This window comes from Micromonospora humi, from assembly GCF_900090105.1.
GTDB lineage: Bacteria > Actinomycetota > Actinomycetes > Mycobacteriales > Micromonosporaceae > Micromonospora > Micromonospora humi.
This window is the reverse complement of the sequence record NZ_FMDM01000004.1, coordinates 228127-283987: the sequence shown is the minus strand read 5'-3', so window position 1 is coordinate 283987 and position 55861 is coordinate 228127. Positions and strand designations below refer to the sequence as shown.

Sequence of the window (55861 nt, the reverse complement as noted above, 5' to 3'; positions counted from 1 at the left end):
TGGGACACAACCCCTCTATCTTGCTGGTTCCGACGCCCGATGCGAAACCCGACGCGACGGGCGTTTACCTACTCGACGGTACGTGGGCAGCTACTCACCTCCGGTCGGTCGCCCGCTTCCCGGTGTGCGGTATCCCTCACCCGCCTGGTGGCGACCGCGTCCTACCATCCGGTAATGAGCGATGCGCGGTCAAGCGAGTCGGGTTTCCCGATCAAGGGCGTCTACACGGCGGCCGACCTTCCGGCGGACCTGGATTCCCGGTTGGGCGAGCCGGGCGACTATCCGTACACCCGTGGGGTCTACCCGACGATGTACACGTCCCGTCCGTGGACCATGCGGCAGTACGCCGGCTTCGGCACCGCGAGCGAGAGCAACGCCCGCTACCACCAGCTGCTGCGCGCGGGCACGATGGGCCTCTCCGTCGCGTTCGACCTGCCCACCCAGATGGGGTACGACTCGGACGACCCGATCGCGCACGGTGAGGTCGGCAAGGTCGGCGTCGCGATCGACTCCATCGAGGACATGCGCACGCTCTTCGCCGACATCCCGCTGGACAAGGTCTCCACCTCGATGACCATCAACGCGCCGGGCTCCGTGCTGCTGCTGCTCTACCAGCTGGTGGCGGAGGAGGCCGGGGTGCCCGGGCCGGCGCTCAACGGGACCATCCAGAACGACATCCTCAAGGAGTACATCGCCCGGGGGACGTACATCTTCCCGCCGAAGCCCTCGCTGCGGCTGGTCGCCGACACCTTCGCCTACTGCCGGGCCGAGGTGCCGAAGTGGAACACCATCTCGATCTCCGGCTACCACATGGCCGAGGCCGGCGCCTCGCCCGCGCAGGAGATCGCGTTCACGCTCGCCAACGGCGTCGAGTACGTCCGGGCGGCGCTCGCGGCCGGGCTGGCCGTGGACGACTTCGCGCCCCGGCTGTCGTTCTTCTTCGTGGCCCGCACCACGCTGCTGGAGGAGGTCGCCAAGTTCCGCGCCGCGCGCCGCATCTGGGCCCGGCTGATGCGCGACGAGTTCGGCGCGAAGAACCCGAAGTCGATGATGCTGCGGTTCCACACCCAGACCGCCGGCGTGCAGCTCACCGCGCAGCAGCCCGAGGTCAACCTGGTCCGGGTGGCGGTGCAGGGCCTGGGCGCGGTGCTCGGCGGCACCCAGTCGCTGCACACCAACAGCTTCGACGAGGCGATCGCGCTGCCCACCGAGAAGGCGGCCCGGCTGGCGCTGCGCACCCAGCAGGTGCTGGCGTACGAGACGGACCTCACCGCCACGGTCGACCCGTTCGCCGGGTCGTACGTGGTGGAGGCGATGACCGACGAGCTGGAGGCCGCGATCACCGCGCTGATGGAGCGGGTCGCCGACCACGGCTCGGCGGTGGACGCGATCGAGGCCGGCTTCCAGAAGCGGGAGATCGAGCAGTCGGCGTACCGGATCGCCCAGGAGATCGACGCGGGCGAGCGGGTGGTGGTCGGGCTCAACCGGTTCCGGATCGACGAGGAGGAGCCGTACGAGCCGCTGCGGGTGGACCCGACGATCGAGGCGGCCCAGGCGGAGCGGCTGGCCAAGCTGCGCGCCGATCGGGACGGGGGCGCGGTCGAGCGGGCCCTGGCCGAGCTGCGGGCGGCGGCCGAGGGAGACGCCAACGTGCTCCGTCCGATGAAGGAGGCGCTGCGGGCGCGCGCCACGGTCGGCGAGGTGTGCGGGACGCTGCGGGCGGTGTGGGGGATCTACCGGCCGAGCGACCGGTTCTGACGCGTACGTCGGCGGCCCACGCCGGCACACCCGCCGGGTGTGCCGGCGTGGGCCGCGTCGCGTCCGGGTGTGCGATTTCGGAATACGGGTAACCCGATCGGGTGAACGGGACGGACAGCCTGTGCGGGCGATCGCCGGGCGGTCATGTCACCGTCGGGAGTCGCCCGGCAGCCGAATGTTGTCGGGCAATTGTCGGAGCGGCAGTTAATTGCCGCGACTAATGCGACAATTCGGAACGACGACTCACTATTTGGTGACCGATGAATCGGTTACGCGTTGTAGGAGGTGGGGGGCAGATGACGGCGTCCGACCACGATCTACCTGCTGTCCCGCAGATATTCGAGCACTCCCACCAGGGCATTCGTGACGCTGCGCGGTCCGACCGCTACGGGAAAGATGTTGCGCAGCGTCACCGCCGGGGGTCTAGGCTGTCTGCTGTTCTACCCGATGATCCTTCCTTCTCTAGTGATCGAGAATTCGACGTGACGAGTGCGTTGACGCTGCCTTCGGGCGGCCCGCTGGCGTCGTCCCGGCCCGAGTCGCCGACCGGTTCCCAGCCCCTGCCCTTCGAGCTCGACCATCTGCTCGCGCTGCGGGTGCCCGGCCTCATCGCGACCCGCCGTCACATCCATTCCCACCCGGAACTGTCGGGCGAGGAGTTCGAGACGGCGGCCCTGGTGCACCGCGAGCTGTCGCTCGCCGGGCTGAAGCCGCGCCTGCTGCCGAAGGGCAACGGCGTCATCTGCGACATCGACGGCCGCCCCGACGGACCGGTGGTCGCGCTCCGCGCCGACATCGACGCGCTGCCGCTGAGCGACCCGAAGGACGTGCCCTACCGCTCGACGGTGGACGGCGTCTGCCACGCCTGCGGCCACGACGTGCACACCGCGGTGATGCTGGGCGTCGGCATGCTGCTCGCCCAGCTCGCCGACCTCGGGCAGTTGGACGGCCGGGTCCGGCTGATCTTCCAGCCGGCCGAGGAGATCCTGCCCTGCGGCTCACTCGAAGTGATCGAGGCCGGCGGCCTGGACGACGTGGTGCAGATCTTCGCGCTGCACTGCGACCCGAACCTGCCGGTGGGCAAGGTCGGCCTGCGGGTCGGCCCGATCACCGCCGCGGCGGACAACGTCACCGTCCGGCTCACCGGGCCGGGCGGGCACACCGCCCGCCCGCACCTGACCGTCGACCTGGTCGACGCGCTCGGCCGGCTGGTCACCGAGGTGCCCACGCTGATCAGTCGCCGGGTACCGGCCAACAGCGGACTGCTGCTGGTCTTCGGCCACGCGTCGGCCGGCACCCGCTACAACGTCATCCCCTCCGAGGCGTCCGCGGCCGGCACGCTCCGGGTGATGGACCGGGAGACGTGGGACCAGGCGCCCAAGATCGTGGCTCAGGTGGTACGGGACGTGCTCGCCCCCACCGGTGCCACGGTGGACCTGGAATACCTGCGTGGCCGCCCGCCGGTGACCAACGACGCCGGGGCGATCGGTGTGTTCACCGCGGCCACCGCGTCGGCACTCGGCCCGGAGGGCATCGCCGAGACGCCGCAGAGCATGGGCGGCGAGGACTTCTCCTGGTATCTGGAGCACGTGCCCGGCGCGCTCGCCCGCCTCGGCGTCGGCCGGAACGGTCCCAACGTGGACCTGCACCGGGCCTCCTTCGACGTGGACGAGCGCGCCATCGAGACGGGCGTACGCCTCATGGTCCAGACCGCGCTGCGGGCACTGGCGGCGGCGCGCTGACCGGACCGCCGGGCGGCCCGAACGGCGGCCCCGGCGGGTTCGGTCCGGCCGGCGGCGGGGTCCGCCGGGGCCGCCGGCGTCGCCACCGCAGCAGCAGCCACAGCGGTACGCCGATCACCACCGCGAACGGCAGCAGCGCGCCGAGCACGGTGAGCAGCACGCGCACCGAGGTGAGGAAGACGGCCCAGCCGCCACCGAGACCACTGAGGAAGCCGAGGTCGGCACCCTCCTCGGCGGTGCTGGCGTCCCGGCCCAGGAACGTCACGGTGATGGTGGAGAGCGCGGTCAGGTCGGCCAGCCGGCGCTTGCGCGCCTCCAGCGCGGCCAGGTCCGCCTGCCGGGTGCCCACCTCGTTCTCCAGCGTGACCAACTGGTCCACGGAGCTGGCCTGGGCGAGCAGCTTGCGGGCGCTCTCCACCCGGGCCCGCTGGGTGGCGATCCGGGCGTCCAGGTCGACCACCTGCTCGGTGACGTCCTCGGTGCGGATCTCCCGGCGCTCCTGCTTGCCGTAGCCCGCCAACTGGTCGATCACGCCCGCGAACTTCTCCGCCGGCACCCGCAGGGTCAGCACCGCCCGGGCGTCGGCCGACTGGCTCGACCGCCGATCCCCGCCGACGAAGCCGCCGGCCGCGGTGACCGCCGCGGTCGCCTCCCGCGCCGCGGTGTCCACGTCGTCCACCCGGACCTGCATCGTCCCGGTGTAGATGATGGACCGCTGGTCCACCCGCAGGTCGGCGCCACCGGTCCCGCCGGGCGCCGCCTGGTCCTGGTCCCGCGCCGCGCCGGCGTCCTTGCCGCCCTCGGCGGCCGGCGCCGCCGCGTCGTTTCCACCACTGTCCCCGCCCGCGCTACAGGCCCCCACGGCCAGCACCGCGGCGAGTCCCACCGCTGCCAGGGCCGTGCCCCGGAGTCGTCGTCCGCCCATCTCCCCGCTCCGATCGTCGACGGCCCCGCAAGCCGGGGCCGATACCTCGGACGCGACGCGTTGTCGCGCCGGTTCCGGCAGACTGCGCTGAGGACGTCACGATTCGATATTCGAGGAGTCACGATGCAGCTCACCAAGTACGCCCACTCCTGTCTCCGGGTGGAGCACGACGGGGGAGTGCTCGTCGTCGACCCGGGTGTCTTCAGCGCATCGGCCGAGGCGCTGGACGGGGCGGACGCGGTGCTGATCACCCACCAGCATCCGGACCACGTGGACGTCCCGGCGCTGACCGCCGCGCTGGAGCGGCGGCCGGTGCCGGTGCACGGGCCGGCCTCGCTCGCCGAGGTGCTCGGCGACGCCGCCGAGGCGCTCGTCGCGGTCGCGCCGGGGGAGTCGTTCACCGCCGCCGGGGTGCCGGTGCGGGCGTACGGGGGCCGGCACGCCGTGATCCACCCGGATCTCCCGGTGATCCCGAACCTGGGTTACCTCCTCGACGACACGGTCTACCACCCGGGCGACGCGCTGTTCGTCCCCGACGACGCCCCTGTCGACACGCTGTTCGCCCCGATCCACGCGCCCTGGTCGAAGTTCTCCGAGGTGCTCGACTTCATCCGGGCGGTCGCGCCGCGTCGGGCGTACGCGCTGCACGACGGGTTGCTCAACGCCAACGGCTTCGGGGTGCTGGACCGGCAGTACACCGCGATGTCCAACACCGACTACCGCCGTCTGGAGCCGGGCACCCGGATCGATGCCTGACGTTCCCGTCGAGGTGGTCCGGCGGCTCTACGCCACGCCGCCGGAGAGGTTCGTCGCGGCCCGGGACGCCGCCGTCGCGCAGGCACGCGAGGCCGGCGATCCGCGTACCGCCCGGGAGATCGGCCGGCTGCGGCGGCCCACCGTCGCGGCCTGGCTGGTCAACCTGCTCGCGATCCGGCGACCCGAACTGGTCGCCGACCTGACCCGGCTCGCCGAGTCGCTCCGCGCCGCGCAACGCGACCTGCGCGGCGGCGAACTCCGGGAACTCTCCGCCCAGCGCCGCGCCGTGGTGGGCGCACTGGTCGCCGAGGTACGCCGGCTGGCCGCCGCCGAGCCGGCCGCCCCGCCGGCCGGGAAGCTGCCGCTGGGCGAGGTGGAGGCGACGCTCAACGCCGCGCTCTCCGACACCGAGGTGGCCGAGCAGGTACGCACCGGGCGGCTGCTGCGGTCCAGCCACTACGCCGGGTTCGGCGAGGTGCCCCGCCCCCAGCTCCGCCTGGTCACCGGCGGCGAGGAGACGTACCGGGTCGGCAGGCCCGGCGCACCGGGCGGGGCGGGGAGGTCCGGCGGACCGACGGAGCCGGTCGGGTCCGGCGGACCGGACGGGGTGGCGGCCGAGCGGGCCGAGGCGCGCCGGGCCCGCGACGCGCGGGCGGCGCGGGCCGAACGGGCGAAGCGGCGGCGCGCGGCCACCCGCGAGATGGCGAGGGCGCGCGCGGACCTGGACCGGGCCGAGCGGGAACTGGCCGGGGCGGACACGGCCGAGCGGGACGGCGCCGCCACGCTGGACCGGATCGAGACCGAGCTGGCCGAGTTGGAGCGTCGCCGGGCCGTGGCCGAGCAGGAGCTGAGCCGGGCCCGGCTGGCCCGCCGGGGCGCGGAACGGGCGGTCACCGCCGCCCGGCGGCGGGCCGGCGAGGTGGAGGCCGTGTTGGAGGCGCTCGACGCCGAAGAGGGGGATGCCGAGATCGGTGACGAACGGGCAGACTGAGCGCGATGAACGGCCACGGTGGACGGACGACGGTGGGTCGTCGATGACTCCGGAGCAGGTCGCCGCCGCCTGCAAACCGCTGGTGCTGGAGCTCGGGGAGGCGTTCTCCCGCTGCCCGTCGACGCTGCGCCGGGCCCGGCTGCTCGGCATCTCCGGGTGGGCCTTCTACATCACCGGTCGGGCCGGCGCGCTCGGTGACGTCCGCGCCGAGACGGTGGCGTCGGCGCTCGGCTTCATCGCCCCGGAAGCGGTCGCCGACGGCTGGGACGCCGCGGCGCGCGCGGTGCCACCGCTGGAGGTGGCCGCCGCCAACCTGGCCGAGTGCTGCCGGTGGGGCACGTCGCGGCTGGGCGACGCGCCCGGCGTGTCCCGGCTGGCCGGGCTGCTCGGCCGGGCCGTCGACGCGGCGGACGGCAGCGCCATGCCGCTCTTCGCCGCCTGGCGGGCCATGCCGATGCCCGACCCGTCCGCCGCCGCCCGCGCCGCCGTCGGCCTGCTGCTGCTGCGCGAGCACTTCGCCGGGGCCTACCTGCTGGCCGTACGGGCCTCCGGGCTGACGCCGCTGGAGGCGGTGCTGGCCGGGCCGGAGGGGGAGGCGGGCGCCGCCGCCTGCGGGTGGGCGCCGCCCTACCCGCCGGTCGGTCCGCTCGTACGGCGCCGGATCTGGGCCGAGGCCGTGACCGACCGGCTGGTGTCCCCGGCGTTCCACGCGCTCGGCGCCGCCGGTGGCGCGGAACTGGTCGACCTGCTCACCGCCGCGCGGCTGCACGCCCGGCACGGATAAATGGGAGGCGCCGACGGTCCGGCTGCCAGGATCTGCCGCGTGACGCTCCCCGCCGGTTGGACGGCCCGCCGCCCCACCCTCGACGACGTCCCCGCGATCCTGGCGGTGGTGCACGCCGCCGACACGTTCGCGGTGGGTCACCCCGACTTCGACGCGGAGGACGTCCGGGATGCGCTCACCGCGCCCTTCGTCGACCCGTCCCAGGACTCCTGGCTGGTCACCGACCCGGACGGGTCGGCGGTGGCCTGGTCGATCCTGAACAACCCGACCGGGGTGGGCCGGGAGTGGGTGGACGTGCTCGTCGACCCCGACCGCGGCGCCGAGCTGCGCGCCCCGCTGCTGGCCCGGCTGCTCGACCGGGTCGCCGAACGCGCCGCCGAGCGGGGCGTGGCCGCGCTGACCGCCCGCGCCGGCGTGTACGCGCCGGAGACGCGCTGGGCGGGCGAGCTGGTGGCGGCCGGGTTCACCCGGATCAAGCGCTACATCCGGATGAGCCGTTCCCTGGCCGACCTGCCCGCCGAGCCGGCGCCGCCGGCCGGGGTGACGGTCCGGCCGCTGCGCCCCGACGACGAGGCCGACCTGCGGCTGTTCCACCGGATCTATGACACCGCGTTCCAGGACACGCTCGATCACGAGCCGCTCGACTTCGACCGCTGGCGGGAGCTGCTCCCGTCGTACGCCAAGGTCTGGGACGAGTGGTTCGTGGCCGAGGTCGACGGCGAGCCGGCCGGTGCCCTGCAGTCCTCCGACCAGGCGGTGGAGCACGGGGCGGGCTGGGTCCGGACGCTGTCCGTGCTGCCCGCCCACCGCCGGCGGGGGGTGGGCGCGGCGCTGCTGCGCCGGGCCTTCGCGGTCTACGCGGCGAAGGGCCGCGCCCGCGCCGGGCTGGGCGTGGACCTGGCCAACCCGACCGCGCCGGTCACCCTCTACCGCTCGGTCGGGCTGGTGGAGGAGCGCTGGGTCGACGTGTACGAGCGGAGCGTGCCCGCCCCGCAGGTGTGACCCGGGCCCCCCGGATCGGGGTCGCCGAGCGGGCGGACGACCGCCCGGCGCACACTGTCGGGGTGGGAGACGCGCTACGCGGACGCCGTGCCGGTGGGGCGGGACCGCAGCTCGGTGACGTAGTCGTCCGGCGCGCCCGCCTTCTCCGCCGCGTTCGCGATCTCCGACAGGTACCACGACGTCGGCAGGCCGCCCTCGTAGCCGTCGAAGACGTAGACCCACGCCGTCACGTCCCCGTCCAGCGTCGAGACGCGGACGGTCAGCCTGCGGTAGGTCCCGGCGGTCACGCCCTCGATCTCGTCGAGCTGGGCGGCGTCGTAGGGGTGGATGTCGTAGAGCGCCACGAAGACCCGGTCGCCCGGCTCCTCGACCACGGTGCTGACCGAGCCCTCCCAGCCGATGACGTCCTCGCCGGCGAAGGTGAGTCGCCACCCCTCCAGCCAGCCGGTGCCCACCATCGGCGAATGCGGGCAGTAGGCGCGCATGCGAGCGGGGTCCAGGTTTGAGCCGTAAGCGGCGTAGAGACGCACGGCGACGACGATAGCCCGGTCGGCGGGTGGGGGAGAATACGACAGTGCGTGTCGGACGCGACGGGGAGAAGAAAGTCACTGTGAGCACAGACGGAAGGATGGCTCCGTGAGCCAGATCGTGATCATCGGCGGCGGACCGGCCGGATACGAGGCGGCGCTGGTCGCCGCCCAACTGGACGCCGATGTCACAGTGGTCGAGGCGGACGGCGCCGGCGGCGCGTGCGTGCTCTCCGACTGCGTGCCGTCCAAGACCTTCATCGCCAGCTCGGAGGTGGTCACCGGCTACCGGGACACCGAGGAGTTCGGGATCCACTCGGACGGCCTGGAGGCGGTCACGGTCGACGCCCGGGCGGTGCACGAGCGGGTCAAGCGGCTCGCGCTGGCCCAGTCCGCCGACATCCACACCAAGCTGGTCAAGGCCGGGGTGGAGTTCGTCGCCGGCACCGCGCGGCTCGGCGAGGACACGCTCGGCCACACCCACCAGGTGATCGTCACCCCGGCGGACGGCTCGCCCGCGTACCCGGTCGGGGCCTCCACCGTGCTGGTCGCCACCGGCGCTACCCCGCGCCAGCTGCCCACCGCCGTGCCCGACGGCGAGCGGATCCTGACCTGGCGTCAGGTCTACGACCTGCCCGAGCTGCCCGAACACCTGATCGTGGTCGGCTCCGGCGTCACCGGCGCCGAGTTCGCCAGCGCCTACCTGGCCATGGGCGTACGGGTCACGCTGGTCTCCAGTCGCGACCGGGTGATGCCGCACGAGGACGCCGACGCCGCGATGGCGATCGAGCGGGTGTTCCGCAACCGGGGCATGAGCATCCTCAACAACTCCCGGGCCGAGGCGGTGCGCCGGGTCGGCGACGGCGTCGAGGTGGTGCTCTCCGACGGGCGGCAGGTCTCCGGCTCGCACGCGTTGATCGCGGTCGGCTCGATCCCGAACACCGCCGACCTGGGCCTGGCCGAATACGGCGTCGAGCTGGCCCGGGGCGGCTTCGTGACGGTCGACCGGGTGTCCCGGACCAACGTGCCGGGCGTCTACGCGGCCGGCGACTGCACGGGTGTGCTGCCGCTCGCCAGCGTCGCGGCCATGCAGGGCCGGATCGCCATGTGGCACGCGCTGGGCGAGGCGGTCCGGCCGCTGCGGCTGCGTACCGTCGCGGCGAACGTCTTCACCGACCCGGAGCTGGCCACGGTCGGCGTCTCGCAGGACGAGGTGGACGCCGGCAGGACCCCGGCCCGCCAGGTGATGCTGCCGCTGTCCGGCAACGCCCGGGCGAAGATGGACGACCTGGCCGACGGCTTCGTCAAGCTGTTCTGCCGGCCGGCCAGCGGCCAGGTGATCGGCGGTGTGGTGGTGGCGCCGAAGGCCAGCGAGCTGATCCTGCCGATCACCATGGCGGTGGAGAACAACCTCACCGTCAACGAGCTGGCCCACACCATCACGATCTATCCGAGCCTGTCCGGCTCGATCACCGAGGCCGCCCGCCAGCTCATGCTGCACGAGCTGGAGTAGGACGGCCCACGTCAGAGGTACAGCTCACCGGTCGCGGCCAGGGCGCAGCGACCGGTGAGTCGGGTCCCCGCGGGCGTGACGTCGATGGTCAGGACCGAGGGGCGGCCCATCGCGCGGCCCTGGAGGAACCGCGCCCGGTCGCCGGCGAGCCCGTGCCGGTGCAGGTGGGCGGCGAGCGGACCGGCCGCGGTGCCGGTGGCCGGGTCCTCGGCGATCCCCACCGTCGGGTTGAAGAACCGGCAGTACGCGTCGTGCCCGTCGTCGGCGCGGCTGTAGACGTAGCAGCCCTCGGCCCCGGCGGCGGCCAGGACCCGCGCCAGGGTCGGCCCGTAGGGATCGGCGGCGTCGACGTCCCGCGGGGACGCCAGGGCGACGAGCAGGTGGGTGCTGCCGACGGAGCCGGTGACCGGCGGGAGCGCCGGGTCCAGCCGCAGCGGGTCGCCGCCGGTGAGCGCCTCGGCCACCTCCTGCCCCGTCACCGGCGACTCGGCCAGCTCGGCCGGCCCCTGGTCGAGCCCGATGGTGATCACGTCGTCGGTGACGTCGACGTGCACCGGCAGGGTCTGCCCACCGAGTTCCTGAACGGCGCCCGGCGAGCGGGCGGCGCCGACGGTGACCAGCCACCACCAGGCGCCCAGCGCGTTGTGGCCGGCCCCGCCCACCTCCTCGCCGCCGGCGGTGAAGCAGCGCAGCGCGTGGTCGGCCCCGGGCCGGGTGGGCCGGCGGACGAACGTGGTCTCGGAGAGGTTGAACTCGACGGCGACGGCCGCCATCTGCTCGTCGGTGAGATCGTCGGCGTCGGTGACGACCGCGAGCGGGTTGCCGGTGAGCGGGCGGTCGGCGAAGACGTCGACCACGGCGTACCGATGGGTGGTCCGACTGCCCCGCTTGCCGTCGCCTGGTCGCACCGAGTCCATCGCTTCGATCCTCCTGTGTCGACGCTCAGCGCCGCGCGGCGCCCCCGACGTTACCCACGGCTCGGACGGGAATGTCAACACCATCGGCGGCGAGCGCCAGGTGGAGGGCGACGGTGGCCAGGAGCGCGGTCTCGGTGAGGATGAGCAGGCGTTCGGCCAGGCCGATCAGGGCGCGGTCGCCGGGGTAGGCGGACCAGATCATCGCGGCGGCCAGCAGCAGGCTGGTCACGGTCAGGGCGCGCAGCCGCCGAGCGGGCGGGCCGCCCGGCCGGCGGGCGAGCAGCCAGCCGGCGACCGGTAGCGCCAGGAACGACAGCACCGAGGCGTACCGGTGCACGTAGGCCGCGGCGTCCATGGGCAGGCCGGGCTCGTTCGTGGGCACCACCGCGGCGGCCAGCAGCCCGGCCGACCAGGCCGCCAGCAGCGCGATCGACGTGCGGTCCGCGCCGGCCCGGCGCAGCGACGGCAGGAGTACGGCGGTGGCCGCCGCGAGGACCGCCATCGCGGTGTCGATGACGCCGCCCCGGTCGGAGACGGCGAAGTCGCTGACGGTCAGCGACAGGGGGCTCAGGTCGTCGTTCACCTCGAGGTGACCGATCACGGCGAGCACCGCCGCCAGGGCGATCCCGCCGAGGGCCAGCAGGCCGCTGCTCCGGGTTCCAGGCATGTGCCCAGCCTGTCGCCGGAGCCGCCCGAGACGGATCCGGGACCGCCACCCACTTCGATCCCCGGGTCGCCCCCTAGCGGGTGTCGGTGGAAATCCCGCGACTCAGTCGACCGGGGTCTCGGCTCGGTTCGACTCCTCGCCGGCCGAGCCGGGCCGCGCGCCGTCCACCGCGGCCAGCATCTGCGCCCGCAGTTGCCGGCGTCGGGCCACCCGCTCGGGATCGTTCCAGGTGGGGTCGAGCCGCTGGGCCTTCGCCCGGACGTCGCGCCAGTTCGCTCCACTGTTCATGATCGGTTCCCCTTCGCTGTGGTCTCGTGCTCGTGGCGTCGCGGTCTGCCGGGTGCCCAACCAGGTCATCGCCCAGCCGGCCGCCGCGAACCCGGCCGCGGCCACGCCGGCGATCAGCAGCAACCGCCACCCCGACTGGGTGAGGGCCGCACCGCCCAGGTGGCCGACGAGCGCGCCGTAGCCGGCCCAGCCGATCGCCGCCACCGCCTCGTAGAGCAGGAACAGGCGGTACGGGTAGCGGCTGCGGCCGGCCGAGAAGCAGGCCGCCATCCGGCCGCCGGGCACGAACCGGCACAGCAGGATCACCAGCGGTCCGGGCTCGCGCAGCCGCCGGGTGGCCCGGGCGACCGCGCGGCGGGCCCGACCCGGGGTCGTGTGCCGGGCCGCCCGGCGGGCCGGCGTGGTGCGGCCGAGCAGATAGCAGGCCAGGTCTCCGACGAAGACGCCGGCCGCGCCGACCGCGATGGTGACCGGCAGGCTGAGCCCGCCGTAGACGGTCAGCGCACCGCTGGTGATCATGATGACCTGGGTGGGCACCACCGGGACGAAGGCGTCCGCGACCAGCAGAGCCAGCAGCAGCGCGTACGCCCACGCGGGCGACGCGACGTGGGCGATGAGCTCAGCCACGGCGGTCGTCCCGCCCGCAGTTCCCGGATGGGGGCATCGACCGGGGCGGCGGATCCGTGCGTACCGGCGTACCGTTGACGGGACGCGGCACCGGAGCCGTCGGGTCCCCCGTTCCCGATGCCCGGGCCGCCGCGGGTCGTCGGCAGGTCCCGTGCCGGCGACCCGCACCCACTCTCCGCTGTCGGGCCTGCGACAGCGCGCCTCCCTGATTGCGCTTCCCGGATACGATCTTGGGCCCTAGCAGCAATCGCACACAGGAGGCTCCATGGTTTCCACCCTGCTCCGGGGTGCGCTCGCCCTGACCCTGGCGATCGGCGGCGGCGCGGCCGTCGCGGTCGGCCCGGCGGAGGCGGCGGCGAAGAAATACAAGAACTGCACCGCGCTGAACAAGACCTACAAGCACGGCGTCGGCAAGAAGGGTGCGAAGGACAAGGTGCGGGGCAGCACCAAGCCGGTCGCCAACTTCACGGTCTCCACCACCGTCTACAACAAGAACACCCACCTGGACCGGGACAAGGACGGCGTCGCCTGCGAGAAGCGCTGACCCGCCGGCCGGAAATGCGGTCGCGCCGTCCGGTCGACCGGCCGTACGGTCATCGCATGCGCAGCGCGGAGAGGACCACGACGCCGGGTGTTCCCGGCGCGCCGCACTGACGTTTCCGTCGACGAGGCCCCGGGGCGATCCGCTCCGGGGCCTCGCGGCGTTCCGGGACCGCTCGCCTCCGGGTCGTACCCGATCAAGGAGAGCGACATGATCGACCACCGTAGGCTCGGCCGGGACCTGGAGCTGTTCGTCTCCGATCCGCTCGCGGGCGCCGGCCTGCCGATCTGGCTGCCGGCCGGCGCCGCCGCCCGGCACGCCGTCGAGGAGTACGTCCGGGAGCTGGAACGCCGGGCCGGCTACCGGCACGTCTACTCGCCGCCGCTGGGCAAACGGGAGCTGTTCGAGCGCTCCGGGCATCTCGGCTGGTTCGCCGACGACATGTTCCCGCCGATGCGGCTGAGCGCCGACGACGAGTTCGTGCTCCGCCCGGCGCTCTGCCCGCACCACGCACTGGTGTTCGCCGCACGCGGCCGGTCCTACCGGGAGCTGCCGCTGCGGATCGCCGAGCTGGGCGGGATGTACCGGGCGGAGCGTTCCGGGGTGCTGGGCGGGCTCTCCCGGGTACGCGCCATCTCGCTGAACGACGCGCACAACTTCTGCGCCCCGGAACAGGTCGGCGCCGAGGTCCGGGAGATCCTGCGGCTGATCGGCGAGGCGCACGCCGCGCTCGGCGTCCGCCCGGCCGGGTTCCGCCTGTCGGTGCGCGGGCCGGGGCAGCGGTACGTCGGCGACGACGCCGGCTGGGCGCGGGCCGAGGATCTGCTCCGCGCCGCGCTCGACGGGGTGGACGCCGTCGAGGCCCCCGGCGAGGCCGCGTTCTACGGTCCGAAGATCGACGTGCAGATCGTGGACGCGGCCGGCCGGGAGTCGACCATCTCCACCGTGCAGCTCGACTTCGACAAACCGGAGCGGTTCGACCTGTCGTACACCGACTCGGACGGGAGCCGGAAGCGGCCGGTGATGGTGCACCGCAGCCTGGTGGGCAGCATGGAGCGGCTGTTCGCGTACCTGATCGAGGTGCACGAGGGCGCGTTCCCGGCCTGGTACGCCCCGGTGCAGGTGCTGCTGCTGCCGATCGACGACGCGCAGGTCGACGCGGCCCGGCGGCTGTGCCGGGAGGCGGAGGCGGCCGGCCTGCGGGCCGAGGTCGACGCCGGCGGCTCGTTGGGCGCCCGGATCCGCGACGCGGCCCGCCGGCGCATCCCGTACGTCGGGGTGCTCGGTGACCGGGAGGCGGCCGACGGCTCGGTCTCGCTGCGCCTGCGCGACGGGCGCGGCCTCGACCCGATGCCCCGCGCGGACGCGTTGCGCCTCATCGGGGCCGTGGTCGCGAGCCGGTCGGCCGACCTGCTCCCGCCGGCCTGACCCGACCCCGCCGCCCGGGTGACCCACTGTCACCCGGGCGGTGCCCGGCCTCGGAGCTGTCGCGGGATCCACGTCAGTTCCCGACCGGCGTGCCGGTGGACCGGATCCCGGCCGGCGGGCCCGCCGGCGCCGGCACCTCGTCGGAGATCACCGCACCGGTGAACTGCGCCCGGTAGAGCCGCGCGTACGCGCCGTCGGCGGCGACCAGTTGGTCGTGGGTGCCCTGCTCGACGATCCGGCCCCGCTCCATCATCAGGATCAGGTCGGCGTCGCGGATGGTGGAGAGCCGGTGCGCGATGACGAAGCTGGTCCGGTCGGAGCGCAGCGCCGCCATGGCGCGTTGGAGCAGCACCTCGGTCCGGGTGTCCACCGAGCTGGTCGCCTCGTCCAGGATCAGCAGCGACGGCTCGGCCAGGAACGCCCGCGCGATGGTGATGAGCTGCTTCTCGCCGGCGCTGACGTTGCTGCCCTCCTCGTCGATCACGGTGTCGTAGCCGTCCGGCAGGCTGCGCACGAACCGGTCCACGAAGGTGGCCCGGGCGGCGGCCAGGATCTCCTCCTCGGTGGCGTCCGGTCGCCCGTAGGCGATGTTGTCCCGGATGGTGCCGCCGAAGAGCCAGGTGTCCTGCAGCACCATGCCGATCCGGCCGCGCAGGTCGTCGCGGCGCATGGTGCTGATGTCCACCCCGTCCAGGGTGATCCGCCCGGCGTCCAGCTCGTAGAAGCGCATGACCAGGTTGACCAGGGTGGTCTTGCCGGCGCCGGTGGGACCGACGATGGCCACCGTGTGCCCGGGCTCGGCGACCAGGGAGAGGTCGTCGATCAGCGGCTGGTCCGGGTCGTACCGGAAGGAGACCCGCTCGAACTCGACCCGGCCGTGCGGGTCGGTCACCCGGGCCGGCTCGGCCGGGTCGGCGCTCTGCTCGTCGGCGTCCAGCACCGCGAAGACCCGCTCGGCCGAGGCCACCCCGGACTGGAGCAGGTTGGCCATCGACGCGACCTGGGTCAGCGGCTGGGTGAACTGCCGCGAGTACTGGATGAACGCCTGCACGTCACCGAGGCTGATCGCGCCGGAGGCCACCCGCAGGCCGCCGACCACCGCGATGGCGACATAGCTGAGGTTCCCGATGAAGAACATCGCCGGCATGATGATCCCGGAGACGAACTGGGCGCCGAAGCTGGCCGTGAACAGCTCCTCGTTCTTGGCGCGGAAGGCGGCCTCCACCTCCTTCTGCCGGCCGAACACCTTGACCAGCTCGTGCCCGGTGTAGGCCTCCTCGATCTGGGCGTTCAGCTCGCCGGTGTGCGTCCACTGGGCGATGAACTTGCGCTGCGACCGCTTGGCGATCTGGCCGGTGACGATCACCGACAGCGGGATCGCGACCAGGGCCACCAGCGCGAGCAGCGGCGAGATCCAGAACATCATCCCGAGTACGCCGACGACCGTCAGCAGCGACGTGAGCAGCTGGCTCAGCGTCTGCTGGAGCGTCTGCGAGATGTTGTCGATGTCGTTGGTGACCCGGCTGAGCAGCTCGCCACGGGGCTGCTTGTCGAAGTAGGGCAGCGGCAGTCGGTTGAGCTTGTCCTCCACGTCGGCGCGCAGCCGCAGCACGGTGCGCTGCACCACGCCGTTGAGCACCCAACCCTGCGCCCACATCAGGACGCCGGCGACGACGTAGAGCGCGACCGCGAACGCCAGCACCCGCCCCAGCCGGTCGAAGTCGATGCCCACGCCGGGCACCACGTCCATCCGGGCCAGCATGTCGGCGAAGTTGCCGTTGCCCGAGGCCCGGGCCGCGGCCACCGCCGCCTCGGTGCTGGTGCCGGCCGGCAGCTGCCGGCCGATCACCCCGTTGAAGATCAGGTCGGTGGCGTGCCCGAGCACCTTCGGCCCGACCACGCTCAGGCCGACGCTGGCCAGCGCCAGCGCCAGCACGCCGGTGAGCGGGACCCGATGCGGCCGCAGTCGCCCCAGCAGCCGGCGGGCGGACGGCCCGAACCGCATCGCCTTCTCGGCCGGCATGCCCATGCTCATGTGCGGCGGGCCGCCGGGGCGCCGCCCGGCCGGCGGCAGCCGCTTCGGCTCGCCCTGCTGCGGGACGGCCGTGCCCTTGCCCGCCGTCACGCCGTGCTGGCCGGGCATGCCCTCACGGCCCTCGCTGCGCTCGGTGCGTTCGCTCATGCCGCCACCCCCGCGGTCTGCTGCGACGCCACGATCTCGGCGTACGTCGGGCAGTTCTCCAGCAGTTCCCCGTGCCGTCCCATCCCGACGACACCCCCGTCCTCGAGCACGATGATCTGGTCGGCGTCGACGATCGTGGAGACCCGCTGGGCCACGATCACCACCGCCGCGTCCGCGGTGACCGGCTTGAGGGCGGCCCGCAACCGGGCGTCCGTGCCGAGGTCGAGCGCGGAGAAGGAGTCGTCGAAGAGGTAGATCTCCGGCTTGCGTACCAGCGCGCGGGCGATGGCCAGGCGTTGCCGCTGGCCGCCGGAGACGTTCGTGCCACCCTGCGCGATCGGCGCGTCCAACCCGCCGGGCATCTCGGTCACGAAGTCGCGTGCCTGGGCGATCTCCAGGGCCGCCCACAGGTCCGCGTCGGTGGCGTCCGGGTTGCCGTAGCGCAGGTTGCTCGCCACCGTGCCGCTGAACAGGTACGGCCGCTGCGGCACCAGCCCGATCCGCCGCCACAGCTCGTCCGGGGCCAGCTCCCGCACGTCCACGCCGTCGACCAGGATCGCGCCGGCGGTCGGGTCGACCAGCCGCGGGATCAGCGTCAGCAGCGTGGTCTTGCCGGCGCCGGTGGAACCGATGATCGCCGTGGTCCGGCCGGGCCGGGCCCGGAACGAGATGTCGTGCAGCACCGGCGCGTTGGCGCCGGGGTACTGGAAGCCGGCGCCGCGCAGCTCCAGCTCGCCGTGGCCGGAGACCTCGGTCACCGGTGCGGGCGCCGGCACCACCGACGACTCGGTGTCCAGCACCTCCTCGATGCGTTCCGCGCAGACCGCGGCGCGGGGCACCATCATCAGCATGAAGGTGGCCATCATGACCGCCATCAGGATCTGCATCAGGTACGCCAGGAACGCGGTCAGCGCGCCGATCTGGATCTGACCGGAGTCGACCCGGCTCGCGCCGAACCAGAGCACCGCGACGCTGGAGACGTTGAGCACCAGCATCACGATCGGGAAGATCAGCGCCTGGAGCCGGCCGATGCGCAGCGCGGTCGCGGTCAGCTCGGTGTTGGCGACCCGGAAGCGGTCGGTCTCGTACGGCTCGCGGACGAAGGCGCGGACCACCCGGATGCCGGTGATCTGTTCGCGTAGCACCCGGTTGACGGTGTCGATGCGGGTCTGCATGAGCCGGAAGCCCGGCACCATCCGGCGGATGATCAGGCCCAGCGCGACGGCCAGCACCGGCACGCAGACCAGCATCAGCCAGGAGAGCCCGACGTCCTCGCGCAGCGCCATCACCACGCCGCCGACGCTCATGATCGGCGCGGCCACCAGCATGGTGCAGCTCAGCAGCACCAGCATCTGCACCTGCTGGACGTCGTTGGTGTTGCGGGTGATCAGCGACGGGGCGCCGAAGCGGGCGACCTCGCGGGCGGAGAAGCGGTTGACGTGCCCGAAGATGGCGGCCCGGACGTCCCGGCCGAAGCCCATCGCGGTCTTCGCGCCGAGGTAGACGGCGGCGATCGAGCAGGCGATCTGCAGCAGGCTGACCACCAGCATCCACCCGCCCGTACGCAGGATCTGGTCGGTGTCGCCGCGGGCGACGCCGCGGTCGATGATGTCGGCGTTCAGGCTGGGCAGGTAGAGCGAGGCCATCGTCCCGACGAACTGGAGCGCCACCACGGCGGCCAGTAGTCGTCGGTACGGGCGTAGGTGGGTGCGGAGCAGGCGGATCAGCACGGATGTCTCCCCGTTGGCGACTCGGTGTCGGACTCGCTGTCCCGGTTCAACCGACGGAGGTCCCCGTCGGACATGCCGGTGATGATTTCGGTCAGGAACTCGCGGATCACCGCACGCTTGGCCGGGTCGGCGTCGACCGAGGTCAGCGGCCGGTCGCTGTGGATCATGTCGATGATCGCGCGGGCGTGCTCCTGGCCCTTGTCGGTGAGTGTGAGCTGGACGGTGCGGCGGTCCTCGGGGCTCCGTCGCCGGACGACGAAGCCGTCACGTTCCAGGGTGTCGACGATGCCGGTGAGGGTGGCCGGCCGCACGAAGCACAACTCCGCCATCTCGCGGTGGGTGACGTCGCCGGAGCGCAGCAGGATCATCAGCACGCGCATGCCGGCGGAGGTGAGGCCGTGATGCTCGGCCAGGTAGCGCCCCCAGTGCTGCTCGACGACGTGGCCGGCGATGGAGACGAGCCGGCCGAGCGGCGCGTGCTGCAGCGCGTCGGGGAAGCGGACGAGCGGTCCCATGTTCACGGGCGCTAGATTAGCCCCCGAATCATCAGGCCCCAAACTAATTTCTGAGAATCACCTCAGCCGCCCTCGGCGCCGCCGCGTCGGGGCGGTGGCGGCTCGTCCGGGGCGCTCGCCACGTAGTCGCGCATCACGGCCGCTACCTCGCGCAGGAACATCGCGGTGGCCTCGGCCTGCTCCGGGGTGAGCCGGGCGACGGCCCGGTCGACGCCGACGAGCATCGGTCGCAGCGCCTCCAGCACCTCGCCGACCGCGTGCTCGGTCACCTGGAGGCTGAGCCGCCGGCGGTCGTGCGGGTGCGGGGCGCGGGCGACGTGGCCGGCGCGCACCAGCCGGTCGACGAGGGTGGTGGCGGACGCGGACCGGATGCCGAGCCGGTTGCCCAGCTCGACCGGGCCCAGCGGCTCGGGGCTGGAGATCAGGTGGTCGATGGCGGCGGCGTCGGTCGCGCCGATGCCGAGGCGGCGGGCCAGCGCGCCGCGGGTGTCCCCGGCGACCCGCAGCATCTCGCGCAGTGCCCGGGCGGCCTCGCTGCTCGGCGGCGGGCCGGTGGGCCCGGCCGCTCCGGTTGACGGCGACCCCTCCACGGGTTAAAGCTAGCATCTCGGGTAGCTAGAAAATCTAGCTAAAAGGGGAGGGTGCCATGCGCAGCGACGGGCGCGGACGCTGGTTCGGGCTGCTCGCCATCAGCCTCGGCGTCGCCATGATCATCGTGGACGCCACCATCGTGAACGTCGCGGTGCCGCAGATCATCCGGGACCTGGACATCACCGCCACCGACGCGCAGTGGGTGCAGGAGGCGTACACCCTGGTCTTCGCGGCGTTGCTGCTGGTCGCCGGCCGCTTCGCCGACCGGTCCGGACGGCGGCGGATGTTCGTCACCGGGGTGAGCGTCTTCGTGGTGGCGAGCGTGCTGGCGGCGCTCGCCGGCTCGGGCGAGGCGCTGATCGGCGCCCGGGTGCTCCAGGGCATCGGCGGGGCGATGATGCTGCCCACCTCGCTCTCCCTGCTCAACGCCAACTTCACCGGCCGGGAACGGGGCATCGCGTTCGCCGTCTGGGGCTCCACCATCGGCGGCGCGGCGGCGCTCGGGCCGCTGCTCGGCGGCTGGCTCACCACCACGTACTCCTGGCGGTGGGCGTTCGGGATCAACGTCCCGGTCAGCCTCGCCGTGATCGTGGGCACCCTGCTGCTGGTCGCCGAGTCCCGCGACGACCGCGCCGAACGCGGCGTCGACCTGCTCGGCGCGCTGCTCTCGGTGGTCGGCATGACCGGCGTGGTGTTCGCGCTGATCGAGGGCCGCACCTACGGCTGGTGGGAGCGGGAACGGCCGTTCAGCCTGTTCGGCCTGGACTGGACCGCCTCGATCTCGCCGGTGCCGGTGGCCGCGCTGGCCGGGCTGACCGCGCTCGGGATCTTCCTGGCCCAGCAGGTGCGCCGCAATCGGGCCGGCCGGCCCGCGCTGCTCGACCTGTCGCTGTTCGGCATCGGATCGTTCCGCACCGGCATCCTCGCCGCCGCGATCGTCAGCCTGGGCGAGTTCGGCCTGCTCTTCGCGCTGCCGCTGTGGTTCCAGAACGTGCTCGGCTACAGCGCCTTCCGCACCGGCCTGGCGCTGCTGCCGCTCGCCGTCGGCAGCTTCCTGGCCAGCGGCATCGGCGCACCGCTCACCCAGCGCTGGGGTGCGGCCCGGGTGGTGCAACTCGGCGTCGCCGCCGAGCTGGTCGGCGTCGCCGGGCTGGGCCTCGTGGTCGCGCCGGACACCCGCTGGTGGGCGCCGGTGGCGTTCCTCTTCGTCTACGGCGTCGGCGTCGGCCTGGCCACCGCGCAGCTCACCGGCGTCTCCCTGGCCGAGGTGCCGGTGCGGCGCAGCGGGCAGGGCTCCGGCCTGCAGAGCACCGCCCGGCAGGTCGGCTCGGCGCTCGGCATCGCGGTGCTCGGCACCGTGCTCTTCGCCGGCCTCGGCGGGCTCCTCGGCGACCGGCTGGCCGACCAGCCCGGCCTCGACCCTGCTGGGCGGGACCAGGTGGTGACCGCGGTCAAGGAGAGCGCCGGCGCGGCGATCACCGGGCTGGCGGCGGACCCGCGTACCGCGCCGATCGCCGAGGAGGCAAAGGCGGCGTTCTCCGACGCCACCCGCTACGCCGCGTTCACCGCCGCCGGCTTCCTGCTGGTCGGCCTGCTCGCCTGCCTCCGCCTGGGTGTAAGGAGGGGCCCCCGCTTAACGCATTCGGTAGAGGAGGGGGCCCCTGTTAACACCTGACGCCCACCACCCCGTCGACCGGAGCGGAGGAGCCGGCCCGGGGGGCAGGTCCGAGCGCGTTCAGTTGCCCAGGACGACCGCGAGCGCGGCGGCCACGAAGACGACCTGGAGTGCCGTCCGCGCGGCGAGCGGAGTAACCGGTCGGCCGGCGAGTGTCAGCCGGCGGCGGGTGGCCGAGACGTTGGCCGGGAACATGGCCAGCATCAGCAACGCCAGGCCGGCCGCCGCCCAGCGCGCGGTCGCCGGCGGGAGGAGGGCGACCGCGCCGGCGAGTTCCAGTACGCCGGTGAGCGTGACCAGCAGGTCGGGCCGGGGCAGCGCCGGGGGGACCATCGCGACCAGGTCAGCCCGCCGGGACGTGAAGTGGGCCGCGCCGGTCAGCACGAACATCAGGGACAGGCCGACCCGCAGCGCGGGGTGCCAGCCGTCGAGCGCGTCCACGCCGAGCGGGCCGGCGATCCGGGCCAGGGCGGTGCCGGCGAGAAGTGCGATCAGGGGTGCCACGGGTCGTCCCTCCGTCGTCCAATCTTGTCAGCGACAAGATTGCTGCCACGAGTGCTATCTTGTCAATGACAAGTTAGGGTGAGGTCATGACGTCCTCCCGCTCCTACCACCACGGGGACCTGCGCCGCACGCTCCTGGCCGCCGCGGTGGAGGCGATCGCCGAGTCCGGCCCGGCCGCGTTGAGCCTGCGCGACCTCGCCCGCCGGGCCGGCGTGTCGCACGCGGCGCCCGCGCACCACTTCGGGGACAAGGCCGGGCTGCTCACCGCGCTCGCCGTCCAGGGTTTCGACGGGCTCGGCGAGGCGCTGCGGGCAGCGGGCGACGACTTCCGGGAGAGCGGGGTCGCGTACGTCGTCTTCGCGGTCCGGCACCGCGCGCACTTCGAGGTGATGTTCCGCCCGGACCTCTACCGGGCCGACGACCCGGAGCTGGTGGCCGCCCGGGAGAGGACCGGGGAGCTGCTGCGCGGCGGGGTGTCCCGGCACACCGGCCGGGAGCCGGACGCGGACGCGCTGGCCGCCTGGTCGATCGCGCACGGCTTCGCCGAGCTGTGGCTGGCCGGTGCCCTGCCGTCGCGGGTGGGCGCCGACCCGGAGCCGGCCGCCCGGGCGGTGGTCGGCCGGCTCTTCTCCTGAGCGGTCACCAACTCGTCGGCAGCGGCATGCCCTCGGTGTAGCCGGCGGTGCTCTGCACGCCGACCAGCGCCCGGTCGTGGAACTCGTCCAGGGTGCGCGCCCCCGCGTAGGTGAACGCGCTGCGCACCCCGGACACGATCTCGTCGATCAGGTCCTCGACGCCCGGCCGGTTCGGGTCCAGGTACATCCGGGCCGAGGAGATGCCCTCCTCGAAGATCGCCTTCCGGGCCCGGTCGAACATGCTGTCCTCGGCGGTCCGCGCGCTCACCGCCCGGGACGAGGCCATCCCGAAGCTCTCCTTGTAGCGCCGGCCGTCGGCGTCGGTGTAGAGGTCGCCGGGGGACTCGTAGGTGCCGGCGAACCACGAGCCGACCATCACGTTCGAGGCGCCCGCGGCCAGCGCCAGCGCCACGTCCCGCGGGTGGCGTACGCCGCCGTCGGCCCAGACGTGCCGGCCCAACGAGCGGGCCGCGGCCGCGCAGTCGAGCACCGCCGAGAACTGCGGGCGGCCCACCCCGGTCATCATCCGGGTGGTGCACATCGCGCCCGGCCCGACGCCCACCTTCACGATGTCGGCGCCGGCCTCGACCAGGTCGCGTACCCCGTCGGCGGTGACCACGTTCCCGGCCGCGACCGGAACGCCCGGGTCGAGCTTGCGGACCGCCCGCAGCGCCTGCATCATCCGCTCCTGGTGCCCGTGCGCGGTGTCCACGACCAGCGTGTCCACCCCGGCCTCCAGCAGCGCGGCGGCCTTGCCGGTGACGTCGCCGTTGATGCCCACCGCCGCCGCGATGCGCAGCCGGCCCCGGTCGTCCACCGCCGGCGTGTAGAGCGTCGCGCGCAGCGCGCCCGCGCGGGTCAGCACGCCGACCAGGCGGCCGTCCGCGTCCACCACCGGCGCGAGCCGCCGCCGGCCCGCCGACAACCGTTCGAATCCGGTACGCGGGTCCGCGTCCGCCGGCACCGTGTGCAGCTCGGTGGACATCACGTGCCGGAGTTGGGCGAAGCGGTCCACCCCCACGGTGTCCGCCTCGGTCACCACGCCCACCGGGCGACCACCCTCGTCGACCACGATCACCGCGCCGTGCGCGCGCTTGGGCAGCAGGTGGATGGCGTCGCCGACGGTGTCGGTGGGGCCGAGCGTGATCGCCGTGTCGTGCACCAGGTGCCGCTGCTTGACCCAGCCGACCACGTTCGCGACGACCTCGATCGGGATGTCCTGCGGGATCACCGCGATCGCGCCGCGCCGGGCGACGGTCTCGGCCATCCGCCGGCCGGCGACCGCGGTCATGTTCGCCACCACCAGCGGCACGGTGGTGCCGGTGCCGTCGCCGGAGGACAGGTCGACGTCGAGCCGGGAGCCCACCTCCGAACGGTTGGGCGCCATGAAGACGTCGTTGTAGGTCAGGTCGTGCGCGGGGACCGCGCCATGAAGGAACCGCACCCGGCCATCATTCCCGCTCCCGGCGCTCCCCGCCGCCGCTGGTGGCCCAGACCACCCGTCGCCCGAGGTGTTAAGAAGGGGCCCCGCCTCTACCGGAGGCGTTAACAGGGGGCCCCGCCTTAACCCTCGATGGTGCAGATGGGGGCGCCGGCGGTGAGGACGGCGCCGACCTCGGCGGCCAGGCCGCGCACCGTGCCGGCCTTGTGCGCGTGCAGCGGCTGCTCCATCTTCATCGCCTCCAGCACCACGACCAGGTCACCCTCGGCGACCGTGTCGCCGTCGGCCACGGCGATCTTGACGATGGTGCCCTGCATGGGGGAGGCGAGCGTGTCCCCGCCGACCGCGCCGCCGGCCTTGCCCGTGCCGCCCCGGCGGGCCGGCTTGCGCGCGGCGGGCGCGGCGACCGCCGTACCCGCGCCGAGACCGGCGGGGAGGACGACCTCGATCCGCTTGCCGGCGACCTCGACCACGACGGTCTCCCGCTCGGCCGGACCCTCGGCGGCGCCGGCGGTGGCGGTGAAGGCCGGCACGGTGTTGTCGAACTCGGTCTCGATCCACCGGGTGTGCACGGTGAACGGCTCGCCGGTGAACGCCTCGTCCCGGACCACCAGGCGGTGGAAGGGCAGCGCGGTGGCCATGCCGTCGACCACCATCTCGTCGAGCGCCCGGCGGGCCCGCTCCAGCGCCTCGGTACGCGTCTCGCCGACGATGATCACCTTGGCGAGCAGCGAGTCGAAGTTGCCGCCGATCACGTCGCCGGCCGAGATGCCGGTGTCCACCCGCACGCCGGGGCCGCTGGGCAGCCGCAGGGCGGTGACGGTGCCCGGGGCGGGCAGGAAGTTGCGGCCCGGGTCCTCGCCGTTGATCCGGAACTCGATGGCGTGCCCGCGCGGCGTCGGGTCCTCGGTGATACGCAGCTTCTCGCCGTCGGCGATGCGGAACTGCTCGCGGACCAGGTCGATGCCGGCGGTCTCCTCGGTGACCGGGTGCTCCACCTGGAGCCGGGTGTTGACCTCCAGGAAGGAGATGGTGCCGTCCGCGCCGACCAGGTATTCCACAGTGCCGGCGCCGTGGTAGCCGGCCTCCCGGCAGATCGCCTTGGCGCTGTCGTGGATCTGGGCCCGCTGGGCGTCGGTGAGGAACGGCGCGGGCGCCTCCTCGACCAGCTTCTGGTGCCGGCGCTGGAGCGAGCAGTCCCGGGTGCCGACCACGATCACGTTGCCGTGCTGGTCGGCCAGCACCTGCGCCTCGACGTGGCGGGGCTGGTCGAGGTAGCGCTCGACGAAGCACTCGCCCCGGCCGAACGCGGCGACCGCCTCGCGGGTGGCCGACTCGAACAGGTGCGGGATCTCCTCCATGGTGCGGGCGACCTTGAGCCCGCGCCCGCCGCCGCCGAACGCCGCCTTGATGGCGACCGGCAGGCCGTGCTCGGTGGCGAACGCGGTCACCTCGTCGGCGCCGGCCACCGGGTCGGGCGTGCCCGGCACCAGCGGGGCGCCGGCGCGCTGCGCGATGTGCCGGGCGGTCACCTTGTCGCCGAGGTCACGGATCGCCTGCGGGGTGGGGCCGATCCAGGTCAGGCCGGCGTCGATCACGGCCTGGGCGAAGTCGGCGTTCTCGGAGAGGAAGCCGTAGCCGGGGTGCACGGCGTCCGCGCCGGCCCGGGCCGCCACGTCGATCAGCTTGTCGATGCGCAGGTAGCTGTCGGCAGCGGTGTCGCCGCCCAGGGCGTACGCCTCGTCGGCGAGCGTGGCGTGCAGGGCGTCCCGGTCGGAGTCCGCGTACACGGCGACGCTTGCCAGCCCGGCGTCGCGGCAGGCGCGGATGACGCGGACGGCGATCTCGCCGCGGTTGGCGATGAGGACCTTGCGCACCTTGGGGCTCCTCCCGGGAGGTCGATGCCGGGAGTGTATCGGCCGGCATGCAGGCCCTAACGATCGCTCAGTGTGGGATGCCGCACTGTAGTCAAACTTGGTTATTACGCTTGTCCGGTGTCGGCGACGCGGATGATGATTCTGGGCCTGGTCAGGTGGATGCAGCCGGTGCACGGCTACGACGTGCGCCGCGAGCTGCTGAGCTGGAGTGCGGACAAGTGGGCGAACGTGCAGCCCGGTTCGATCTACCACGCGCTGCGCAAGCTCACCGACGAGGGGCTGCTGCGGACGGTCTCGGTGGAGCAGGTGGGCGCCCGTCCGGCCCGCACCACGTACGAGGTGACCGCGAAGGGGGAGGACGAGTTCGAGACGTTGCTGCGGGCGCAGTGGTGGCAGCTCCACGAGTCGCCGGACTCGTTCGCGGTGGCGTTCTCGTTCCTGCCGGCGATGCCCCGGGACGAGGCCGCGGCGGCGCTGCGCAACCGGGCCAACCTGCTGCGCGCCGGCGTCGAGTCGATGCGCGCGTCGTTGGACTCGGACTGGGTGCGCACCCGCAAGCCGGTGCACGTGGGCTGGATGTTCGAGCTGTGGCTGGCCCGGGCGGAGGCCGAGACGGCCTGGTGCGAGCGGATCGCGCAGCGGATCGAGTCCGGGGTGTCGTACCTGCCCGCGGGGATGGAGCGCGGGGAGGACTGGTCCGGCTGGACCGACGGTGACACGAAATAATCAACGTTGACCACAAGAGCTATATCGCGTTAGCCTCGACGCGAACCGCTGACCGGTGGCCGGGCAACTCCGGCCCGGACGACCAGGAGCAGAAATGATCGAGACCAGGGGGCTGCGGAAGTCGTTCCGCTCCCGCGCGGGTCGCGAGACGAAGACCGTGGACGCGGTGCGCGGCGTCAACCTCGACGTCGCCGCGGGGGAGATCTTCGGCTTCCTCGGGCCCAACGGCGCCGGCAAGACCACCACCCTGCGGATGCTCGCGACCCTCATCGAGCCGGACGGCGGCGAGGCCACCATCGCCGGCGCCGACCTGCTCAAGGACCCGGCCGGGGTGCGTCGCCGGATCGGCTACGTGCCGCAGGGCGGCAGCACCTGGGACGAGTCCAGCGCCCGTGAGGAGCTGGTGCTCCAGGCCCGCCTCTACGGCATCTCCAAGGCCGACGCGAACCGGCGCGCCACCCGCGCGTTGGACGCCTTCCAGCTCAGCGAGTACGCCGACCGCAAGTGCAAGACCTACTCCGGCGGCCAGCGCCGACGGGTCGAGATCGCGCTCGGCATCATCCACGAGCCGAAGATCGTCTTCCTGGACGAGCCGACCACCGGCCTCGACCCGCAGAGCCGCGCGCACATGTGGGACGAGATCCGTCGGCTGCGCACCGAGGGGATGACCGTCTTCATCACCACGCACTACCTCGACGAGGCCGACGCGCTCTGCGACCGGATCGCGATCATGGACCATGGCGAGGTGGTCGCGGAGGGCACCCCGGCCGAGCTGAAGCGCGAGATCTCCGGCGAGGTGGTGATCGTCGGTCTGGACGTCGCGACCACCCCGCAGGCCGCGCAGCTGCTCGACACCGAGACGTACGTGAGCAAGCTGGAGACCGTCGACGAGGGCGGGCTGCGCCTCTACGTCGACGAGGGCGCCGTCGCCATCCCGCAGGTGCTGCGCCGCCTCGACCACGCCGGGCTGGAGCTGCGCTCGATCGAGCTGCACCGCCCCAGCCTGGACGACGTCTTCCTCACCAAGACCGGCCGCTCGCTGCGCGAGTCCTGACCCCCGGAGAAGCTGTCATGAAACTCGCCCGCGACACCTGGTTGATCTTCCAGCGCCAGGCGCAGCTGCTGCTGCGCAACCCGGTCTGGGTCTTCGTCGGCGTCTTCCAGCCGGTGATGTACCTGCTGCTCTTCGCCCCGCTGCTCAAGCCGGCGCTGAACGCGCCCACGCAGGCCGCCGCGTACAAGATCTTCGTGCCCGGCCTGCTCGTGCTGCTGGCCATCTTCGGCGGCCTGTTCCAGGGCTTCGGCCTGATCGCCGAGCTGCGCGCCGGCGTGATCGAACGTTCCCGGGTCACCCCGGTCAGCCGCCTCGCGCTGCTGCTCGGCCGCTCCCTGCGCGACGTGGTCTCGCTGATCGCGCAGGCCGTCATCATCACCGTGCTGGCGCTCCTGTTCGACCTGCGCGTCTTCATCGGCTACCTGCTCCTGGCCTACCTGATGCTCGCCCTCATCGCGCTGATGACCTCGGCCGTCTCCTACGGCGTCGCGCTCAAGGTCAAGAGCGAGGACGCGCTCGCCCCGCTGATGAACACCGTCGCGCAACCGGTGCTGCTGCTCTCCGGCATCCTGCTGCCGCTCACCTTCGCCCCCGGCTGGTTGCAGGGCGTCGCCAAGTGGAACCCGTTCTCCTGGGCGGTCGACGGCACCCGCGCGCTCTTCGACGGCGACCTCGGCAACGACAACGTCTGGCAGGGGCTCGGCATCATCGCCGTGCTCGCCGTCGCCGGCGTGGTCTGGGCCGCCCGCCAGTTCGCCCGCAGCGTCAGGTGAAAGGCGGGGCCCCCTTTTAACGCATTCGGTAGAGGAAGGGGCCCCGCTTAACACCCCCCGGGGAGACCTGTCTCTCATCCGAGGCGGGGCGCCGGTCGCGCGCGCGTAGCGTCGGGCCGGTGCCCCGCCTCACCCGTGACCGGACCACCTGGCTGACCTACGCCCAGCTGGGCCTCTGGGGCTTCTTCCTCTACGGGTTCGGCCCCGTCGTACCCCTGCTCCGCGACGAACAGGGCACCAGCGCCGCGGTCGCCGGCCTGCACAGCACCGGCATCGCGGTCGGCGCCCTGGCCGGCGGCGCGCTCTTCGCCCCGGTAGCCCGCCGCTTCGGCCGCGGCCCCGCCGTCTGGCTCGGCCTGGCCGGCGTGGCCGCCGGCGTCACCGCGCTCGGCCTGCTCCGCCCGCTGCCCGCCACCATCGCCGCCGTCGCGGTCGTCGCCACCTTCGGCATGATGGTGATCAGCGGCGTCAACGTGGTGCTCACCGCCCGGCACGGCCCCGCCGCCCCCGCCGCGCTCACCGAGGCCAACGCCGCCTGCGCCGGCATGGGCATCCTGGCGCCGCTGACCATCGGCGCCACCGTCGACGCCGGCCTCGGCTGGCGGCCGGTGATGGCCGTCGAGGTCGGGCTGATCACGCTTCTCGCGCTCACTGCCATGACCTTTCGGGTACGCCGACCGAAGGGCGCCCCCGCTGCCGCGGCTACCGCCCGATCCGCCGTGGCCCCAGCGGTCGTTTCCGTGCCTGCCGGTCCGGGTGTCGTCTCCGCACCCGCTGGTCCGGGGGTCGTTTCCGTGCCTGCCGGTCCGGGTGCGGAAGCCGGATCCGCCGGTGCGGGTGCCGTCGGGGCGTCGGCTGGCTCCGAGGTCGCGCGACCGGGTGCCGGGCCGCGCGAGATCCCGGGCGGTTCGCGTTCGGGTCGCAGGACGGGCAGTGGCCACGATCCCGGCTTCCCCGCGCGTTCGCGGCGGCTGCCGCGGGCGTACTGGATCGCCTGGGTGTTGATGTCGGTCACCGGGTCGATCGAGGTCTGCCTGTCGCTGTGGACCGCCGACGTGCTCCGGACCCACGCCGGGCTGAGCGCCGGCGGGGCGTCGGCCGCCGTCGCGGCGATCGTGTGCGGCATGTTCGCCGGCCGGCTCGCCGGCGGCCGGGCCGCGCTGCGCTGGCCGCCGGTGCCGCTGCTGCTCGGCGCGCTCACCGTCTCACTGGCCGGGTTCACGCTGTTCTGGGCGAGCCCGGTCGGCTGGCTCGCGGTCACCGGTCTGGTCGTGCTCGGCCTGGGCAACGCCCTGCACTACCCGCTGGCGATCTCCATCGCGCTCGCGGTGGCCGGCGGGGCCGCCGATCGGGCGGCGGGCTGGTCGTCGTACTCGATGGCTGTCGGTTTCGGGATCGCGCCCGTCGCGCTCGGCCGGGTGGCCGACGGCGTCGGACCGCACGCGGCCTTCCTGCTGCTGCCCGCGTTCATCGCGGTGGCCGTGCTGCTGACCGTGCGGCTGGGCCGGGCCCTGCACCCCGAGCCGGCCTGACCGCGCTCTTGATCGACTCCACTTCGGCGAAGTGGCGGGGTCCGGTCCCACCGGATACCGCCACCTCGCCGAACCGGCTCAAGGCACCCGGGCGAGCGTGACCCCGTCGGCGATCGGCAACATGACCGCCTCGACACGGACGTCCGCGAGCACCGCGTCGTTGAAGGCGGCGATGGCCCGGTCGTCCGCGTTGCGCGGGGCGAGCACCCGGCCGGCGCGCAGCGTGTTGTCGACCGCGATGACCGCGCCGGGACGCATCCGCGGCACCAGCTCGTCCCAGTAGACCGGGTAGCCGACCTTGTCCGCGTCGATGAACGCGAAGTCGAGGTGACGCTCCCGGGGCAGCTCCCGCAGCGTCTCGGCGGCCGGCCCGATGCGCAGCTCGATCCGGTCCTGGACGCCCGCCCGAGCCCAGTAGCGGCGGGCCACGCCGGTGTAGTCCTCGGAGATGTCGAAGCAGGTCAGCCGGCCACCCTCGGCCAGCCCGCGAGCGATCGCCAGCGAGGACAGACCGGTGAACGTGCCCACCTCCACCGCCTGCCGCACACCCAGCAGCCGGGTCAGGAAGGTGAGGAACGCCGCCTGCTCCGGCGCGACCTGCATGTCGGCCTCGGCCGGCAGGGCCGCCCGGGTCTCCTCGGCCAACTCCCGGACGACCTCGTCCGGGGTGGATCCGTGGGCCACCAGGTAGGCGTGCAGTTCCGGGGTCAGCGGCAACGGCTTCGTGGTCATGCCCGGACGTTAGCCGAGATGCTCGATCTCCTGGCCCCCCGGCGCGACCTTCGTCCACAGGTCGACGACGCGCAGCTCCAACTCGCCGAGGAGCCGGCGCAGCAGCGGCAGGGAGAGCCCCACCACCGTGCCCGGGTCACCCTCGATGCCGGTCAGGAACGCGCCGCCAAGACCGTCGATGGTGAACGCGCCGGCCACCGCCAGCGGCTCGCCCGTCGCCACATAGGCGGCGATCTCCTCGTCGGTGATGTCGGCGAAGTGCACGGTGGTCGACGCGACCGCTTCCGCGCGCGCCTCGCGCGTCACGTCGATCAGGCAGTGCCCGGTGTGCAGGACGCCGCTGCGCCCCCGCATCCGCTGCCAACGCCGGGTGGCGTCGGCCGCGTCGGCCGGCTTGCCCAGGATCTCCCCGTCGAACGCGAGCACCGAGTCGCACCCGAGCACCAGCGTGCGCTCGTCCCCGGCCGGACGCAGCCGGCCGAGCACGGCCTGCGCCTTCAGCCGCGCCAACTCCAGACACAGATCCTCGGCCCGATCGCTGACCACCTGCGACTCGTCGACGCCGCTGACCAGCACGTCGGGCTCGATGCCCGCGGCCTGGAGCAGCTTGCGGCGGGCAGGACTCTGCGAGGCCAGGACGAGGCGCAACGGCACGGAGGTCGACACCCTGCCGACGCTACCGGCTGATCCTCGGTGGCGGGTCGCCGGCACGTCGACGACGACGCCAGACCAGATAACCGCCGGCGGCAGCCAGCAGCACGCCGAGGGTCGCGAGGCCCCGAGCCGTGCCGCCGGCGTCGTCGCCGTCGGGCCCGGCCGCCGTCGAAGCCGGTGCGGTGACGCCGGTCGACTCGAAACCGATCGGGGGTACGTCGGCGGTGAGCGCGGCGACCAGGTCGATGACCCCGTAGCCGTACTCGTCGTCCCGGCCGGGTGGGCCCTTGTCGATGGCGGTCGCGGTGAGCCGGTGCGCGACCTCGGCGGCGGGGAGGTGGGGATACTTGGAGCGGATCAAGGCGGCGGCCCCGGCCACGATCGCGGTGGCGTCCGAGGTGCCAGTGCCGACTCGATAGCCTCCGTTGAGGCCCGTGCTGTAGATGTCGACTGCCGGCGCGACGACGTCTACCTCCGGACCGATAGCTGAGATGGCAGCGTGATCTCCGTGTTGGTCAGAGCCGCCGACAGCGACGACGCCAGGTTCGCTCGCTGGATAGCCGACGAATGGAGACTTGCTTGTATTGCCTGCGGCAGCCACAACAACTACATCCGCATTGATGGCGGACCTGATTGCGCGTTGCAGCCGAGTATCGGCGCCACCGGTCGCTGAGATGCTAATTACCTGAGCGTGGCGGGAGATGGCGTAATCGATGCCTTCTGCGAGCGCCTGCGAGGTGCCGTCCTGGTGCGCGGGTGACACATAGATTGGCAGAACCTTTGCCTTCGGGGCAATGCCTAGCGCGCCGCGTGTGGAGTCCTTGCTGTCGGCGGCAATCAGTCCAGCCATCCCAGTGCCATGCCCGTCCTGGTCGTTCAGACCGTTGCCGGATCCGCCAGGGATGACATCAGTGCCAGGTATTAGATTTCCGGACAGGTCGGGGTGCGGATCGACGCCGCTATCAGGGACGGCGACGAGCACTCCCTCACCCTGGCTTATAGCATGAGCATCGATTGCGCGCAGGTAATTCAGGTGCCATTGGCGTTCACTGGACTTGACAACAACCGTGTGCGGAGCGCCATATCCAGCGCCGCTTCCCGATGTGAAGAAGATTGCCGTCGTGGCAATGTGGACCCACAGCAACCTCACCGGGAAAAACCGATGGCTGGCCCTGGGTCGATTGGCCCGTCATCGTCAGGCGCTTGGACTACGGGATCAACCCCCTCGTCGGTCCTCCAAGGATTGTCGGGATCCCAGTTTGGTGCGGATTCCTGGTTGCGGCGCTGCACAGCTCGGCTCGATGAGCCGAGGCCGGCAGGCCCCGCGGACGCAGGACTGCCGCCGAGCGGGTGAAGGCCTGAAAGGCTTCCCTGCTGAAACTGGCGGCCCGCTCCTGGTCGAGAACCTGCTGCACCAGTAGGAGCAGTTCCAGCTGCGCCACCGCCAATGACGCCGCCGACCGGGTTCACGCGGCGAGGCGAGGAACCGCCAACAGGCTGCGTCATGCCTGGTTGAGGGCCACCTCCGATGAGGCCTCCGAATGGCGCTGAGCGGGACGGGTTTCCAGGAGTAACCGGACCTCCACTGACGGCCCCACGAGTCGGCTCGCCGGGTTGGATGGGTTTCGTCGTCGGAGCAGGCCCAAGCGATCGCGTCGACGGAGGGAGTAGCGGGCTGGCTCCTACTGTTGATGGCCCACCGGAGACGGCCGTTGGAGTTACCGGCATGGCTGGCGGCGGTGGTGGGTTCAGAGCAGCGCCCGCACCCCCGAGGATCGGGCCAGCGCCAGGCGTTGGACCTGCTGGATGTATTCGTGCTGCTGTACGCGAGTCAGTTGGCTTGCCGGCAGGCATGGTCGAGATCGGGATGGGGACAACCGGAGGGATCATTGGTGCAGGACTATCACCTCCGGTGCGCACCTCATCCATTCTTGGAACTGATCTTGGGGGCGGTTGGCGGAGCATGACCTGGGCGAGCTGGAGTTCGCCACTCAGCCCTGTCATCAACCCGCGCGCCCGAACGTTCAACTGCTCCAGGTCGGCGTCCGTGACCGGTGGCCGTTCCGGCAGCCGGCTGCCCGCCACCGCCTTCGGGTCGGCGATCGTCGCCTCGTACGCCCGCTTCTGCCCCAGCTTGGCCGCGTACTCGTCGTAGAGCGGCTGCAGCTCGGCGCGGGCGCTGCCGATGGCCCGCGCGGCGGCGGCGAGCGCGTCGTAGTTCGCGGCGGCCGCGTCGTGGGTGCGTTGCACCCGGTCGATGAGCTGGTCGAGTTCGCCGACGTACGCCCGCGCGGCGGCGTTGGTCTCGGGCGGCCACGCCTCGGCGAGCCCGCGACGGTATTCCCGCAGCCGGCTGAGGTGCGCCAGGGCGAGGTCGCACACCTTGCGCCAGCCGGCGACCTGCTTCCACTGGCCGGCGGTGTCCTGGTCGTGCAGGCAGGCCCACATGCTGAGCACGTCCATCAGCCGCCAGTCGGTGAGCCCGGAGGTGCGTCCGCCGCCCCGTTCGATCACGGCAGGACCACCCGCCCCTGGTCAGGGCCGGTGGGGTCGGCCAGTGGTGGGGTGGGACGTGCGACGGTGGTGGTGGGGGCGGACAGCGCGCGTTCGACGTCGGCGACGCGGGCGGAGGAGAAGGCGTCCGCATCGTCGTAGTGGGCGGCGATGCGACCGGCGGCGTCGGCGAGCCGGCCGGTGGCGGGTGCCAGGTCCCAGACGGCGCTGACCGCGGCCTTCTGCGTCTCGTGGTGGGCCTGGAGGAACTGGACCAGCTCGATGAAGGCGTCGGCCGGGTTGGGCACCGGGGCCTTCATGTCGTCGGCGATGTAGGACAGGTGGGGTGCGTAGTTGCGGGTGACCTCGTCCTGGAGTCGGTCGGCGAACTCCCTCATCTGTCGGATGTCGGCCTCGATGCCGCCGTAGTCGCGCAGCCAGCCGGCTGGCCGGTTGTCCTCCGGGATCATCGGACCTCCCTGCCCGTCACCGCACGGTTTCCCTGAGTGAGGTTAATGGCTCCGCGCGGATCCCGGCAGCCCCAGCCCGGCTCGCGTACGCGGGGAAGGTTTCAGCGGGGAAGGCCGGAGGCGCGCCACGCGCCGGGACCGGCGGTGGACATCGCGCCGGCCGGGCGGGTGCCGCGCGCCCAGCGGGACACGGCGGGCGGCGCGGCGGCGGCGACGGGCCGGGTGCGGACCACGATCGCGCCGACCAGAGCGGCCAGCTCCTCGGCGGTGGGCACGCCACGGACGACCCGGAACATCGGCTCTTCGGCAGACATGGGCCCAGGGTACGCGTCGCGAACTCGACCTTCGGCATACAGTGGCGTGCCGGCGGTGTGCGCGTCGGAGCGGCCGGGTACCGTTTCTGCGATGTCGAACGCACTTCCCCAACTCGTCGCTGACCGATACCGGCTCCTCACGCCGCTCGGTCAGGGCGGCATGGGCCGCGTCTGGAAGGCGCGGGACGAGGTGCTGCACCGCGACGTCGCCATCAAGGAGTTGGTCCCGCCACCCGGCCTGACCCCCGACGAGCGCCGTGAGATGCGGGAACGTTCGCTGCGTGAGGCGCGGGCCATCGCCCGGCTCAACAACGTCAACGTGGTCCGCATCTTCGACGTGCTGCGCACCGACGGCGACCCGTGGATCGTCATGGAATACGTCGCGTCGAAGTCGTTGCAGGACACGATCGCCGAGGACGGCCCGGTCTCGGTGGCCAAGGCGGTCGAGATCGGCCTCGGCGTGCTGGGCGCGCTGAAGGCCGCGCACAAGGCCGGCATCATGCACCGCGACGTCAAGCCGGGCAACGTGCTGCTCGGCGAGGACGGCCGGGTGGTGCTCACCGACTTCGGCCTGGCGACCATCCCCGGCGACCCGAACGTGACCCGCACCGGCATGGTGCTGGGCTCACCCGCCTACATCTCGCCGGAGCGGGCGCGGGACGGCACGGCCGGGCCGGAGGCCGACCTGTGGTCGTTGGGCGCCACGCTCTACGCCGCGGTCGAGGGCAAGTCGCCCTACGCGCGCCCGTCGGCGATCGCCACGCTGGCCGCCCTCGCCACCGAGCCGATGCCGCCGCCACGCAACGCCGGGCCGCTCAAGCCGCTGCTCCAGGGCCTGCTGCGCAAGGACCCGGACGAGCGGATCACCGCCGAGGTGGCGGAGCGCATGCTGCGCAAGGCCGCCGGTCGGCGGGCCAAGGGCATCTCGCTGCTGGACGGCGTACGCCGGCCGGGGCCGAACGGTCCGCGCGCGCCGCGACCGCCGCTGGTGCCGGCGCCGCGTCCGGCCGACGACCAGGTGCAACCGGCGGCCACCGGGGCTTCCGGGGTCGCGGCCACCGGGGGTACGGCGGCGGCCGCCGATCCGACCGCGAAGGTGCCGGCGCCCACGTCCGACGCGGGCCCGACCGCGAAGGTGGCGCCTCCGGTCGCCGAGCCGACGACCAAGCTCGACGCCGACCCGCCGGTCGACGAGACCCGCGTGGACGACGACGCCCCGGCGCTCGACGAGACCCGGCTCGACGGTGAGCCGGTCCCGGCCGCTCCGGCGCAGCGCTCGGCTCCGGTGCCGGTCAGTCCGGCCCCGTCCGACTCCGCGCCGGTCAGTCCCGCGCCGGTCAGCGCGGCTCCCGTCAGCCCCGCCTCCTCGACCGGCCGGGCGACGGTCCTGCCGGGTGCCAAGACGGCGCCGAACCGGCGCAACCTGCTGATCGGCGCGCTGGTGCTGGTGCTGCTGGTCGGTCTGGTGGTGGCGGTGCCGCTGCTGAACGGCGGCGACGACGACGGCGGCCAGCCGACGGGCGGTTCCTCGGTGGCGTCGGCGGGCCCGCCCGCGCCGACCGCCAGCGCCTCGCCGAGCGCGGCGGCCTCGTCGGCCAGCCCGTCGGCCAGTCCGTCGCCGTCGGCGAGCCCGTCACCGACCGGGTTCGTGCTGCCGGCCGGCTGGAAGTACTACACCGGCTCGAACGGCTTCAAGGTGCCGATCCCGAACGGCTGGAAGGCGAAGCCGAGCGGGAACCAGGTCGTGCTCTACGAGAACGGCGGCGCCAACCGGGTGCTGTTCATGCAGTGGACGCCCAGCCCGCAGAAGGACGCCTACGCGGACTGGAAGGACCAGGAGCCGAACCGGCGGAACTACGTCCGGAACTACGAGTACGTCAACATCACCCGGTGCAACGGCTACTACCGCACCTGCGCCGACTGGGACTGGCTGGAGACGCGCAGCGGCAACGTGCGCTTCCATGTGCGTAACCGGGGTGTGGCGACGGCCACCAACCGGGGTTACGCGCTGCGCTGGGAGGTTCCGGCGAAGGACTGGCAGGCCAACCTGGCCAACTTCGACATCATCACCAAGGGCTTCGTGCCCGACCGCAGCAACTGACTCTGGGAGTCCCGCCGTCGCGAAACTGGTTCGCATGACTTTCCGTAGTCGGGGGTATGAATACCCCGACGACGAAGGAGGTGCGACATGGGTTACCGACACAGGGACACCGGCCCCCGGCTGGCACTGTGGATGCTGGTCGCGCTCGGCGACGCCGTCCTGCTGATGGTCGCCGCCGGCCTGTCCGCGCCGGTCGCGGTCCTCGGTGTGCTCACCCTGACCGTCGCCGGGGTCGCGGCGTGGCGTTGGATTCGCCGACCCGCGACCGTGCCCATGGCGACCGCCGCGCGACGCCGGGCCTGACCGCAAACAAGACGGTACGAACGGCAGCGGGACCGCCCCACGTCGAGGCGATCCCGCTGCCGTTCGCGTCCGTCAGGTGTTGTTGGCCAGGGCGATCAGCCGGGTCCGGTCGCCGTTCCAGTAGTTGCGGTCGACGTTGCCGCTGATCCCGGAGACGCTGCCGGTGCTGGTGTACTGCCAGAAGCTCCACACCGAGGCGCCGGCCGGAAGGGCGCCCGGCGTGCTGGACCAGCGGGCGAGCCAGAGCGGGTGGTTGGCCCACGGGCCGGTCCAGCTGCCGGTGCACTGGTTCCACCAGCTCGTCGTGGTGTAGATGACCGCGTAGCGGCCGGTGCGGGAGCGGTAGGTGTTGAGGAAGTCCTGGATCCAGTTGCGCATGCCGGTGGTGCTCAGGCCGTAGCAGTAGCCGCCGCTGTACGGGTTGGCCTCGATGTCCAGCGCGGCGGGCAGCGTGCGGCTGTCGGCCGACCAGGCGCCGCCGTTGCTGGCCAGGTAGTTGGCCTGGGTGGAGCCGGCGGAGATGTTCGGTCGGGCAAAGTGGTATGCCCCCCGGATGACCCCGGCGTTGTAGGCGTTCACGTAGTTCGTGTTGAAGTTCGCGTCCTTGAAGCTGGTGCCCTCGGTGGCCTTGATGAAGGCGAACTGGATGCCGGCGTTGCGCGCGCTGGTCCAGTTGATGCTGCCCTGGTAGCGGGAGACGTCGACGCCGGGGGTGGTCGCGGCGGCGGCCGGCCCGGCGGTCGCCACGAGGGCCGCGGCCGCGGTGGCGGCGACGGTCAGGCCGGCGGCGAGCAGCCGGCGTACGGAGAGTCTGGTACGGGCCATGGTGTGCCTCCAGAGGACGTCAACTGATTGACGCCCATCTTTGGAGGTTACTGCCCTAGATCACAATAGGGTGCAAGGAAACTTTCATTTACGTCAGCGGAGGTCGCCCGGATCGATCGCCCAGCGGAACGGCTCCGTCACGCTCAGCGTCTCGCCGGCCTTCGCCACGCGGTCCTCGACGTAGTGCCCTCCGTCGAGCCGGTACAGCCGCAGCGAGTGGGTGTCCCCGTCCTGCTCGACCAGGAGGTAGAACGGGATGCGGGCGATCGCGTAGAGCTGCATCTTGACCAGCCGGTCGGCGGCGGCGTTGCCGGGCGAGACGATTTCGCAGATCAATCGCACCTCGCCCGCTTCGATCACCACGCCTTCGTCGTCGGTGTCGGCGACGACGACGTCGGGGATGACCATGCGGTCGACACCGAGCCGGACGTTGACCGCTTCGAACACCAGCAGCCCGAGCGGTCGGGCAGCTCGGCGCAGGCTGTCCACGAGATTCCAGGACACCAGTTGATGCCGCTTGCTCGGAGCAGGACTCACGATCAGGCTCCCGTCGAGCAGTTCGATGCGGTCGTGGCTGTGGCCCAGTGCGAGATAGTCGGCCTCCGTCCACGGTTCCACCCGTGACCTCGGCGGCTCCCAGGGAGCTGCGCTCACCGACCTCACCTCCGTTCGGGCGCCTCGTCCGATCAGTCTCACACTCTATGAGACACGGCCGGTCGAACGACACGACTCGGGCCGGTAGGCTCCCCGCCCATGCCCCTGATCGACGGCCTCACCACGCTCTGGGACACCCTGCTGAGCGCCCAGCCGGACCCGCCACCGTTGCTGGTGGTGCTCACCGCCGTGGTCGCGCTCGCCGTGGTCGCCACCCGGCTGCCGTGGCGGATCGCCCGCAACGCGGTGACCATCGCGCACGAGGGCGGTCACGCCCTGGTGGCGCTGCTCACCGGGCGCCGGCTGCACGGCATCCGGCTGCACTCGGACACCTCCGGGCTGACGCTCTCGGCCGGCCGTCCCAGCGGCCCCGGCATGATCCTCACGCTGCTCGCCGGCTACGTCGCGCCGTCGCTGCTCGGTCTCGGCGGTGCGTGGCTGCTGGCCGGCAACCGGATCACGCTGCTGCTCTGGCTGGCGGTGGCCCTGCTGCTGGCCATGCTGCTGCTGATCCGCAACCTGTTCGGCGCACTGTCCCTGCTGGTCACCGGCGGCGTCGTGCTCGCCGTCTCCTGGTACACCTCGCCGCAGGTCCAGGCCGCGTTCGCCTGGACCTCGGTCTGGTTCCTGCTGTTCGGTGGCGTGCGGCCGGTCTTCGAGCTGCGACGCCAGCGCAGCCGGGGCCGGATGCCGGAGTCGGACGCCGACCAGCTCGCCCGGCTCACGCCGGTGCCGCCGCTGGGTTGGGTGGGGGTCTTCCTGCTGGTCGCCCTCGGCGCCCTGGTCGCCGGCGGGTGGCTACTCGCCGGCCCGATCCTGGCCGGGGCCGGTATCACCTTCTGAGTCGAGGCGCAGCCCCTTTACCTGGCGATCGGACGAATTCCGGGCCGGCAGAGCGATCTGTACCGGCTGGTCACTCCGCGATTTCTGGATTACTGAGTCGTGACTCAGGGTGGTTTGTCAACTACCTGACGTTGCCGGGTGAAGAAAAGTGTCGATAGGTTCGCGTCACGGGGAGCGAACCAACTCGCTCCGTCACCAACATCCTGAAGGAGGATGGACATGCGAGCATCGACACGGGGGGCGCTCGGGGCGGTCGCGCTGACAGCGACCGTACTGGTCGCGCCGATCGTCACGGCGACCTCGGCCTCGGCGCACGCCGCCTGCGGCAAGACGGTCGGCGACAAGGACAGCAGCAGCTGGCCGAAGTCGGCGGACGCGGCCCGCGAGCGGAGCGGTTCCAGCACCGGGTGTGGCATCAACGGCATCGCCTACAACACGCAGCAGCTGGACTACCACTGCTACACCGTGGGCAACGACGGCTACACCTGGACCTACCTGCGGAACAACTCCACGGGCGTGCAGGGCTGGGTCCGTGACGACCTGCTGAGCGACGGCGGAAGCTTCGTCTACTGCGGCTTCTGACGCCGTCGGCGGCGGAAGGATCCTGATCCGGACCGCTGAGCCCGGCTGACGTCCGCGGCGCGACGGGCTCGACGGACGGTGCGCACCCGCACCGATGCCGCACAGGGATCGGCTCGTTCGTCAATGGCCATGGCCGACCCACAGGAGCGTGGTGCTCACCACGGTGATCTGACAGCGTGAAGACGGCCCGCCGGTTCGCCGGCGGGCCGTCCTGTCGTCGAGGTCGGGCTCACCCCCCGCGCCGGTCGGTCGGGAGCGTGATCGTCATGGTGGTGCCGACGTCGGGCTGGCTCGCCGCCACGATGGTGCCGCCGTGGTTGGTGACGATCTGCCGAGCGATCGCGAGCCCGAGCCCGCTGCCCCCGGACTCCCGCCCCCGGGCGTGATCGGCCCGCCAGAACCGGTCGAAGAGGTGCGGCAGATCCGCCGGGCTGATGCCGGTGCCGGTGTCGGCCACACTGATCGAGGCCTCGCCGCCGGTAGCGCGGACGACCAGGGTGATCGTGCCGCCCGGTCGGCTCGCCGCTGTCGCGTTGCGGATGAGGTTGCCGAGCACCTGCCGCAGCCGGTCGGGATCGCCGCGCACGTGCACCGGACGCGGGGCGTCCACCCGCAACGTGACCCCGGCCGCCTCGGCGAGGGCGGCGTGACTGACCCGACAGGTCTCCGCCAGCTCCGCGAGGTCGAGCCGGACCACGTGCAGGGTCATCGCCCCGGCTTCGGCCATGGCCAGGTCCTGGAGGTCGTCGACGATCCGTTGCTGGAGCAGGGCCTCCTCGTGCAACGAGGCGAGCACCTCGGGCGTGGCCGGCAACACCCCGTCCTTCAGCGCCTCCAGGTAACCGCGCAGGTTGGCCAACGGGGTACGCAGCTCGTGGGCCACGTCGGCGACCATCCGCCGCTGGCGCTCCTCGCTCTGCTGCAGCGAGTCCGCCATCTGGTTGAAGGTGCGGCCCAGCTCGGCGAGCTCGTCGGTGCCGCGTACCCGGACCCGGTCGCCGAGGTCACCGGCGGCCAGCCGGCGGGACGCCCGGGTCAACGCCGCGATGGGCCGCAGCACCCGGCGACTGAGCAGCAACGCGACCACCACCGCCGCGGCCGCCACCACCACCGCCGTCACCGTGATCGAGTCCCCGGCCAGCGTCGGTGGCTCCTCGTCGCGCGCGCCGACGTAGACCTGCACCGGTTGCGGGGCGAAGGCCGCGGTCTGCGCGATGAAGACCCGTTGCAGGCACTCGGCGGAGCGTGCGCCGCCGCTGACGCACGGCCGCAGCAGGCCCTCCATCTGCCCGCTCGTCATGGTGGGACGGAGCTTGGTGGCCCGCTTGCGGCAGTTCACCGACGCCGGGCGGTCCGGATCGGCGGCCACCAGCACGGGCACGCCGAACAGCGGGCGCTCCGCGCGGACCGTCCCACCGCCGGCGGTCAGGCACGCCGCGTCGCGCAGCGCGCGCTGGTACTGCACGATCGCGGTCATCATGTCCTCGGCCAGGCGCGGCACCGAGTCGCCCTCCGGCAACCGGACCACGGGACGCGGGTCCACGAGCGTCGGCGGGCCCGCGGTGTCCCGGGCCGCCCGCCCGGCCAGCAGGTCCGAGTCGGCCAGCACCGCGCCGGTCTCGGTGACCACCCGGATCCGCTCGCCGGTGCGGCCGGCCAGCTCGCGTACCCGGTCCGCCACCCCGTCCCAGGTGCCGAGCCCGCCGTGCCCGGCCAGCGTGGAGGTGATCAGGGCGATGTCGTCCTGGCCGGCGGTGACCGAGGCGGTGAACTCGCGCGACGCCTGCCGCAGCGTGAGCCACGCGGTGGCGGACGTGGCGGTGACCGCGATGAGCATCGTCATCAGCAGCACCCGCAGCCGGAAACTCACCGTGGTTGCTCCGGGATGCGGTAGCCCCGCCCGTAGACGGTCTGCACGTACGCCGGCTCCGCCGGGTCGCGCTCGATCTTGCGGCGCAGGTTCATCACGTGCGCGTCCACCGTCCGCTCCACGATGTAGCGGTCGAAGCCGAAGGCCCGGTCGATGATCTGCGCCCGGGTGAACACGCGGCCCGGCTCGGCGGCCAGCGTGCGGAGGATGCCGAACTCCTTGGCGGTGAGCGGCACGACCCGACCGCCGACCCGGACCTCGAACCGGTCCACGTCGACGACCAGGTCACCGACCCGCAGCACCTCCGCGTCGCTGCCGGCCCGGCCCGCGCGGCGCAGCAGCACCCGGACCCGGGCGGCCAACTCGCGAGGGCTGTAGGGCTTGGTGACGTAGTCGTCGGCGCCCAGGTCCAGGCCGAGCAGCATGTCGTCCTCGGTGCTGCGCGCGGTGAGCAGCATGATCGGGACGTCGGACTCGGCGCGCAGGATCCGGCAGACGTCCAGGCCGTCGACCACCGGCATCATCACGTCCAGGATGACCAGGTCGGGCGGGTTGCCCCGGCACCGCTCCAGGGCGGCCTTGCCGTCCGCCACCACCTGCACGTGGTGGCCCTCGTGCTCCAGGTAGACCCGGAGCAGCTCCGACTGTTTCCGGTCGTCCTCGGCGACCAGTATCCGCGCGACCAACGGTTCCCCCCGTCCGGCAGCAGAACTCCGCCATCATGACCCGTCCGCGCGGCCTGCGGGAACCCCGCCGGGCCGACCCGCACGGTGATCCCACAGCTTCTTGACGAGTTCTTCACAGGCCCCGTCCTAGCCTGTCGACAGCTCAGCCGACCGACCAGAAGGAGATGGCATCGTGCGGGTTCCCACAGCAGTCAGCGCGGCGCTCGGCGCGGCGGCGCTGGTGCTCGTCACCGCGGGGTGCGGCGGCGACGCGAAGGAGCCGTCCATCGCCACCGCGGGAGGCACCCCGTCGGCCGTGGCCAGCGGAGACGCGGTCACCGCCTACGTCGAAGGTGTCCGCAGGTATGTGGCCTGCCTGCGGGAGGAGGGCGTCAAGGTCTCCGACCCGGACGCCAAGGGCCGGATCGAGTTCGGCGGTGACGCCCGGGCGGTGAAGGCCGACCCGAAGTTCCGTACCGCGCAGGTCAAGTGCAACGACCTCAACCCGCCGGTACCGCAGGGGCTGGAGGACAAGCCGGCCCTCACGCCCGAGGAGGTCGAGAAGGCCCGCGAGTACGCGCGGTGCATGCAGACCAAGGGCGCGCCCGACTTCCCCGACCCGGGTCCCGACGGCTACCAGCCCGAGTCCGAGGACGGCAAGCCGCTCTGGAACTCCGGCAGCGCCGGCGCCAAGCGGGCCGCGGCGGCCTGTGGATCGATCGTCGGGGTGCCCGCCACCCCGGGGCCGGGCGTCGGCTGAGCGGGCGCGGTCCGGCGGGTGTGGACGAAGGGGGCACGGTGAGCGGGGTGGACGAGGTGACCGTCGGCGGCCGGCGGCGACGCCGGCGGATGCGTACCTGGCTGGTGGCGGGGGCCGGCACGGCGGTCCTCGCCGTGGCGGCCGCCGCGACCCTGGGACTGGGCACCCGCGGGGACGACCCGCCCCCGCCGGACCCCCGGGCCGGCCGGAGCGTCCCGGTCACCCGGGGCGACCTGGTGGAGTACACGGTTCTCGACGGCACGGTCGGCTACGGCACGGCCACCCCGGTGCGCTCCGAGGCCACCGGGACGGTCACCTGGCTGGCGACGGGCGGGACGGTGGTCAAGCGCGGGCAGAGCCTGCTGCGCGTCGACGAGAAGCCGGTCGTGCTGATGTACGGTCCGCTGCCGATGTACCGGACGCTGGCGGCCCCGCTCGAGGGCCGCGACGTCGAGCAGTTCGAGCGCAACCTGCGTGCGCTCGGCTACTCCGGCTTCACGGTGGACGAGACGTTCTCCTCGGCGACCACGAACGCGGTGAAGCGTTGGCAGCGGGACCTGGGCCGGGAGGAGACCGGACGGGTCGAACCGGGGCAGCTGCTCTACGCGCCGGGCGCGGTGCGCATCGCGCGGCACTCGGTCCGCGTCGGCGCGACCGTACCCGCCGAGGTGTTCACCTGGACCGGCACGAACCGGTTGGTCACCGCGGCCGTGGCGCAGGACGACGCCGCCTGGGCCGTCCCCGGGGCGAAGGTGAGCGTCACGTTGCCGGACGGGCGGTCGGTGCCCGGCACCGTGCGCACCGTGGGGGACGACGCCGCTCCGGCGGCGCCCGCGGCGGAACCGGCCGCGCCCGCGGCCGGCGACGGCGACACCGCTGCCCGGGTGCCGGTGACGGTCCAGGTCGCCGACCAGAAGGCGTTGCAGGCCGGCGACCCGGGCGCGGTCGAGGTACGCCGCGTCGCCAAGGAACGGCGGGGGGTGCTCACGGTGCCGGTCAGCGCGCTGCTCGCCCTCGCCGAGGGCGGGTACGGGCTGGAGGTCGTCGACGGGACGTCCAGCCGGGTGGTGGCCGTCGAGGCCGGCATGTTCGCCGACGGCCGGGTCGAGGTGACCGGCGCCGGCCTGGACGCCGGCGTGAACGTGCGGATCCCGCAGTGAGCGCGCTCGTGGAGTTGCACGGGGTGTCCCGCACGTATCCGGGCGGGGTTACCGCGCTCGCCGGGGTGGACCTGCGGATCGACGCCGGGGAACTGGTCGGGGTCGTCGGCCCGTCCGGGTCCGGCAAGTCGACGATGCTGCACCTGCTCGGCACGCTCGACCGCCCGTCCACCGGGGTGATCCGGATCGACGGGCACGACGTGGCGCGGCTCTCCGACCGGGCGTTGTCCGCGTTGCGGGCCACCACCATCGGCTTCGTCTTCCAACAGTTCCACCTCGCGCCCGGCACCCCGGTGCTGGACAACGTCGCCGACGGCCTGCTCTACGCCGGTGTGCCGATCCGGCAGCGCCGGCGGCGGGCCGGGGACGCGCTGGCGCGGGTGGGCCTGTCGCATCGCCTGGACCATCTGCCGCACGAGCTGTCCGGCGGGGAACGCCAGCGGGTGGCCATCGCCCGGGCGGTCGTCGGGGAACCGGCGCTGCTGCTCGCCGACGAGCCCACCGGCAACCTCGACTCGGTCTCCGGCGGCAGCGTGCTGAAGCTGCTCACCGAGCTGCACGAGGCGGGCACCACGGTCGTGGTGATCACCCACGACCAGGCCGTCGCCGGCCGGCTGCCCCGCCGGGTGGAACTGCTCGACGGCCGCGTGGTGCGCGACGACGTGCCGGTGGCGCAGCGATGAGCCGCGCGCCCCGGCCGGGACGGCTGGCGCTCGGCGACATCGCCCGGCTCGGCGCGGTCGGCCTGCGGTCCCGCCCGCTGCGGGTGTTCCTCTCCGCGCTCGGCATCGCCATCGGGATCGGCGCGATGGTCGCCGTGGTCGGCATCTCCACCTCCAGCCGGGCCGAGCTCGACCGGACCCTGGACCGGCTCGGCACCAACCTGCTGACCGTCACGCCCGGTCGGACCGTCTCCGGCGAGGACGCCAAGCTGCCGGAAGAGGCCACCGCGATGGTCGGCCGGATCGGCCCGGTCGAGTCCGTCGCGGCCACGGGCCAGGTCAAGGGGTACGTCTACCGCAACGACCACGTCCCGATCGGGCAGACCGGCAGCATCTCCGTCCTCGCCGCGCACCAGGACCTGCCGGAGACCGTCGGCGCCACCATGTACACCGGCTCGTGGTTGACGCCGGCCACCCGCGCCTACCCCGCCGTGGTGCTCGGCTCCCGGGCCGCGACCCGGCTGGACCTCGTCACGCCCGGCGTCCGGGTCTGGCTCGCCGGGCGGTGGTTCTCCGTCGTCGGCGTGCTCGACCCGGTGCCGCTCGCGCCCGAACTGGACAGTGCCGCGCTGATCGGGTGGGAGTCCGCCCAGACGTACGCCGGCTTCGACGGGCACCCCACCACAGTCTACGCGCGGGCCACGGAGAGCCAGGTGGCCGCCGTCCGGGCGGTGCTCGGCGCGACGGCCAACCCGCGGGCGCCGAACGAGGTGGCCGTCTCCCGGCCCTCCGACGCGCTCGCCGCGAAACAGGCCACCGACGACGCGTTGACCGCGCTGCTGCTCGGCCTGGGCGCGGTCGCCCTGCTGGTGGGCGGCGTCGGCGTGGCGAACACCATGGTGATCTCGGTGCTGGAGCGGCGTACCGAGATCGGGTTGCGCCGTTCCCTAGGCGCGACCCGGGGGCACATCCGGGCCCAGTTCCTGACCGAGTCGCTGATCCTCGCCGGGATCGGCGGCGGCGGGGGGATCGTGCTCGGCGTGCTCGCCACCGGCGGGTACGCGCTCACCCAGGGCTGGCCCACCGTCGTACCGGCCTGGGCGACCGCCGGTGGCCTCGGCGCGACAGTGCTCATCGGCGCGCTCGCCGGGCTCTACCCGGCGCTGCGGGCGAGTCGGATGGCCCCGGCGCACGCGCTGGCCGGTTCCTGACGCACGCGCCCCCGCGCGGCGCGCGCCCCGGCGGGGCAGAATCGGACGGATGCGATACGTGATCATCGGGGCGGGCGCGGTCGGCGGCACCATCGGCGTACTCCTCGGCGAGGCCGGCCGGGACGTGACGCTCGTGGCCCGCGGCGCGCACCTGGACGCGGTGCGCGAGCGGGGGCTGACGCTGCGGCGCCCGGACGGCACGGTGACCGGCCGGCTGCCGGCGGTGGCCGGGCCGGACGGTCCGCCGTTGCCCGCCGACACCGTGCTGGTGCTCACCGTGAAGTCCCAGGACACGACCGCCGCGCTGGCCGGCTGGGTGGACGCGCCGGTCGAGGGCGGCGGCACGGCCGGCGAGCGGCTGCCTGTCGTGCTCGCGCAGAACGGCGTGGCGAACGAGCCGGCCGCGTTGCGGCTCTTCGCCCGGGTGCACCCGGTGTGCGTGTGGCTGCCCGCCACCCACCTGGAGCCGGGCGTGGTGGTCGCGAACGGGCACCCGCATCCGGGCATGCTGCACCTCGGGCGCTACCCGTCCGGCGCCGACGACACCAGCCGGGCCGTCGCGGCCGACCTGACCGCCGCCGGTTTCGTCGCCCCGGTCCGCGACGACGTGATGCGCTGGAAGTACGGCAAGTTGCTGGCCAACCTCGGCAACGGCCTCCAGGCGCTGCTCGGCCGGGACGTGCCCGAGCACCTGTCGCAGCGGGTACGCGCCGAGGGCGAGGCCGCGCTGGCCGCCGCCGGCATCCCGCACACCACCCGCGAGGAGGAGGCCGCCGAACGCGGCGACCTGGTGGCGCACCGGCCGGTCGACGGCGAGCCCCGCTCCGGCGGCTCCACCTGGCAGAGCCTCGCCCGGGGTGCCGGCTCGGCCGAGGCCGACCACCTCAACGGCGAGGTCGTGCTGCTCGGCCGGCAGCACGGCGTACCCACCCCGGTCAACGCGGCGGTGCAGGCCGGCGTGCGCCGGGCCGTCCGCGACCGGATCCCGGCCGGCGCCTTCGGCGTGGGCGAGCTGGAGAAAATGGTCGGCTGACCGGCAACCCGGACCGTGCCGCCAGGCGTGTCCCTGGCGAACACGGGAGGTGAAAGTGCCCGACAGTGACGACTTCGACGACTTCTACCGGGGCAGCCGGCAACGGCTGCTCGGGTTCGTCTACGTCCTCACCGGCGACCGGGCCGAGGCGCAGGACGCCGTGCAGGAGGCGTACATCCGGGCCTGGCAGCGGTGGTCGACGGTACGTGGCTACGACGACCCGGAGGCCTGGGTGCGGGTGGTGGCCAGCCGGATCGCGGTGAGCCGGTGGCGCAGCCTGCGCAGCCGGGCCCGCGCCTACCTGCGGCACGGTGCGGTGGCCGACGTGCCGGCGCCCAGCACCGAGACGATGGACGTGGTCGCCGCGCTGCGCCGGCTGCCCGAGGCCCAACGCACCGCCATCGCGATGCACTACCTGCTCGGCATGCCGGTCGCCGAGGTGGCCCGGGAGACCGAGGCGCCGGTCGGCACCGTCAAGGCCCGGCTGTCCCGGGGGCGGACCGCGCTCGCCGGGCTGCTCGCCGTGGTGGATCTTCAGGAGGAGGCGGCAGATGCCTGACGACGTCACGCTCGTGGAGGTGCTGCACCGGGACCTGCGGGACGTCCGGTGGGCGGAGCCGGCGGAGCTGCGGGCCACGGCCCGGCGACGCAGCCGGCGTACCGCCGCGGTGGCCGCCGCCTCGGTGGTGCTGGTCGCCGCGCTCGGCGCCACGTTCGTGGACCGGACCGGCGCCTCGCCGCCGCCCGTCGCGGACGTGCCGGGCGGGAACACGGAGATCCCGGTGGAGGCCATGCTGGAGCCGACGGACGTCCCGGTCCGGACCGGCGACACGCTCAGCGACACCGACCTCGACGAGCCGGTCCGGGTCGACGACTTCCTCCAGGTCTGCGCCCGCGCGCAGGGGTTGCCGGCGCAGGAGCCGCGCTCGCGGTACTCGCGATCGCAGACCCTGCTGGAGTCCCCCGCCGTCGATGCCCCCTTGTCCAACCCCGCGGTCGTCCTGACGCAGGACGTCTACCGGATGCGGTCCGCAGCGGCCGGCCGGTTCGTCGGGGACCTGGAGCGGGTCGTCGCGGCCTGCGGCGAGTGGCGGACCACCGGCCAGGTCCCCGGTGACCGGGGATTGGTCACCGATGAGGTCGTGCACAGTTGGACCGTCGCCGCGAGCGGCTTCGCCGGCGACCAGGCGGTGGTGCTGCGGCACACCACCACCGTGCCGCGGCAACCGGCGGACGGCGGCGCGAACTGGTTCGAGGACCGGCTGGTCGTCCGGGTCGGTGACCTCGTGACGGTCCTGGTGCCGGCGGAGCGGCTGCGCCCCGGCATCCCCGACGCCGAGGCGAGTGTGCGGCAGTTGCAGGAGATGGCCCGGGCCGCCGCCCAGCGGATGTGCGTCGCCGCCAACCCGGGCTGCTGAACCCGGCCATGTCAAGAAGGGCCCCCTGCTCTACGCGAGGCGTTGACAGGGGGCCCCTCCTCACACCTACAGCGGGATGTTGCCGTGCTTCTTCGGCGGCAGCGTCTCGCGCTTGGTGCGCAGCACCCGCAGCGCCCGGACGATCTGGGTCCGCGTCTCGTGCGGCGGGATCACCCCGTCGACGTAGCCGCGCTCGGCGGCGATGTACGGGTTGGCGAGCGTGTCCTCGTACTCGGCGATCTTCTCCGCCCGCACCGCCGCCGGGTCCTCGGCGGCGGCCAGGTCGGCGCGGTAGAGGATGTTCACCGCGCCCTGCGCGCCCATCACCGCGATCTGCGCGGTCGGCCAGGCGAAGTTGAGATCCGCGCCGAGGTGCTTGGAGCCCATCACGTCGTAGGCGCCGCCGTACGCCTTGCGGGTGATGACGGTGACCTTCGGGACGGTGGCCTCGGCGTACGCGTAGATGAGCTTGGCGCCGCGGCGGATGATGCCGTCCCACTCCTGCCCGGTGCCGGGGAGGAAGCCCGGTACGTCCACGAAGGTCAGCACCGGCACGTTGAACGCGTCGCAGGTGCGCACGAACCGGGCCGCCTTCTCGGACGCGGCGATGTCGAGCGTGCCGGCGAACTGCATCGGCTGGTTGGCCACCACGCCCACCGGGCGCCCCTCGACCCGGCCGAAGCCGACCACCATGTTCTGCGCGTAGAGCGGCTGCACCTCGAGGAACTCGCCGTCGTCGAGCACGTGCTCGATCACCCGGTGCATGTCGTACGGCTGGTTGGCCGAGTCCGGGATCAGCGTGTCCAGCTCCCGGTCCTCGTCGGTGATCGCCAGCTCGGCCGGCGCGTCGAACACGACCGGCTCGTCCAGGTTGTTCGACGGCAGGTACGACAGCAGCGCCTTCACGTAGGAGATCGCGTCTTCCTCGTCGGTGCCGAGGTAGTGCGCGTTGCCGCTGCGGGCGTTGTGGGTGCGGGCGCCGCCCAGCTCCTCCATGCCGACGTCCTCGCCGGTGACCGTCTTGATCACGTCGGGGCCGGTGATGAACATGTGCGAGGTCTGGTCGACCATCACGGTGAAGTCGGTGACCGCCGGGGAGTAGACCGCGCCACCCGCGCACGGGCCCATGATCAGCGAGATCTGCGGGATGACGCCGCTGGCCCGCACGTTGCGGAAGAAGATCTCGCCGTAGAGGCCGAGCGAGGCGACGCCCTCCTGGATCCGCGCGCCGCCGGAGTCGTTGATGCCGACCACCGGGCAGCCGATCTTCATGGCCAGGTCCATCAGCTTGACGATCTTCTCGCCGAAGACCTCGCCGAGGGAGCCGCCGAAGACGGTGAAGTCCTGCGCGAAGACGCAGACCTGCCGGCCGTCCACGGTGCCGTAGCCGGTCACCACGCCGTCGCCGTACGGGCGGGTGCGCTCCAGCCCGAAGTTGGTGGAGCGGTGCCGGGCGAACTCGTCCAGTTCGACGAAGGAACCCTCGTCGAGGAGCATGTCGATCCGCTCCCGGGCGGTCTTCTTGCCCCGCGCGTGCTGCTTCTCGATCGCACGCGTCGACCCGGCGTGCACCGCCTCGTCGAGCCGTCGCTCCAGGTCCGCCAGCTTGCCGGCGGTCGTGTGGATGTTGATCCCGGTCTCGGTAGTCACCCAGGGAATATAACGATGGTTCAGGCGGGTGACGTTGTGCAGTACGCCTCACCCGAGTCGTAGGCTGGACCGATGCCCGGCTCGCCGTACACCGATCTGGATCGCCCGCCGCTGTCGGCGGCCCGGCTGCGCCGCGCGCTGGTCGCGCCCCACGGGCCCTGGCACCGGTTGGAGCTGGTGGCGGAGACCGGCTCGACGAACGCCGACGTGGTCGCCGCGGCCCGGGCCGGCGAGCCGGAGGGCCTGGTGGTGGTCGCCGAACGGCAGAGCGCCGGCCGGGGGCGGCGGGGCCGGGTCTGGCAGTCGCCGCCGCGCGCCGGCATCGCGGCCAGCGTGCTGCTCCGGCCCGGCGAGGCGGTCGCCGAGCGCGGCTGGTCGCCGGTGCCGGTCACCGGGTACGGCTGGCTGCCGCTGCTCGCCGGCGTCGCGCTGGTCGAGGCGGTACGCCTGCTGGCCGAGCTGGACGCCCGGCTGAAGTGGCCCAACGACCTGCTGGTGGACGGCGCGAAGTGCGCCGGGGTGCTGGCCGAGGTGGTGCCGGGCGACGCCGAGGGTCAGCCGCCCGCGATCGTGGTCGGTGTCGGGCTGAACGTGACAGTGCGCGCCGACGAGCTGCCGGAGAATCCGACCGGCCTGCCGGCCACCTCGCTCCAGCTCGCCGGCGCGACCGCCACCGACCGGGATCCGCTGCTGCGGTCGCTGCTGCGCTCGCTCGCCGACTGGTACGCGCGTTGGCGCGACGCCGGCGGCGACGCGGTGGCCAGCGGGCTGCGCGACGCCTACCTGGCCGGCTGCGCGACGATCGGCCGCCGGGTGCGGGTGCTGCTGCCGGACGGCCGCGAGGTGCACGGCACGGCGACCGGCGTCGACCCGGACGGGCAGCTCCTGGTGGACGCCGACGGCGAGACGCTCCGCCTGGCCGCCGGCGACGTCCTCCACCTGCGGTGAAAGGCGGGGCCCCCGCTTAACGCCTCTGGTAGAGGCGGGGCCCCCTCTTAACACCCGGCAGCCGCCCGCGCGGCCGATGTCGCCGGGGTGCACTGACCGGTTACGGTCAGCGCGTCCGGTTCCCGCGAGGAGGTTCGAAGTGGCGTTCCCCGAAGACGTGCTCACCGAGGACGAGCACGTCGTGCTGCACCTGCACCCGCACTGGAAGGCCCTGATCCGGCCGATCCTGGTGCTGGCGCTCACCGTCGCGGCGGTGGTCGCCGGCTGGCTCCTGCTGCCCGACGGTGACGGCGGCACGATCGCGCTCTACGCCATCGCCGGGCTCGGCGTGGTGCTGGCGTTGTGGTGGGGCCTGTGGCCGTTCCTGGTCTGGCGCACCACGCACTACCTCTTCACGAACGAGCGGGTGCTCCTCCAGGAGGGGGTGTTCTCCCGCAACCGGCGGGACCTGCCCCTGACCCGGATCAACGACCACGCCATGCACCAGCGGTTCGTGGAGCGGATCCTCGGCTGCGGCACGCTGACCATCGAGTCGGCCGGCGAGCGGGGCCAGTCGGTGCTCGCCGACGTGCCGCACGTGGACCGGGTGCAGACGAAGCTCTACGAGCTGGTCGAGGCGCACCACGACAAGCACAGCCTGGGTGACGGCGAGATGCGCGACATCCTGGCCGACATGGCCGAGGGCAAGTCCCTGCGCGACCCGTCCTGACCGGGGATCGGCAGACTCAGCGGCGGGCGCGGCGGGGCCGCAGTTCGGCGGCGAGTTCGGCGTCCAGGTCGGCCCCGAGCGCACCGCCCAGGGCCGCGTCGGCCGGCGCCGCGCGACCCTGCGGCGGGGTGTAGTCGCTCCCGTGGCGGTTCGCGCCCAGGGGCGGCTCCTCCTCCTCCAGCTCGCTGACGGACTCGGCCAGCTCGGCGACCGGGTCCATCTCGGCGACGTTGTCCCACTCGTCCCGGGGGACGGCGTGCCAGGTCTCCTCCGCGTGCTTCGGCACCGGCTGGAAGACGAACGTCCGGTAGGACCAGAAACGGAACAGGGTGGCGAGCAGGACGCCGACGGTCTTCGCCACGTTCAACGCCAGCAGGCCGTGCACGCCCATGCCGTACTTGGCCAGGGCCAGGACGCCGAGTTCGATGATGAGGCCGGCACCGTTGAACAGGAAGAAAAGGATATATTCGCGCCGTAGCGCCGATTTCGGCCGATCACGGTACGTCCAGTGCCGATTCATCAGATACGACGTGATCGTCGCGACGATGGTGGCGATCACGGTCGCCTTGAGCTGACCGTCCCGGAAAACCGTGAGTGCCAGCGCATTGAACACCGCGTAATTGATGACGGTGTTGATGCCGCCGACGATGCCGAATTTGAGCGCCTCGTGGATGAACTTCTGCCAGCGCTCGGGCAGCAGACGGACTCCAGGCATGCGAAACACCTTAGGGCAGTGGGCGGGGCCGGCTGGGCCCAGCGGGTCGGGATGGGCGGTGCGTCACGCCCCGGACTCTCGGTCGTGGCTCGGTGCCGGAACGGGGAGTGTTCCCGCCTCGACGAAGACGAACCGTCGGTACGACCAGAACCGGAACAGCGTGCCCAGGCCGGTGCCGACGACGAAGCTGGCGATGTTGTCGGCCAGCGGCGTCTGGAACACCCGCGGCCAGAGCGCGCCGAGCCCGTAGTGGCTGATCGCCAGCACGGCGATCGCGATGCCGAGACCCACCGCGTTGAAGAAGAAGAACAGCGCGTACTCGCGGGCGGGGTGGGAGCGCTGCCGGTGCCGCCAGGTCCAGAACCGGTTGCCGAGGAAGGCCACCGTCGCGGCGATCACGGTGGAGATGGTCTTCGCCACCAGCGGTGGCATGCCGCGACCGCTCGACAGGTAGTTGAAGAGTGCGAAGTCGACGAGGAAGGCGACGCCACCCACGGTGGCGAACTTGCTCAACTCGTGGACGAGGTGACCGAAGCGGTGGAGGAGGGCTCCGATCGGACCCCGACGGGTCTCCGGAGCCCCCGGTTGGTCCCCGGTCATCGTCGCGGCCACCCGCAGAGAGTACCGGTTGCGCCCAACCCGGACCGACTGCAACGGCGAGTCGGCCACGGCAACTTCGGCCCCCGGCGGCCCGGTCGGCGGCGGAGTGGGAAATCACGCAATCGCGCTTGCGCGGGCCGGCGCGACGGAGGTTCACCGCAGGATTTGCGTGAAACTGCGCGCGAAAGCGGGTATCAGATCGCGATGCCGCAGCGTGGCCGTACCTTGTGCAGTTCTTCACAACCAGTCCCACTGACTGGCGAGGCAGCCCGGTTTACGCTGAGCCCAATCCCAGGTTTCCACGACGGCGGCGCCTCGCCCGCCAGAACTCGTGCATCCCATAGATCGGTCAGCGTCGACCACAAGGAGATGTGACATGGTTGCTCCGGCTGCTGTTCGGGGTATCGATCAGGCCCCGACGTCCCACCCCAAACTGCTCGCCTGGGTTCGTGAGGTCGCGGAACTGACCACCCCCGAGCGGGTGGTCTGGGTGGACGGGTCCGACGAGGAGTGGCGTCGCCTCACCGACGAGCTCGTCGAGACCGGCACCCTGATCCGGCTGAACCCCGAGAAGAAGCCCAACTCGTTCTACGCGCGGACGGACCCGACGGACGTCGCCCGGGTCGAGGAGCGCACCTTCATCTGCTCCGTCGACGAGGCGGACGCCGGCCCCACCAACAACTGGATGGCGCCGGCCGAGATGAAGCGGACGATGACGGAGCTCTACCGCGGCAGCATGCGCGGTCGCACCATGTACGTCATCCCGTTCTGCATGGGTCCGGTCGAGGCGGCGAACCCCATGTTCGGCGTCGAGATCACCGACAGCCCGTACGTGGTCGCCTCGATGCGGATCATGACCCGGATGGGCTCGGCGATCCTGGAGGCGATGGGCGACGACGCCGACTTCGTGCACGCGCTGCACTCCATCGGCGCGCCGCTGGCCCCGGGGCAGCAGGACGTGGCCTGGCCGTGCAACGAGACCAAGTACATCTCGCACTTCCCGGAGAGCCGGGAGATCTGGTCCTACGGCTCCGGTTACGGCGGCAACTCGCTGCTCGGCAAGAAGTGCTACTCGCTGCGGATCGCCAGCGTGATGGGGCGCGACGAGGGCTGGCTCGCCGAGCACATGCTGATCCTCAAGATCACCTCGCCGGAGGGCAAGGTCTACCACATCGCCGGGGCCTTCCCGTCGGCCTGCGGCAAGACCAACCTGGCGATGCTGGAGCCGACGATCCCGGGCTGGAAGGTCGAGACCATCGGTGACGACATCGCCTGGATGCGGTTCGGCCCGGACGGCCGCCTCTACGCGATCAACCCGGAGTACGGCCTGTTCGGCGTGGCGCCCGGCACCGACTGGAAGACCAACGCCAACGCCATGCGGACGCTCGACCGCGGCAACTCGGTCTTCACCAACGTGGCTCTCACCGACGACGGCGACATCTGGTGGGAGGGCATGGGTGAGCCCCCGGCGCACCTGATCGACTGGAAGGGCAACGACTGGACGCCGGAGAGCGAGGGCCTCTCCTCGCACGCGAACAGCCGGTTCTGCACCCCGATCACCCAGTGCCCGATCCTGGCCGACGACTACTTCGACCCGAACGGCGTGCCGATCGACGCGATCCTGTTCGGCGGCCGGCGCCGGGACACCGTCCCCCTGGTCACCGAGGCGCGGGACTGGGTGCACGGCGTCTACATGGGCGCCACGCTCTCCTCGGAGACCACCGCCGCCGCGTCCGGCGCGGTCGGCGTGGTGCGCCGCGACCCGATGGCCATGCTGCCGTTCATCGGCTACCACGGCGGTGACTACTTCCGGCACTGGATCGAGATGGGCAAGGGCACCGACGGCGACGAGGCCAAGCTGCCCAAGATCTACTACGTCAACTGGTTCCGCAAGGACGCCGAGGGCAGCTTCCTCTGGCCGGGCTTCGGTGAGAACTCCCGCGTGCTCAAGTGGATCATCGAGCGCCTGGAGGGCACCGCCGACGCGGTGGAGACCCCGATCGGCATGGTCCCGGCGCAGGACGCGCTGGACATCGAGGGCCTCGACATGACGCCGGAGGACGTCCGGATCGCCCTGAAGGTCGACCCGGAGGAGTGGCGCAAGGAACTGCCGCTGGTCACCGAGTGGTTCGAGAAGTTCGGGGACAAGCTCCCCGGCGTGCTCTGGGCCGAGCTGGACGCGCTGCGCGCCCGCCTGGACGTGGAGCCGCAGAAGTAGCAGGTGTGCCGATTGCCCGCACCGGGCAAGACCGGATGCCATGAGGACGGCCGCCGAACCTGTCGAGGTCCGGCGGCCGTCCGCCGTCCGGGCGCTGACCACGCTGCTCGCCGTGACCGCGGGGGCCACCGTCGTGGTCGAGCTGCTCAATTACTGGTACGCCCCGGAGCAGGAGTTCGGCCTCGCCGTCCGCACCGGCTGGGCGATGCTCCGGTCGCTCGGCTTCCTGATCCTGATCGGGCACGTCAACTCCGGCCGGGTGGCGGCCCGGCCGTTCGGGCTGATCCTGGCGGTGACCACGATCTTCGCGGTGGGCCGGCTCGTCGTGCCCCGGGCCGGGGTCCCCGCGCTGCCCGGCCTGCTCGGCTTCGCCGCGCTCACCGCGCTCTGCGTCGCCGTGGTGGTGCTGCTCTACCGCTCCGAGGCGGTCCGCGCCCACCTGGTCCGCCACCGCAAGGGCCTGGTGATCGAGGGCGGGACGATCTCCTGGCGCGAGGTCACCCCGAAGCGCCCGCAGGCCAACGGGTGGCTGCTCACCGCCCGGGTGGCCGCCTTCACCTACAGCCCGCT

At 72.7% G+C, this 55861-nt stretch carries 54 protein-coding genes (1 of these 54 cut by a window edge); 30 read left to right on the top strand and 24 right to left on the bottom strand.

What is annotated here, in order from left to right; genetic code table 11:
• Window positions 1–174 precede the first annotated feature (174 nt).
• Window positions 175–1758 carry an acyl-CoA mutase large subunit family protein gene (locus GA0070213_RS09630; RefSeq protein ID WP_091060959.1) on the top strand — a complete coding sequence of 528 codons (1584 nt, stop codon included), beginning with the start codon at window positions 175–177 and terminating at the stop codon, window positions 1756–1758.
• A gap of 482 nt (window positions 1759–2240) precedes the next feature.
• The gene (locus GA0070213_RS09625; protein ID WP_091060956.1) at window positions 2241–3500 is read left to right on the top strand and encodes an amidohydrolase; all 1260 of its coding nucleotides are present in this window, start codon (window positions 2241–2243) and stop codon (window positions 3498–3500) included.
• On the opposite strand, the gene GA0070213_RS09620 is transcribed toward GA0070213_RS09625, so the two are convergent.
• On the bottom strand, window positions 3457–4425 hold the full coding sequence (locus GA0070213_RS09620; RefSeq protein ID WP_091060953.1) for a DUF4349 domain-containing protein: 969 nt from the start codon (window positions 4423–4425) through the stop codon (window positions 3457–3459). The two genes, GA0070213_RS09625 and GA0070213_RS09620, sit on opposite strands and share 44 nt — an antisense overlap.
• A 123-nt stretch (window positions 4426–4548) precedes the next feature.
• Between GA0070213_RS09620 and GA0070213_RS09615 the strand changes: the two genes are divergently transcribed.
• Genes GA0070213_RS09615 through GA0070213_RS09600 form a run of 4 tightly spaced genes read left to right on the top strand, consistent with a single transcriptional unit; the run spans window position 4549 to window position 7958 of the window.
• Window positions 4549–5181: an MBL fold metallo-hydrolase gene (locus GA0070213_RS09615; protein ID WP_091060948.1), complete on the top strand. Its 633-nt coding sequence runs from the start codon at window positions 4549–4551 to the stop codon at window positions 5179–5181.
• Window positions 5174–6172 carry a hypothetical protein gene (locus GA0070213_RS09610; RefSeq protein ID WP_091060944.1) on the top strand — a complete coding sequence of 333 codons (999 nt, stop codon included), beginning with the start codon at window positions 5174–5176 and terminating at the stop codon, window positions 6170–6172. The genes GA0070213_RS09615 and GA0070213_RS09610 overlap by 8 nt, the downstream gene beginning before the upstream one ends.
• Before the next feature lie 43 nt (window positions 6173–6215).
• Window positions 6216–6956: an SCO6745 family protein gene (locus GA0070213_RS09605; RefSeq protein WP_091060941.1), complete on the top strand. Its 741-nt coding sequence runs from the start codon at window positions 6216–6218 to the stop codon at window positions 6954–6956.
• Window positions 6957–6995: 39 nt separating this feature from the next.
• Complete coding sequence (locus GA0070213_RS09600) at window positions 6996–7958, top strand: GNAT family N-acetyltransferase (protein WP_091060938.1); 963 nt, start codon at window positions 6996–6998, stop codon at window positions 7956–7958.
• A gap of 74 nt (window positions 7959–8032) precedes the next feature.
• Here the strand turns inward: GA0070213_RS09600 and GA0070213_RS09595 are convergent, their stop codons facing one another.
• Entirely contained in the window at window positions 8033–8488 is a 456-nt protein-coding gene (locus tag GA0070213_RS09595) for a gamma-glutamylcyclotransferase (RefSeq protein WP_091060935.1), read from the bottom strand.
• Between the two features lie 106 nt (window positions 8489–8594).
• Between GA0070213_RS09595 and GA0070213_RS09590 the strand changes: the two genes are divergently transcribed.
• Window positions 8595–9998: an NAD(P)H-quinone dehydrogenase gene (locus GA0070213_RS09590; RefSeq protein WP_091060931.1), complete on the top strand. Its 1404-nt coding sequence runs from the start codon at window positions 8595–8597 to the stop codon at window positions 9996–9998.
• A gap of 11 nt (window positions 9999–10009) precedes the next feature.
• On the opposite strand, the gene GA0070213_RS09585 is transcribed toward GA0070213_RS09590, so the two are convergent.
• The 3 genes from GA0070213_RS09585 to GA0070213_RS09575 all read right to left on the bottom strand — a co-directional run bounded on the left by GA0070213_RS09585 (window position 10010) and on the right by GA0070213_RS09575 (window position 12497).
• On the bottom strand, window positions 10010–10915 hold the full coding sequence (locus GA0070213_RS09585) for a PhzF family phenazine biosynthesis protein (protein WP_091060926.1): 906 nt from the start codon (window positions 10913–10915) through the stop codon (window positions 10010–10012).
• 25 nt (window positions 10916–10940) lie between these two features.
• Window positions 10941–11582, bottom strand: a complete 642-nt coding sequence (locus GA0070213_RS09580; RefSeq protein WP_091060922.1) for a DUF998 domain-containing protein — start codon at window positions 11580–11582, stop codon at window positions 10941–10943.
• A 102-nt stretch (window positions 11583–11684) separates the two neighbouring features.
• The gene (locus GA0070213_RS09575; RefSeq protein WP_342670494.1) at window positions 11685–12497 is read right to left on the bottom strand and encodes a DedA family protein; all 813 of its coding nucleotides are present in this window, start codon (window positions 12495–12497) and stop codon (window positions 11685–11687) included.
• Between the two features lie 265 nt (window positions 12498–12762).
• On the opposite strand from GA0070213_RS09575, the gene GA0070213_RS09570 reads away from it, so the two are divergent.
• Together GA0070213_RS09570 and thrS are read left to right on the top strand one after the other, a co-directional pair.
• Window positions 12763–13041: an excalibur calcium-binding domain-containing protein gene (locus tag GA0070213_RS09570; protein WP_091060919.1), complete on the top strand. Its 279-nt coding sequence runs from the start codon at window positions 12763–12765 to the stop codon at window positions 13039–13041.
• A 207-nt stretch (window positions 13042–13248) separates the two neighbouring features.
• On the top strand, window positions 13249–14466 hold the full coding sequence (gene thrS / locus GA0070213_RS09565; RefSeq protein WP_091060916.1) for a threonine--tRNA ligase: 1218 nt from the start codon (window positions 13249–13251) through the stop codon (window positions 14464–14466).
• A 73-nt stretch (window positions 14467–14539) separates the two neighbouring features.
• Here thrS and GA0070213_RS09560 read toward each other — a convergent pair whose 3' ends face one another.
• From GA0070213_RS09560 to GA0070213_RS09545, 4 genes are all read right to left on the bottom strand, one after another.
• Window positions 14540–16609, bottom strand: a complete 2070-nt coding sequence (locus GA0070213_RS09560) for an ABC transporter ATP-binding protein (protein ID WP_091061494.1) — start codon at window positions 16607–16609, stop codon at window positions 14540–14542.
• A gap of 35 nt (window positions 16610–16644) precedes the next feature.
• Window positions 16645–18378 carry an ABC transporter ATP-binding protein gene (locus GA0070213_RS09555; RefSeq protein ID WP_091060912.1) on the bottom strand — a complete coding sequence of 578 codons (1734 nt, stop codon included), beginning with the start codon at window positions 18376–18378 and terminating at the stop codon, window positions 16645–16647.
• The gene (locus tag GA0070213_RS09550) at window positions 18372–18893 is read right to left on the bottom strand and encodes a MarR family winged helix-turn-helix transcriptional regulator (RefSeq protein ID WP_091060909.1); all 522 of its coding nucleotides are present in this window, start codon (window positions 18891–18893) and stop codon (window positions 18372–18374) included. The genes GA0070213_RS09555 and GA0070213_RS09550 overlap by 7 nt, the downstream gene beginning before the upstream one ends.
• A 62-nt stretch (window positions 18894–18955) precedes the next feature.
• Window positions 18956–19483 carry a MarR family winged helix-turn-helix transcriptional regulator gene (locus GA0070213_RS09545; protein WP_091060906.1) on the bottom strand — a complete coding sequence of 176 codons (528 nt, stop codon included), beginning with the start codon at window positions 19481–19483 and terminating at the stop codon, window positions 18956–18958.
• Window positions 19484–19539: 56 nt separating this feature from the next.
• Here GA0070213_RS09545 and GA0070213_RS09540 point away from each other — a divergent pair, with 56 nt between their 5' ends.
• Window positions 19540–21159: a DHA2 family efflux MFS transporter permease subunit gene (locus GA0070213_RS09540; RefSeq protein ID WP_342670493.1), complete on the top strand. Its 1620-nt coding sequence runs from the start codon at window positions 19540–19542 to the stop codon at window positions 21157–21159.
• 60 nt (window positions 21160–21219) lie between these two features.
• Here the strand turns inward: GA0070213_RS09540 and GA0070213_RS09535 are convergent, their stop codons facing one another.
• On the bottom strand, window positions 21220–21663 hold the full coding sequence (locus tag GA0070213_RS09535) for a DoxX family protein (RefSeq protein ID WP_091060901.1): 444 nt from the start codon (window positions 21661–21663) through the stop codon (window positions 21220–21222).
• Window positions 21664–21749: 86 nt separating this feature from the next.
• Here GA0070213_RS09535 and GA0070213_RS09530 point away from each other — a divergent pair, with 86 nt between their 5' ends.
• Window positions 21750–22298 (top strand): TetR/AcrR family transcriptional regulator, encoded by a 549-nt coding sequence (locus GA0070213_RS09530; RefSeq protein WP_091060897.1) that lies wholly within the window; start codon window positions 21750–21752, stop codon window positions 22296–22298.
• Window positions 22299–22302: 4 nt separating this feature from the next.
• Here GA0070213_RS09530 and GA0070213_RS09525 read toward each other — a convergent pair whose 3' ends face one another.
• Together GA0070213_RS09525 and GA0070213_RS09520 are read right to left on the bottom strand one after the other, a co-directional pair.
• Entirely contained in the window at window positions 22303–23742 is a 1440-nt protein-coding gene (locus GA0070213_RS09525) for a GuaB1 family IMP dehydrogenase-related protein (RefSeq protein ID WP_091060894.1), read from the bottom strand.
• A gap of 119 nt (window positions 23743–23861) precedes the next feature.
• The gene (locus tag GA0070213_RS09520) at window positions 23862–25616 is read right to left on the bottom strand and encodes an acetyl/propionyl/methylcrotonyl-CoA carboxylase subunit alpha (RefSeq protein ID WP_091060891.1); all 1755 of its coding nucleotides are present in this window, start codon (window positions 25614–25616) and stop codon (window positions 23862–23864) included.
• A gap of 132 nt (window positions 25617–25748) precedes the next feature.
• Between GA0070213_RS09520 and GA0070213_RS09515 the strand changes: the two genes are divergently transcribed.
• From GA0070213_RS09515 to GA0070213_RS09500, 4 genes are all read left to right on the top strand, one after another.
• Window positions 25749–26342 (top strand): PadR family transcriptional regulator, encoded by a 594-nt coding sequence (locus GA0070213_RS09515; protein WP_091060887.1) that lies wholly within the window; start codon window positions 25749–25751, stop codon window positions 26340–26342.
• 94 nt (window positions 26343–26436) lie between these two features.
• Entirely contained in the window at window positions 26437–27396 is a 960-nt protein-coding gene (locus GA0070213_RS09510; protein WP_091060885.1) for an ATP-binding cassette domain-containing protein, read from the top strand.
• Window positions 27397–27413: 17 nt separating this feature from the next.
• Window positions 27414–28169: an ABC transporter permease gene (locus GA0070213_RS09505; RefSeq protein ID WP_091060882.1), complete on the top strand. Its 756-nt coding sequence runs from the start codon at window positions 27414–27416 to the stop codon at window positions 28167–28169.
• A 119-nt stretch (window positions 28170–28288) separates the two neighbouring features.
• Complete coding sequence (locus GA0070213_RS09500; protein WP_091060878.1) at window positions 28289–29701, top strand: MFS transporter; 1413 nt, start codon at window positions 28289–28291, stop codon at window positions 29699–29701.
• A gap of 78 nt (window positions 29702–29779) precedes the next feature.
• Here GA0070213_RS09500 and GA0070213_RS09495 read toward each other — a convergent pair whose 3' ends face one another.
• From GA0070213_RS09495 to GA0070213_RS09470, 5 genes are all read right to left on the bottom strand, one after another.
• Window positions 29780–30433, bottom strand: a complete 654-nt coding sequence (locus GA0070213_RS09495) for an O-methyltransferase (protein ID WP_091060875.1) — start codon at window positions 30431–30433, stop codon at window positions 29780–29782.
• Between the two features lie 9 nt (window positions 30434–30442).
• Window positions 30443–31099 (bottom strand): Maf family protein, encoded by a 657-nt coding sequence (locus GA0070213_RS09490; RefSeq protein WP_091060871.1) that lies wholly within the window; start codon window positions 31097–31099, stop codon window positions 30443–30445.
• A 10-nt stretch (window positions 31100–31109) separates the two neighbouring features.
• Complete coding sequence (locus tag GA0070213_RS09485) at window positions 31110–32069, bottom strand: S8 family serine peptidase (RefSeq protein WP_245716325.1); 960 nt, start codon at window positions 32067–32069, stop codon at window positions 31110–31112.
• 1528 nt (window positions 32070–33597) lie between these two features.
• Window positions 33598–34050: a hypothetical protein gene (locus GA0070213_RS09475; RefSeq protein WP_091060864.1), complete on the bottom strand. Its 453-nt coding sequence runs from the start codon at window positions 34048–34050 to the stop codon at window positions 33598–33600.
• A gap of 101 nt (window positions 34051–34151) precedes the next feature.
• The gene (locus GA0070213_RS09470) at window positions 34152–34364 is read right to left on the bottom strand and encodes an acyl-CoA carboxylase subunit epsilon (protein ID WP_091060860.1); all 213 of its coding nucleotides are present in this window, start codon (window positions 34362–34364) and stop codon (window positions 34152–34154) included.
• Window positions 34365–34455: 91 nt separating this feature from the next.
• Here GA0070213_RS09470 and GA0070213_RS09465 point away from each other — a divergent pair, with 91 nt between their 5' ends.
• Window positions 34456–36465 carry a serine/threonine-protein kinase gene (locus tag GA0070213_RS09465; RefSeq protein WP_091060856.1) on the top strand — a complete coding sequence of 670 codons (2010 nt, stop codon included), beginning with the start codon at window positions 34456–34458 and terminating at the stop codon, window positions 36463–36465.
• An 87-nt stretch (window positions 36466–36552) separates the two neighbouring features.
• Window positions 36553–36768, top strand: a complete 216-nt coding sequence (locus tag GA0070213_RS09460; protein WP_091060854.1) for a hypothetical protein — start codon at window positions 36553–36555, stop codon at window positions 36766–36768.
• Between the two features lie 72 nt (window positions 36769–36840).
• Here GA0070213_RS09460 and GA0070213_RS09455 read toward each other — a convergent pair whose 3' ends face one another.
• Together GA0070213_RS09455 and GA0070213_RS09450 are read right to left on the bottom strand one after the other, a co-directional pair.
• Complete coding sequence (locus tag GA0070213_RS09455; protein ID WP_091060851.1) at window positions 36841–37593, bottom strand: GH25 family lysozyme; 753 nt, start codon at window positions 37591–37593, stop codon at window positions 36841–36843.
• Window positions 37594–37686: 93 nt separating this feature from the next.
• Window positions 37687–38247: a Uma2 family endonuclease gene (locus GA0070213_RS09450; RefSeq protein WP_091060848.1), complete on the bottom strand. Its 561-nt coding sequence runs from the start codon at window positions 38245–38247 to the stop codon at window positions 37687–37689.
• A gap of 99 nt (window positions 38248–38346) precedes the next feature.
• Here GA0070213_RS09450 and GA0070213_RS09445 point away from each other — a divergent pair, with 99 nt between their 5' ends.
• Both GA0070213_RS09445 and GA0070213_RS09440 read left to right on the top strand, forming a co-directional pair.
• Window positions 38347–39090: a M50 family metallopeptidase gene (locus tag GA0070213_RS09445; protein ID WP_091060844.1), complete on the top strand. Its 744-nt coding sequence runs from the start codon at window positions 38347–38349 to the stop codon at window positions 39088–39090.
• Window positions 39091–39309: 219 nt separating this feature from the next.
• Complete coding sequence (locus GA0070213_RS09440) at window positions 39310–39672, top strand: hypothetical protein (RefSeq protein WP_217628600.1); 363 nt, start codon at window positions 39310–39312, stop codon at window positions 39670–39672.
• Window positions 39673–39901: 229 nt separating this feature from the next.
• On the opposite strand, the gene GA0070213_RS09435 is transcribed toward GA0070213_RS09440, so the two are convergent.
• Together GA0070213_RS09435 and GA0070213_RS09430 are read right to left on the bottom strand one after the other, a co-directional pair.
• Window positions 39902–41542: a sensor histidine kinase gene (locus GA0070213_RS09435; protein ID WP_091060839.1), complete on the bottom strand. Its 1641-nt coding sequence runs from the start codon at window positions 41540–41542 to the stop codon at window positions 39902–39904.
• Window positions 41539–42228 carry a response regulator transcription factor gene (locus tag GA0070213_RS09430; protein WP_091060836.1) on the bottom strand — a complete coding sequence of 230 codons (690 nt, stop codon included), beginning with the start codon at window positions 42226–42228 and terminating at the stop codon, window positions 41539–41541. The genes GA0070213_RS09435 and GA0070213_RS09430 overlap by 4 nt, the downstream gene beginning before the upstream one ends.
• Window positions 42229–42400: 172 nt before the next feature.
• Here GA0070213_RS09430 and GA0070213_RS09425 point away from each other — a divergent pair, with 172 nt between their 5' ends.
• Genes GA0070213_RS09425 through GA0070213_RS09395 form a run of 7 tightly spaced genes read left to right on the top strand, consistent with a single transcriptional unit; the run spans window position 42401 to window position 48451 of the window.
• On the top strand, window positions 42401–42967 hold the full coding sequence (locus tag GA0070213_RS09425) for a hypothetical protein (protein WP_217628599.1): 567 nt from the start codon (window positions 42401–42403) through the stop codon (window positions 42965–42967).
• 38 nt (window positions 42968–43005) lie between these two features.
• The gene (locus GA0070213_RS09420) at window positions 43006–44127 is read left to right on the top strand and encodes a peptidoglycan-binding protein (RefSeq protein ID WP_245716324.1); all 1122 of its coding nucleotides are present in this window, start codon (window positions 43006–43008) and stop codon (window positions 44125–44127) included.
• Window positions 44124–44810, top strand: coding sequence for an ABC transporter ATP-binding protein (locus GA0070213_RS09415; protein WP_091060832.1), 687 nt, complete (start codon window positions 44124–44126; stop codon window positions 44808–44810). The genes GA0070213_RS09420 and GA0070213_RS09415 overlap by 4 nt, the downstream gene beginning before the upstream one ends.
• Window positions 44807–46000, top strand: coding sequence for an ABC transporter permease (locus GA0070213_RS09410; RefSeq protein ID WP_091060828.1), 1194 nt, complete (start codon window positions 44807–44809; stop codon window positions 45998–46000). The genes GA0070213_RS09415 and GA0070213_RS09410 overlap by 4 nt, the downstream gene beginning before the upstream one ends.
• A gap of 49 nt (window positions 46001–46049) precedes the next feature.
• Window positions 46050–47033: a ketopantoate reductase family protein gene (locus GA0070213_RS09405; RefSeq protein WP_091060825.1), complete on the top strand. Its 984-nt coding sequence runs from the start codon at window positions 46050–46052 to the stop codon at window positions 47031–47033.
• 55 nt (window positions 47034–47088) lie between these two features.
• Window positions 47089–47592 carry an RNA polymerase sigma factor gene (locus GA0070213_RS09400; RefSeq protein ID WP_091060821.1) on the top strand — a complete coding sequence of 168 codons (504 nt, stop codon included), beginning with the start codon at window positions 47089–47091 and terminating at the stop codon, window positions 47590–47592.
• Entirely contained in the window at window positions 47585–48451 is an 867-nt protein-coding gene (locus tag GA0070213_RS09395; protein WP_091060818.1) for a hypothetical protein, read from the top strand. Before GA0070213_RS09400 ends, GA0070213_RS09395 begins: the two co-directional genes overlap by 8 nt.
• A 66-nt stretch (window positions 48452–48517) precedes the next feature.
• On the opposite strand, the gene GA0070213_RS09390 is transcribed toward GA0070213_RS09395, so the two are convergent.
• Window positions 48518–50101, bottom strand: coding sequence for an acyl-CoA carboxylase subunit beta (locus GA0070213_RS09390; protein ID WP_091060815.1), 1584 nt, complete (start codon window positions 50099–50101; stop codon window positions 48518–48520).
• 72 nt (window positions 50102–50173) lie between these two features.
• Here GA0070213_RS09390 and GA0070213_RS09385 point away from each other — a divergent pair, with 72 nt between their 5' ends.
• Window positions 50174–51049: a biotin--[acetyl-CoA-carboxylase] ligase gene (locus tag GA0070213_RS09385; RefSeq protein ID WP_091060812.1), complete on the top strand. Its 876-nt coding sequence runs from the start codon at window positions 50174–50176 to the stop codon at window positions 51047–51049.
• 139 nt (window positions 51050–51188) lie between these two features.
• A complete protein-coding gene (locus tag GA0070213_RS09380; protein ID WP_091060808.1) occupies window positions 51189–51758 on the top strand; it encodes a PH domain-containing protein in 570 nt (189 codons plus the stop codon).
• 16 nt (window positions 51759–51774) lie between these two features.
• On the opposite strand, the gene GA0070213_RS09375 is transcribed toward GA0070213_RS09380, so the two are convergent.
• Both GA0070213_RS09375 and GA0070213_RS09370 read right to left on the bottom strand, forming a co-directional pair.
• Complete coding sequence (locus GA0070213_RS09375; protein ID WP_091060805.1) at window positions 51775–52473, bottom strand: GtrA family protein; 699 nt, start codon at window positions 52471–52473, stop codon at window positions 51775–51777.
• Between the two features lie 63 nt (window positions 52474–52536).
• Window positions 52537–53073, bottom strand: coding sequence for a GtrA family protein (locus tag GA0070213_RS09370; RefSeq protein WP_091061487.1), 537 nt, complete (start codon window positions 53071–53073; stop codon window positions 52537–52539).
• Window positions 53074–53449: 376 nt separating this feature from the next.
• On the opposite strand from GA0070213_RS09370, the gene GA0070213_RS09365 reads away from it, so the two are divergent.
• Together GA0070213_RS09365 and GA0070213_RS09360 are read left to right on the top strand one after the other, a co-directional pair.
• Window positions 53450–55291 carry a phosphoenolpyruvate carboxykinase (GTP) gene (locus GA0070213_RS09365; protein WP_091060802.1) on the top strand — a complete coding sequence of 614 codons (1842 nt, stop codon included), beginning with the start codon at window positions 53450–53452 and terminating at the stop codon, window positions 55289–55291.
• A gap of 40 nt (window positions 55292–55331) precedes the next feature.
• Window positions 55332–55861: the 5' portion of a hypothetical protein gene (locus GA0070213_RS09360; RefSeq protein ID WP_091060799.1), read on the top strand. It continues 310 nt past the right edge of the window; 530 of the gene's 840 nt are visible here — the first part of the coding sequence; the start codon lies at window positions 55332–55334; its stop codon lies off the right edge, out of view.

Bases quoted from the DNA above. Each gene is read 5' to 3' on its own strand.
- GA0070213_RS09620 (WP_091060953.1), bottom strand. From the start codon at position 4,425: ATGGGCGGACGACGACTCCGGGGCACGGCCCTGGCAGCGGTGGGACTC.
- GA0070213_RS09605 (WP_091060941.1), top strand. From the start codon at position 6,216: ATGACTCCGGAGCAGGTCGCCGCCGCCTGCAAACCGCTGGTGCTGGAG.
- GA0070213_RS09505 (WP_091060882.1), top strand. From the start codon at position 27,414: ATGAAACTCGCCCGCGACACCTGGTTGATCTTCCAGCGCCAGGCGCAG.
- GA0070213_RS09550 (WP_091060909.1), bottom strand. From the start codon at position 18,893: ATGGGACCGCTCGTCCGCTTCCCCGACGCGCTGCAGCACGCGCCGCTC.
- GA0070213_RS09365 (WP_091060802.1), top strand. From the start codon at position 53,450: ATGGTTGCTCCGGCTGCTGTTCGGGGTATCGATCAGGCCCCGACGTCC.
- GA0070213_RS09405 (WP_091060825.1), top strand. From the start codon at position 46,050: ATGCGATACGTGATCATCGGGGCGGGCGCGGTCGGCGGCACCATCGGC.
- GA0070213_RS09530 (WP_091060897.1), top strand. From the start codon at position 21,750: ATGACGTCCTCCCGCTCCTACCACCACGGGGACCTGCGCCGCACGCTC.
- GA0070213_RS09385 (WP_091060812.1), top strand. From the start codon at position 50,174: ATGCCCGGCTCGCCGTACACCGATCTGGATCGCCCGCCGCTGTCGGCG.
- GA0070213_RS09615 (WP_091060948.1), top strand. From the start codon at position 4,549: ATGCAGCTCACCAAGTACGCCCACTCCTGTCTCCGGGTGGAGCACGAC.
- GA0070213_RS09540 (WP_342670493.1), top strand. From the start codon at position 19,540: ATGCGCAGCGACGGGCGCGGACGCTGGTTCGGGCTGCTCGCCATCAGC.
- GA0070213_RS09630 (WP_091060959.1), top strand. From the start codon at position 175: ATGAGCGATGCGCGGTCAAGCGAGTCGGGTTTCCCGATCAAGGGCGTC.
- GA0070213_RS09470 (WP_091060860.1), bottom strand. From the start codon at position 34,364: ATGTCTGCCGAAGAGCCGATGTTCCGGGTCGTCCGTGGCGTGCCCACC.
- GA0070213_RS09570 (WP_091060919.1), top strand. From the start codon at position 12,763: ATGGTTTCCACCCTGCTCCGGGGTGCGCTCGCCCTGACCCTGGCGATC.
- GA0070213_RS09560 (WP_091061494.1), bottom strand. From the start codon at position 16,609: ATGCCCGGCCAGCACGGCGTGACGGCGGGCAAGGGCACGGCCGTCCCG.
- GA0070213_RS09515 (WP_091060887.1), top strand. From the start codon at position 25,749: ATGATGATTCTGGGCCTGGTCAGGTGGATGCAGCCGGTGCACGGCTAC.
- GA0070213_RS09440 (WP_217628600.1), top strand. From the start codon at position 39,310: ATGCGAGCATCGACACGGGGGGCGCTCGGGGCGGTCGCGCTGACAGCG.
- GA0070213_RS09370 (WP_091061487.1), bottom strand. From the start codon at position 53,073: ATGACCGGGGACCAACCGGGGGCTCCGGAGACCCGTCGGGGTCCGATC.
- GA0070213_RS09585 (WP_091060926.1), bottom strand. From the start codon at position 10,915: ATGGACTCGGTGCGACCAGGCGACGGCAAGCGGGGCAGTCGGACCACC.
- GA0070213_RS09580 (WP_091060922.1), bottom strand. From the start codon at position 11,582: ATGCCTGGAACCCGGAGCAGCGGCCTGCTGGCCCTCGGCGGGATCGCC.
- GA0070213_RS09410 (WP_091060828.1), top strand. From the start codon at position 44,807: ATGAGCCGCGCGCCCCGGCCGGGACGGCTGGCGCTCGGCGACATCGCC.
- GA0070213_RS09460 (WP_091060854.1), top strand. From the start codon at position 36,553: ATGGGTTACCGACACAGGGACACCGGCCCCCGGCTGGCACTGTGGATG.
- thrS (WP_091060916.1), top strand. From the start codon at position 13,249: ATGATCGACCACCGTAGGCTCGGCCGGGACCTGGAGCTGTTCGTCTCC.
- GA0070213_RS09475 (WP_091060864.1), bottom strand. From the start codon at position 34,050: ATGATCCCGGAGGACAACCGGCCAGCCGGCTGGCTGCGCGACTACGGC.
- GA0070213_RS09455 (WP_091060851.1), bottom strand. From the start codon at position 37,593: ATGGCCCGTACCAGACTCTCCGTACGCCGGCTGCTCGCCGCCGGCCTG.
- GA0070213_RS09610 (WP_091060944.1), top strand. From the start codon at position 5,174: ATGCCTGACGTTCCCGTCGAGGTGGTCCGGCGGCTCTACGCCACGCCG.
- GA0070213_RS09465 (WP_091060856.1), top strand. From the start codon at position 34,456: ATGTCGAACGCACTTCCCCAACTCGTCGCTGACCGATACCGGCTCCTC.
- GA0070213_RS09445 (WP_091060844.1), top strand. From the start codon at position 38,347: ATGCCCCTGATCGACGGCCTCACCACGCTCTGGGACACCCTGCTGAGC.
- GA0070213_RS09375 (WP_091060805.1), bottom strand. From the start codon at position 52,473: ATGCCTGGAGTCCGTCTGCTGCCCGAGCGCTGGCAGAAGTTCATCCAC.
- GA0070213_RS09495 (WP_091060875.1), bottom strand. From the start codon at position 30,433: ATGACCACGAAGCCGTTGCCGCTGACCCCGGAACTGCACGCCTACCTG.
- GA0070213_RS09395 (WP_091060818.1), top strand. From the start codon at position 47,585: ATGCCTGACGACGTCACGCTCGTGGAGGTGCTGCACCGGGACCTGCGG.
- GA0070213_RS09510 (WP_091060885.1), top strand. From the start codon at position 26,437: ATGATCGAGACCAGGGGGCTGCGGAAGTCGTTCCGCTCCCGCGCGGGT.